The 55249-nt window shown below is 69.6% G+C and carries 53 protein-coding genes, 1 tRNA gene and 1 other RNA gene; 29 read left to right on the forward strand and 26 right to left on the reverse strand.

Features of this window, described 5'->3' with window-relative positions; translation table 11 throughout:
* The first annotated feature begins 115 nt into the window (after positions 1-115).
* From accB to aat, 4 genes are read left to right on the forward strand one after another with little or no spacing between them, the layout of a single operon-like run.
* On the forward strand, positions 116-604 hold the full coding sequence (gene accB, locus HSX43_RS10605) for an acetyl-CoA carboxylase biotin carboxyl carrier protein (protein WP_179380107.1): 489 nt from the start codon (positions 116-118) through the stop codon (positions 602-604).
* A gap of 4 nt (positions 605-608) precedes the next feature.
* Positions 609-1958: an acetyl-CoA carboxylase biotin carboxylase subunit gene (gene accC / locus HSX43_RS10610; RefSeq protein WP_179380108.1), complete on the forward strand. Its 1350-nt coding sequence runs from the start codon at positions 609-611 to the stop codon at positions 1956-1958.
* On the forward strand, positions 1936-2421 hold the full coding sequence (locus HSX43_RS10615; RefSeq protein ID WP_179380109.1) for a hypothetical protein: 486 nt from the start codon (positions 1936-1938) through the stop codon (positions 2419-2421). Before accC ends, HSX43_RS10615 begins: the two co-directional genes overlap by 23 nt.
* A gap of 44 nt (positions 2422-2465) precedes the next feature.
* The gene (gene aat, locus HSX43_RS10620; protein ID WP_179380110.1) at positions 2466-3116 is read left to right on the forward strand and encodes a leucyl/phenylalanyl-tRNA--protein transferase; all 651 of its coding nucleotides are present in this window, start codon (positions 2466-2468) and stop codon (positions 3114-3116) included.
* Here aat and HSX43_RS10625 read toward each other — a convergent pair.
* Both HSX43_RS10625 and HSX43_RS10630 read right to left on the reverse strand, forming a co-directional pair.
* A complete protein-coding gene (locus HSX43_RS10625; protein ID WP_328795278.1) occupies positions 3080-3472 on the reverse strand; it encodes a DUF2155 domain-containing protein in 393 nt (130 codons plus the stop codon). The genes aat and HSX43_RS10625 overlap by 37 nt on opposite strands.
* Positions 3469-3846 carry an NADH:ubiquinone oxidoreductase subunit NDUFA12 gene (locus HSX43_RS10630; RefSeq protein WP_179380111.1) on the reverse strand — a complete coding sequence of 126 codons (378 nt, stop codon included), beginning with the start codon at positions 3844-3846 and terminating at the stop codon, positions 3469-3471. The genes HSX43_RS10625 and HSX43_RS10630 overlap by 4 nt, the downstream gene beginning before the upstream one ends.
* 157 nt (positions 3847-4003) lie before the next feature.
* Here HSX43_RS10630 and HSX43_RS10635 point away from each other — a divergent pair, with 157 nt between their 5' ends.
* From HSX43_RS10635 to HSX43_RS10650, 4 genes are all read left to right on the forward strand, one after another.
* A complete protein-coding gene (locus HSX43_RS10635) occupies positions 4004-4255 on the forward strand; it encodes an EF-hand domain-containing protein (protein WP_179380112.1) in 252 nt (83 codons plus the stop codon).
* 60 nt (positions 4256-4315) lie between these two features.
* Positions 4316-4513, forward strand: a complete 198-nt coding sequence (locus tag HSX43_RS10640) for an EF-hand domain-containing protein (RefSeq protein WP_179380113.1) — start codon at positions 4316-4318, stop codon at positions 4511-4513.
* A 59-nt stretch (positions 4514-4572) separates the two neighbouring features.
* Positions 4573-5862, forward strand: coding sequence for an O-acetylhomoserine aminocarboxypropyltransferase/cysteine synthase family protein (locus HSX43_RS10645; RefSeq protein ID WP_179380114.1), 1290 nt, complete (start codon positions 4573-4575; stop codon positions 5860-5862).
* 146 nt (positions 5863-6008) lie between these two features.
* Positions 6009-9038, forward strand: a complete 3030-nt coding sequence (locus HSX43_RS10650) for a hypothetical protein (protein ID WP_179380115.1) — start codon at positions 6009-6011, stop codon at positions 9036-9038.
* A gap of 41 nt (positions 9039-9079) precedes the next feature.
* Here HSX43_RS10650 and HSX43_RS10655 read toward each other — a convergent pair whose 3' ends face one another.
* On the reverse strand, positions 9080-9412 hold the full coding sequence (locus tag HSX43_RS10655; protein WP_208454565.1) for an arsenate reductase family protein: 333 nt from the start codon (positions 9410-9412) through the stop codon (positions 9080-9082).
* A 172-nt stretch (positions 9413-9584) separates the two neighbouring features.
* Here HSX43_RS10655 and HSX43_RS10660 point away from each other — a divergent pair, with 172 nt between their 5' ends.
* A complete protein-coding gene (locus HSX43_RS10660) occupies positions 9585-9794 on the forward strand; it encodes a cold-shock protein (RefSeq protein ID WP_179380116.1) in 210 nt (69 codons plus the stop codon).
* Positions 9795-9902: 108 nt separating this feature from the next.
* On the opposite strand, the gene HSX43_RS10665 is transcribed toward HSX43_RS10660, so the two are convergent.
* From HSX43_RS10665 to HSX43_RS10690, 5 genes are all read right to left on the reverse strand, one after another.
* Positions 9903-11792 (reverse strand): acyl-CoA synthetase, encoded by a 1890-nt coding sequence (locus HSX43_RS10665; RefSeq protein WP_179380117.1) that lies wholly within the window; start codon positions 11790-11792, stop codon positions 9903-9905.
* Between the two features lie 395 nt (positions 11793-12187).
* Entirely contained in the window at positions 12188-13060 is an 873-nt protein-coding gene (locus HSX43_RS19470; RefSeq protein WP_328795281.1) for a DUF2867 domain-containing protein, read from the reverse strand.
* The gene (locus HSX43_RS10680) at positions 13057-14838 is read right to left on the reverse strand and encodes an ABC transporter transmembrane domain-containing protein (protein WP_179380118.1); all 1782 of its coding nucleotides are present in this window, start codon (positions 14836-14838) and stop codon (positions 13057-13059) included. Before HSX43_RS10680 ends, HSX43_RS19470 begins: the two co-directional genes overlap by 4 nt.
* Before the next feature lie 99 nt (positions 14839-14937).
* Positions 14938-15008, reverse strand: a tRNA-Gly gene (locus tag HSX43_RS10685).
* Between the two features lie 16 nt (positions 15009-15024).
* Positions 15025-15516: a hypothetical protein gene (locus HSX43_RS10690; protein WP_179380119.1), complete on the reverse strand. Its 492-nt coding sequence runs from the start codon at positions 15514-15516 to the stop codon at positions 15025-15027.
* Positions 15517-15630: 114 nt separating this feature from the next.
* On the opposite strand from HSX43_RS10690, the gene gatC reads away from it, so the two are divergent.
* The 8 genes from gatC to HSX43_RS10730 all read left to right on the forward strand — a co-directional run bounded on the left by gatC (position 15631) and on the right by HSX43_RS10730 (position 20842).
* A complete protein-coding gene (gene gatC, locus HSX43_RS10695) occupies positions 15631-15918 on the forward strand; it encodes an Asp-tRNA(Asn)/Glu-tRNA(Gln) amidotransferase subunit GatC (RefSeq protein WP_179380120.1) in 288 nt (95 codons plus the stop codon).
* Positions 15915-17402 (forward strand): Asp-tRNA(Asn)/Glu-tRNA(Gln) amidotransferase subunit GatA, encoded by a 1488-nt coding sequence (gene gatA / locus HSX43_RS10700; RefSeq protein ID WP_179380121.1) that lies wholly within the window; start codon positions 15915-15917, stop codon positions 17400-17402. Before gatC ends, gatA begins: the two co-directional genes overlap by 4 nt.
* Positions 17403-17431: 29 nt before the next feature.
* Positions 17432-18241 carry a hypothetical protein gene (locus HSX43_RS10705; RefSeq protein WP_179380122.1) on the forward strand — a complete coding sequence of 270 codons (810 nt, stop codon included), beginning with the start codon at positions 17432-17434 and terminating at the stop codon, positions 18239-18241.
* 10 nt (positions 18242-18251) lie between these two features.
* The gene (locus HSX43_RS10710) at positions 18252-18926 is read left to right on the forward strand and encodes an N-acetylmuramoyl-L-alanine amidase (RefSeq protein WP_179380123.1); all 675 of its coding nucleotides are present in this window, start codon (positions 18252-18254) and stop codon (positions 18924-18926) included.
* 33 nt (positions 18927-18959) lie between these two features.
* Positions 18960-19355, forward strand: an RNA gene (rnpB, locus tag HSX43_RS10715) — RNase P RNA component class A.
* Between the two features lie 118 nt (positions 19356-19473).
* Positions 19474-19830: a hypothetical protein gene (locus HSX43_RS10720; RefSeq protein WP_179380124.1), complete on the forward strand. Its 357-nt coding sequence runs from the start codon at positions 19474-19476 to the stop codon at positions 19828-19830.
* 91 nt (positions 19831-19921) lie between these two features.
* Positions 19922-20089, forward strand: coding sequence for a 50S ribosomal protein L33 (gene rpmG, locus HSX43_RS10725; RefSeq protein ID WP_011454349.1), 168 nt, complete (start codon positions 19922-19924; stop codon positions 20087-20089).
* 246 nt (positions 20090-20335) lie between these two features.
* Positions 20336-20842: a GNAT family N-acetyltransferase gene (locus tag HSX43_RS10730; protein WP_179380125.1), complete on the forward strand. Its 507-nt coding sequence runs from the start codon at positions 20336-20338 to the stop codon at positions 20840-20842.
* Between the two features lie 2 nt (positions 20843-20844).
* Here HSX43_RS10730 and HSX43_RS10735 read toward each other — a convergent pair whose 3' ends face one another.
* From HSX43_RS10735 to HSX43_RS10750, 4 genes are all read right to left on the reverse strand, one after another.
* The gene (locus tag HSX43_RS10735; protein WP_179380126.1) at positions 20845-21996 is read right to left on the reverse strand and encodes a DUF1501 domain-containing protein; all 1152 of its coding nucleotides are present in this window, start codon (positions 21994-21996) and stop codon (positions 20845-20847) included.
* A gap of 12 nt (positions 21997-22008) precedes the next feature.
* Positions 22009-23355 (reverse strand): DUF1800 domain-containing protein, encoded by a 1347-nt coding sequence (locus tag HSX43_RS10740; protein WP_179380127.1) that lies wholly within the window; start codon positions 23353-23355, stop codon positions 22009-22011.
* Between the two features lie 97 nt (positions 23356-23452).
* Positions 23453-25225 carry an aspartate--tRNA ligase gene (gene aspS / locus HSX43_RS10745; RefSeq protein WP_179380128.1) on the reverse strand — a complete coding sequence of 591 codons (1773 nt, stop codon included), beginning with the start codon at positions 25223-25225 and terminating at the stop codon, positions 23453-23455.
* Between the two features lie 78 nt (positions 25226-25303).
* On the reverse strand, positions 25304-25996 hold the full coding sequence (locus HSX43_RS10750; RefSeq protein ID WP_179380129.1) for an HAD-IA family hydrolase: 693 nt from the start codon (positions 25994-25996) through the stop codon (positions 25304-25306).
* Between the two features lie 159 nt (positions 25997-26155).
* Between HSX43_RS10750 and carB the strand changes: the two genes are divergently transcribed.
* Positions 26156-29476 (forward strand): carbamoyl-phosphate synthase large subunit, encoded by a 3321-nt coding sequence (carB, locus tag HSX43_RS10755; RefSeq protein WP_179380130.1) that lies wholly within the window; start codon positions 26156-26158, stop codon positions 29474-29476.
* A gap of 148 nt (positions 29477-29624) precedes the next feature.
* Positions 29625-30752, forward strand: a complete 1128-nt coding sequence (locus tag HSX43_RS10760; protein WP_179380131.1) for a beta-ketoacyl-ACP synthase III — start codon at positions 29625-29627, stop codon at positions 30750-30752.
* 6 nt (positions 30753-30758) lie between these two features.
* On the opposite strand, the gene HSX43_RS10765 is transcribed toward HSX43_RS10760, so the two are convergent.
* Positions 30759-31229 (reverse strand): phage regulatory CII family protein, encoded by a 471-nt coding sequence (locus HSX43_RS10765; protein WP_179380132.1) that lies wholly within the window; start codon positions 31227-31229, stop codon positions 30759-30761.
* 237 nt (positions 31230-31466) lie between these two features.
* On the opposite strand from HSX43_RS10765, the gene HSX43_RS10770 reads away from it, so the two are divergent.
* Positions 31467-32069, forward strand: coding sequence for a thymidine kinase (locus HSX43_RS10770; protein ID WP_179380133.1), 603 nt, complete (start codon positions 31467-31469; stop codon positions 32067-32069).
* 27 nt (positions 32070-32096) lie between these two features.
* Here HSX43_RS10770 and HSX43_RS10775 read toward each other — a convergent pair whose 3' ends face one another.
* From HSX43_RS10775 to HSX43_RS10785, 3 genes are read right to left on the reverse strand one after another with little or no spacing between them, the layout of a single operon-like run.
* Positions 32097-33416, reverse strand: a complete 1320-nt coding sequence (locus HSX43_RS10775; RefSeq protein ID WP_179380134.1) for an 8-oxoguanine deaminase — start codon at positions 33414-33416, stop codon at positions 32097-32099.
* Complete coding sequence (gene hisN / locus HSX43_RS10780; protein WP_179380135.1) at positions 33409-34197, reverse strand: histidinol-phosphatase; 789 nt, start codon at positions 34195-34197, stop codon at positions 33409-33411. Before hisN ends, HSX43_RS10775 begins: the two co-directional genes overlap by 8 nt.
* Positions 34198-34235: 38 nt before the next feature.
* Entirely contained in the window at positions 34236-34616 is a 381-nt protein-coding gene (locus HSX43_RS10785) for a helix-turn-helix domain-containing protein (RefSeq protein WP_179380136.1), read from the reverse strand.
* 302 nt (positions 34617-34918) lie between these two features.
* Here HSX43_RS10785 and HSX43_RS10790 point away from each other — a divergent pair, with 302 nt between their 5' ends.
* Both HSX43_RS10790 and HSX43_RS10795 read left to right on the forward strand, forming a co-directional pair.
* Positions 34919-35878 (forward strand): NADPH:quinone oxidoreductase family protein, encoded by a 960-nt coding sequence (locus tag HSX43_RS10790; protein ID WP_179380137.1) that lies wholly within the window; start codon positions 34919-34921, stop codon positions 35876-35878.
* Positions 35875-36639 carry a hypothetical protein gene (locus tag HSX43_RS10795; RefSeq protein ID WP_179380138.1) on the forward strand — a complete coding sequence of 255 codons (765 nt, stop codon included), beginning with the start codon at positions 35875-35877 and terminating at the stop codon, positions 36637-36639. The genes HSX43_RS10790 and HSX43_RS10795 overlap by 4 nt, the downstream gene beginning before the upstream one ends.
* Here the strand turns inward: HSX43_RS10795 and HSX43_RS10800 are convergent.
* Positions 36629-37519 carry a LysR family transcriptional regulator gene (locus tag HSX43_RS10800; RefSeq protein ID WP_179380139.1) on the reverse strand — a complete coding sequence of 297 codons (891 nt, stop codon included), beginning with the start codon at positions 37517-37519 and terminating at the stop codon, positions 36629-36631. The genes HSX43_RS10795 and HSX43_RS10800 overlap by 11 nt on opposite strands.
* A gap of 246 nt (positions 37520-37765) precedes the next feature.
* Here HSX43_RS10800 and HSX43_RS10805 point away from each other — a divergent pair, with 246 nt between their 5' ends.
* Positions 37766-38548, forward strand: coding sequence for a Bax inhibitor-1/YccA family protein (locus HSX43_RS10805; protein ID WP_179380140.1), 783 nt, complete (start codon positions 37766-37768; stop codon positions 38546-38548).
* 104 nt (positions 38549-38652) lie between these two features.
* Entirely contained in the window at positions 38653-38976 is a 324-nt protein-coding gene (locus HSX43_RS10810) for a VOC family protein (protein ID WP_179380141.1), read from the forward strand.
* Here HSX43_RS10810 and rodA read toward each other — a convergent pair whose 3' ends face one another.
* Genes rodA through HSX43_RS10835 form a run of 5 tightly spaced genes read right to left on the reverse strand, consistent with a single transcriptional unit; the run spans position 38977 to position 44626 of the window.
* On the reverse strand, positions 38977-40143 hold the full coding sequence (rodA, locus tag HSX43_RS10815; RefSeq protein WP_179380142.1) for a rod shape-determining protein RodA: 1167 nt from the start codon (positions 40141-40143) through the stop codon (positions 38977-38979). It lies immediately after the preceding gene.
* 1 nt (position 40144) lies between these two features.
* A complete protein-coding gene (mrdA, locus tag HSX43_RS10820; RefSeq protein ID WP_179380143.1) occupies positions 40145-42088 on the reverse strand; it encodes a penicillin-binding protein 2 in 1944 nt (647 codons plus the stop codon).
* 47 nt (positions 42089-42135) lie between these two features.
* Positions 42136-42663, reverse strand: a complete 528-nt coding sequence (locus HSX43_RS10825; protein WP_179380144.1) for a hypothetical protein — start codon at positions 42661-42663, stop codon at positions 42136-42138.
* A 1-nt stretch (position 42664) separates the two neighbouring features.
* Positions 42665-43582, reverse strand: a complete 918-nt coding sequence (mreC, locus tag HSX43_RS10830; RefSeq protein WP_179380145.1) for a rod shape-determining protein MreC — start codon at positions 43580-43582, stop codon at positions 42665-42667.
* Positions 43583-43588: 6 nt separating this feature from the next.
* The gene (locus HSX43_RS10835) at positions 43589-44626 is read right to left on the reverse strand and encodes a rod shape-determining protein (protein ID WP_179380146.1); all 1038 of its coding nucleotides are present in this window, start codon (positions 44624-44626) and stop codon (positions 43589-43591) included.
* Positions 44627-44816: 190 nt separating this feature from the next.
* Between HSX43_RS10835 and HSX43_RS10840 the strand changes: the two genes are divergently transcribed.
* Complete coding sequence (locus tag HSX43_RS10840) at positions 44817-45668, forward strand: arsenate reductase/protein-tyrosine-phosphatase family protein (protein ID WP_179380147.1); 852 nt, start codon at positions 44817-44819, stop codon at positions 45666-45668.
* A 9-nt stretch (positions 45669-45677) separates the two neighbouring features.
* On the opposite strand, the gene HSX43_RS10845 is transcribed toward HSX43_RS10840, so the two are convergent.
* From HSX43_RS10845 to HSX43_RS10855, 3 genes are all read right to left on the reverse strand, one after another.
* On the reverse strand, positions 45678-46082 hold the full coding sequence (locus tag HSX43_RS10845) for a hypothetical protein (RefSeq protein ID WP_179380148.1): 405 nt from the start codon (positions 46080-46082) through the stop codon (positions 45678-45680).
* A 5-nt stretch (positions 46083-46087) separates the two neighbouring features.
* The gene (locus tag HSX43_RS10850; protein WP_179380149.1) at positions 46088-47686 is read right to left on the reverse strand and encodes a 2-isopropylmalate synthase; all 1599 of its coding nucleotides are present in this window, start codon (positions 47684-47686) and stop codon (positions 46088-46090) included.
* Positions 47687-47851: 165 nt separating this feature from the next.
* Positions 47852-48622, reverse strand: a complete 771-nt coding sequence (locus HSX43_RS10855; RefSeq protein ID WP_235962620.1) for an SdiA-regulated/phytase-like domain-containing protein — start codon at positions 48620-48622, stop codon at positions 47852-47854.
* Between the two features lie 110 nt (positions 48623-48732).
* On the opposite strand from HSX43_RS10855, the gene HSX43_RS10860 reads away from it, so the two are divergent.
* The 3 genes from HSX43_RS10860 to HSX43_RS10870 all read left to right on the forward strand — a co-directional run bounded on the left by HSX43_RS10860 (position 48733) and on the right by HSX43_RS10870 (position 51648).
* The gene (locus tag HSX43_RS10860) at positions 48733-49380 is read left to right on the forward strand and encodes an SDR family NAD(P)-dependent oxidoreductase (RefSeq protein WP_179380150.1); all 648 of its coding nucleotides are present in this window, start codon (positions 48733-48735) and stop codon (positions 49378-49380) included.
* Positions 49374-50903 (forward strand): cryptochrome/photolyase family protein, encoded by a 1530-nt coding sequence (locus HSX43_RS10865; RefSeq protein WP_179380151.1) that lies wholly within the window; start codon positions 49374-49376, stop codon positions 50901-50903. Before HSX43_RS10860 ends, HSX43_RS10865 begins: the two co-directional genes overlap by 7 nt.
* A 115-nt stretch (positions 50904-51018) precedes the next feature.
* The gene (locus HSX43_RS10870) at positions 51019-51648 is read left to right on the forward strand and encodes a hypothetical protein (protein ID WP_179380152.1); all 630 of its coding nucleotides are present in this window, start codon (positions 51019-51021) and stop codon (positions 51646-51648) included.
* On the opposite strand, the gene HSX43_RS10875 is transcribed toward HSX43_RS10870, so the two are convergent.
* Positions 51645-53126, reverse strand: a complete 1482-nt coding sequence (locus tag HSX43_RS10875; protein WP_179380153.1) for an MORN repeat-containing protein — start codon at positions 53124-53126, stop codon at positions 51645-51647. The genes HSX43_RS10870 and HSX43_RS10875 overlap by 4 nt on opposite strands.
* Positions 53127-53276: 150 nt before the next feature.
* Here HSX43_RS10875 and HSX43_RS10880 point away from each other — a divergent pair, with 150 nt between their 5' ends.
* Complete coding sequence (locus HSX43_RS10880) at positions 53277-54941, forward strand: NAD+ synthase (protein ID WP_179380154.1); 1665 nt, start codon at positions 53277-53279, stop codon at positions 54939-54941.
* Positions 54942-55249 lie beyond the last annotated feature (308 nt).

Below are 55249 nucleotides of genomic sequence, written 5' to 3' on the forward strand. Positions count from 1 at the left end.
AGGCCCCTGCGCCCGTCTCCGCGCGCCCGTCGCCGCCCCGCCGCCGGACCGTGAAGTCCTTTCCCTCGCGTCCCGTCCGCGCTAAGGGCGGGGGAAACAGGCTGCGGAGACGGGAATGTCCAAGAACCACGAGAGCGATGTCGCCTTCATCAAGGCCTTGGCCGAACTGCTGCGCGAAAGCGACCTGAGCGAACTCGAAGTCAGCCGCGAATACGGGGACGACGACGCGCTCAACGTACGCCTCGCCCGCCAGATGGCCGCCGCGCCCGTCGCCGCCGCGCCGCCGCCAGCCGCCGCCGCGGCTCCCGCGTCGCCGGCCCCCGCCGCACCCGCGCCCGCCCCCGCGGCCCAGGAAGACCCGGCCCAGGATCCCGGTGCGGTCACCTCGCCCATGGTCGGCACCGCATACCTCGCCTCCGAGCCGGGGGCCGCGCCCTTCGTGCAGGTCGGCGACACGGTGAGCGAGGGTCAGACCCTCCTGATCGTCGAGGCCATGAAGACCATGAACCAGATCCCGAGCCCGCGCTCGGGCAAGGTGAAGCGCATCCTCATCGAGGATGGCGCGCCCGTCGAATTCGGTGCACCGCTCGTGATCCTGGGGTAAGCCCATGTTCAAGAAGATCCTGATTGCGAACCGGGGCGAGATCGCCCTGCGCGTCGTCCGCGCCGCCCGCGAGATGGGCGTCGCCACCGTCGCCATACATTCCACCGCCGACGCCGACGCGATGCACGTGCGCATGGCCGACGAGTCGATCTGCATCGGCCCCGCCCCGAGCCCGCAGTCCTATCTCTCGATCCCCGCGATCATCTCGGCCTGCGAGATCTCGGGCGCGGAGGCCATCCACCCGGGCTACGGCTTCCTGAGCGAGAACGCGAATTTCGTGCAGGCGCTCGAGGATCACGGCATCACCTTCATCGGCCCCACGGCGGAGCACATCCGCATCATGGGCGACAAGATCACGGCGAAGGACACGATGAAGAAGCTCGGCGTGCCCTGCGTGCCCGGCTCCGACGGCGGCGTGCCCACCTTCGAGGACGCGCAGCGTGTCTGCGCCGACATCGGCTATCCGGTCATCATCAAGGCCACCGCCGGCGGCGGCGGGCGCGGCATGAAGCTCGCCCGCAGCGAGGGCGAGCTCGAAACCGCCTTCCGCACCGCCCGCGCCGAGGGCAAGGCCGCCTTCGGCAACGACGAGGTCTATATCGAGAAGTACCTCGGTACGCCCCGGCACATCGAGGTGCAGGTCTTCGGCGACGGCAAGGGCAACGCCGTCCACCTGGGCGAGCGCGACTGCTCGCTCCAGCGCCGCCACCAGAAGGTCTTCGAGGAGGCCCCGGGCCCCGCGATCACACCCGAGATGCGCACCGAGATCGGGCGCACCTGCGCCGAGGCGGTGGCCCGCATCAACTATGCCGGCGCGGGCACGATCGAGTTCCTCTACGAGAACGGCGAGTTCTACTTCATCGAGATGAACACCCGCCTGCAGGTCGAGCACCCCGTCACCGAGGCGATCTTCGGCGTCGACCTCGTGCGCGAGCAGATCCAGGTCGCCGCCGGCCTGCCGATGTCCTTCGCGCAGGAAGACCTGACGATCAACGGCCACGCCATCGAAGTGCGCATCAACGCCGAGAAGCTGCCGAACTTCTCGCCCTCGCCCGGCCGCATCACGCAGTATCACGCGCCCGGCGGCCTCGGCGTGCGCATGGACAGCGCGCTCTACGACGGCTATTCGATCCCGCCCTACTACGACAGCCTGATCGGCAAGCTCATCGTCCACGGGCGTGACCGGGACGAGGCCATCGCGCGGCTGCGCCGGTCGCTGGGGGAGCTGATCGTCGACGGCATCGACACGACGATTCCGCTGCACGTCGCGCTCTGCGAGGATCCGGACGTGCAATCGGGCGACTACACCATCCACTGGCTGGAAAAGTGGCTTGAGACGCATCTGGGGCAGTAGGCTCGCGCCCGCGCTCGGCCTTGCCGCCCTCCTTGCGGCCTGCGGCGAGCGGCCCGTGCCGGGCGAAGCGGCGGCCGCGCTCGGTGTGCCGCCGGGCGACGCGCTCTTCGCCTCGGGCCGTGACGCGCGAAACTTCGACCAGTTCGCCGACCGCTTCGCCGCGATCGATTGCCGCGGGCTGAACGCCTCGCGCGCCGCGCTCCGTACCCAGGCCGAGGAGAGCGCGTCGACGAGCACGGGCATCGTCGCCGGCGCGCTCGGCGCGCTCATCGGCGGCCCCGCCGGGGCGCTCGCCAATGTCATCGGGCAGGAGGCCTCCGCGCTCGTCGCCAAGTCGGGCAACGTGCGCCTCGCCGCGGTGGAGGCGGTCTATGTGGCCAGGTCCTGCGACAAGCCCGCCGGCGGCCGCGGCACGACCCGCCCGGCCCCGCCGCCGCCCCTGCCTGCGACGATCGAGACCTGAGCGCGCACTTCCCTCCGGGCCACCGGGCTTGCTAGGCTGCTGACATGCCGCGCGACTTGCCGCCGATCACCCCCGAGACGCTCCTGATGGCCTATGCCTCGGGCGTCTTTCCCATGGCCGAGGGGCGCGACGAGGCCGAGATCTTCTGGGTCGATCCGAAGATGCGGGGCGTGATGCCGCTCGACGGTTTCCGGCTGTCGCGGAGCCTGTCTAAGACGATCGGGCGCACGCCCCATCTCATCACCCTGAACGAGGATTTCGACGGCGTGCTCGCCGGCTGCGCCGACCGGGAGGAGACCTGGATCAACGCCGAGATCGCGGCGCTCTACCGGGCACTGCATCGCTCCGGCTTCGCCCATTCGCTCGAAGTCTGGGACGACCACGGGCAGACGCTTGCGGGCGGCGTCTACGGCGTGACGCTCGGCGGGGCGTTCTTTGGCGAGTCGATGTTCTCGCGCCGGCGGGATGCCTCCAAGATCGCGCTGGCCTACCTCGTGACGCTCCTGCGGCAGCGCGGGTTCACGCTCTTCGACACGCAGTTCCTGACCGAACACCTCGCCTCGCTCGGAGCCGAGGAGATCCCGCGGACGCAATACCACGCCAAGCTGCAGCAGGCGCTGGACGACCGCGCGCGCCTGGAGGGACCGCTGCCCTCCGCTCAGGAGGTGAGGCAGCTCAGGACCCAGACGTCGTAGCGCCGGTGCTCCAGCGCATTGAGCGCGGGCGAGGAGGCCACCATCCAGCCCGCGAACAATTCCTCGACGGCGCGGGCATCGACCACCTGGATCAGGCCGAAGGCGTCGCCCTCGCGGTTGTTCGACGGATAGCGGCACTCGTGCAGCGTGACCTGAAGCGCGCCATAGGCCATCGTCTGGCCCACCGCCATCTCCACGTCCACGACCTCGCCCGAGACCTTGTCGAGCGTGCGCAGCACCGCGCCGCTCCCCTGGCTCGTGCGGGCGGCCGTGCCGGCGGTCCCGGTGTCGAGCTGCACCTGCGCGGTGGCGGGCAGCGCGAGAAGCGCCGCCAGGGCGGCCAGACGGGCGATCACTCGGGGCTCCAGGCCTCGTAGTCGGAGGCGGGCTTCACGTCGGCCCGGCGCAGCGACCCCTTGCGGAAGAACGCGCCCTCCGAGCCGGTGAGGTTCGGCTGATGCGGCTTTTCCCAGGTCTTGTGGGCCAGCGGCTCCTCGGTCGGGGGCTTGGCGAAGGTGTGGTGCAGCCAGCCGTACCATTCGGGCGGCACGCGGCTCGCGTCGTTGTCCCCGGCATAGTGGACCCAGCGGCGTGTGTCGTCGGCGTTGCGGTAGTAGACGTTGCCGTCCCCGTCCTCGCCGACCTTCGTGCCGAAGCGGCGGGTCCAGAGCGCGGTACCGAAGCTCTGCCCGTCCCACCAGGCCACGATGCGCTTGAAGAATCCGGCCATGTCTATCCTCCGCGGGTCACTGCCCCTTCCCTACACCGCCGGGCCGTGCGGTCAAGGCAATGGGGTCGGTGCGCGCACGCAGGCGGGGCTGCGCGGAAACGTGAATTGAACCGATCGGTTCAGTTTTATATCCGGGGCCCAACCGAAAGGATCCCCCATGCTGCGCCATACCCTCGCCGCCCTGGCCCTCGCCACGCTGCCCGCGTCCGCGCAGGAGGTCGCGCCCCTCGTCGGCTCTGAGGTGGTCGATGCCTCCGCCGCGGCGGTCGATGCCTTCGCCGTGGCCATCGACGCCGACGGCGACAGCCGCATCACCCTCGAAGAGCTGGACGCCGCGGGCCGCGACGTCTTCGCCTCGATGGACGCCGACGCAAGCGGCGGGCTCTCGATGCAGGAGATGCTCGACTAGCCCCACGGCTTTGGTGATCTGGCGCAGTTTCGCGGGCGCGACGCCGAATCCGCGACCGCGATGACCACGGCCTTCGATCTCATGGACACCAACCGCGACCAGAGCATCGACGCCGGCGAACACGCCACCGGCCTCGCGTTGGCCTGGCGGCTGGCCGACCGCGACGGGGACGGCGCGCTCTCGCTGACCGAGTTCCGGGAGGACTTCCTGATCGTCACCGCGCTCCGTCGCGGCGTCGGCAGCGCGACCGGGCGCTAGCCGCTGGCCCCCCGCCGCGACCGCCGCTAACGTGGCGCGCGATTCCGAGGGAGGACGACATGACCGAGACCCGCCAATACGGCTTCGACACGCTGCAGATCCACGCCGGCGCGCGGCCCGACCCGGCCACCGGCGCACGACAGACGCCGATCTACCAGACCACGGCCTATGTGTTCCGCGACGCCGAACATGCCGCCGCGCTCTTCAACCTGCAGGAAGTGGGCTACATCTATTCGCGGCTGACGAACCCGACCGTCGCCGTGCTGCAGGAGCGGATCGCCACGCTCGAAGGCGGGGCCGGGGCCGTCTGCTGCTCCTCCGGGCACGCGGCGCAGATCATGGCGCTCTTCCCGCTGATGCAGCCGGGCTGCAACATCGTCGCCTCCTCGCGGCTCTACGGCGGCACGATCACGCAGTTCAGCCAGACGATCAAACGCTTCGGCTGGTCGTGCAAATTCGTCGACTTCGATGACCTCGACGCGGTGAAGGCCGCCATCGACGACGACACCCGCGCCGTTTTCGGCGAGGCCATCGCGAACCCCGGTGGCTGGATCATGGACGTGCGCGCCGTGGCCGACGTGGCCGATGCGGCGGGCCTCCCGCTCATCATCGACAACACCTCCGCCACGCCCTACCTCGTGCGCCCGATCGAGCACGGGGCGACGCTCGTCGTCCATTCGACCACGAAGTACCTCACCGGCAACGGCACCGTCACCGGCGGCTGCGTGATCGACTCCGGGCAGTTCGACTGGTCCGCCTCGGGCAAGTTCCCCTCCCTCTCGGAGGCGGAGCCGGCCTATCACGGCCTCAAGTTCCACGAGACCTTCGGCGCGCTCGCCTTCACCTTCCACGGCATCGCCGTCGGCCTGCGCGACCTCGGCATGACGATGAACCCCCAGGCCGCCCACTACACGCTGATGGGGATCGAGACGCTCAGCCTGCGGATGGAACGGCACGTCAGGAACGCCGAGACCGTCGCCGCCTGGCTCGAAAAGCACGACGCGGTCGATCACGTCACCTATGCCGGCCTCAAGTCCTCGCCCTACAACAAGCTGGCGCAGAAGGTCTGCCCGAAGGGCGCGGGCGGGCTCTTCACCGTGGCCCTGAAGGGGGGCTACGACGCCTGCGTGAAGTTCGTCGACAACCTCGAGATCTTCAGCCACGTCGCCAACCTGGGCGATGCGCGCAGCCTCGTCATCCATTCCGCCTCCACGACCCACCGTCAGCTGTCGCCCGAACAGCAGGAAGCCGCGGGCGCGGGACCGGGCGTCGTGCGCATCTCCATCGGGATCGAGGACGCCGACGACCTCATCGCCGACCTCGAACAGGCACTCGCCAAGGCGAGCTGACCGCAGGGTTGCCGGGGGGCACCGTGCCCTCCAGCGGTCGGCAAGGGCCTGCCGAGCGGGCCCGCCACCTTTTCATGCCGCCTTCCGTGACTTAGGGTCTCGGAAAAGCATCCCGCGCGACGGGCGCGCCGATCACAGGCCAGGGCATGACACCACAGATCGCACTCGACCTCTCGCTCGACGGCATCGTCGTGATGTCCCGCGCCGACGACGGGACCTGGTGGCGCGAGGGGATCGTCCGCCTCGACGCCGACAACATGGCCGAGCAGCTGACGCGGATGCGCGCGCGCTGTGCCGCGCGGGTGGGCGAGGAATTCACGACGCTCCTCATCATACCCGACAGTCAGATCCTCTTCACCTCGCTCGAACGCGACGACCGCGATCCGAAGGTCACCATCCGCTCGCTCCTGCGCGGGCGCACGCCCTACGAGGTCGAGGATCTCGCCTTCGACTATATCCAGCGCGGCGACCGGCTGCAGGTGGCCGTCGTCGCCCTCGAAACCCTGCTCGAGGCCGAGAGCTTCGCGGCGGGGTTCGGCTTCCGGCCCGTCGCCCTCGTCGCGAACCCGCAGGACAGCACCTATCCCGGCCTGCCCCGCTTCGGCCAGACGGGCCTCGCGAGCGACCTTCTGGCGGGCGAGAAGCTCGACCTCGACATCGAGGACGGCTTCGAGATCGTCCCCGCGCCGAACGCCCCGGAGATGCCCGAGGAGGAGGTCGCCGCCGCGCCGGAACCGGAGGAGCCCCCCGCCGCCGAGCCCGTAGCGGAGGACGCGCCCGTCGAGGCCGGGCCGGCCGAGGTCGCGACGGACGATGCCCCCCCGGCGGAGGAGCCCCCCGCTCCGGAAACGCCGGAGCCGGTCACGGTCGAGGACGCGCCCGCCGAGGAAAGCGCCGCGCCCGAAGAGGCGGCTGCGATCGAGGCGGTACCCTCCGACGACACGCCCGCAGATGCCGGTCCGGAAGACGCGATGCCCGTCGCCGCGCCGCCGCCCGAGGCCCCTACGCCGGTTCCCCCGGCGGCCCGCGCGGCCCCGGTCGCGGCCGAAGACGCGCCGCAGAAGCCGGAGACGCCGCCCCTCGCCACGCCCGCCGCGCCGGCGTTCAGCACCAAGCGCCGCGGCGAGCCGGTGATGAGCGCGCCGAAGGCCGAGCCGCTCGCGCGGATCACCCCGCGCCTGAGCGCGACTCCGCCCGTCGTCGCGACGCCGGCCCCGGCCGAAACCCCGTCCGCCGAACCCGCGACCGTCACGCTCTCCGAGGCCGCGCCGGCCCGACCCGGTTCCGGCGCACTGGCCGGTCTGATGGGCGTCCTCCGCAGGGACGCGACGCAGGGCGATGCCCCGGACGAGCCGGAGGCCGATCCGGACGCCAGCGCGCTCGCGCTGCCCGGTCTCGCGCGCGAGCGCGTCCTCGAACCCCGCCGCCGCAACGGCAAGCTCGGCCTCGCGCTGACGCTCTCGCTGCTTGCTCTCATGGGCATCGTCGCGCTCTGGGCCGTCCTCCTCGACGACGATCCCGCGACCGACGTGGCCGGGGACGCGCCGGCGACCTCCACGCCCGAGGCCACCGCGCTGCTCCTCCCGGAGGAGACTCCGGAGGACGCCCCCGTTCCGCAGGAGGAGGATCTCGCCTCACTCCTGCCGACCCCGCGCCCCGAGAGTCCGGAGACGCCCGCGACCGCCCCGGAGGTCGTCAGCCCCCCGCTCCCGCTGGGCGGGGACGAAGAGGCCCGGGAGACGGCGGAGGCGGAGCCGCCCGCCGAGACACCGGACACCGAGGCACCGGAGGCCGTGGCCGAGGCACCGCAGCCGCCGGTCGAAGCCGAGACGACCGAAGACGCCGCCGCCGACACGGAAGCGACCGAGCCGGAGACCGAGACCGCAGAACTCACCCCGGAGGGCCCGGTGACCGAGAGCGCACTCCCGGACGCCGCCGAAGAAACCACCGAAGCCCCCGCGGAGAGCGAGGGGGGCGAAGAGATCGCCGCCGTCGATCCGGCCCCGGAAGACTCGACGCTCGACGCGACGGCCACCGCGGAGGCCCCGGCGGAGACGCCCGCCCCCGTCGGCACCGCGGCCGCGACCGCCGCCGCCCCGGAGGTCGAGAGCGCCGCGCTGCCCGAGGCCGGGACCGAGACGGCCGCGCTCGACGTGACGCCGCAGCCGGATGCCGCCCCGGCCGAGGACGCCGCCCCGGCCACGGAGGATGCCGGCGCGGAACTTGCCGCCGCCGGGGATGACACCCCGCCGACGGCTCCCGCCGCCACGACCGACGCTGCCGAGGCCCCGGACGCCGAAGCCCCGCCCGCGGAGCCCGAGATCGAGCTGGTGACCGCGACGCCCGAGGGCACGGCAGCACCGGGCGGCTATACCGTCGTCGCCGGACGCCCCGACGTGATGCCCGTGGCCCGAGTCAGCACGCGCGGCGCGGTAGAGACGCCGGAGGCCGCGCCAGAGGAGACGGCGGAACGCACCGCCCTGCGCCGCGTGCTGCCCACCCAACGCCCCGCGCGTGAGGGCACCGATGCCGAGACGGCCGGGGAGAGCGACGACGCGCCGCTTGCCGGCGGCCTGAGCCGCGAGGAGCTGACCCGCGTGCGCCCGCGCCAGCGCCCCGAGGACCGCTCCGGAGCCGCCGCGGAGACCGGGACCACCGGGGACGACACGGATGCCGCCGTCCAGGCCGCGGCCGCCGCCGCCGCCGCATCGCTCGCGCAGTCGGCGGAGGCCCCGCCGCCCGAGCCGGTCTCGCGCCTCGCGCTCGCCAGTTCGGACCGCCCGAGCGGCCGCCCCCGTTCGGTGGAGCGGGCCGCGGCCCGCATCGTCACCCAACGCCGGGAACAGGCGACCGCCGCCGCCGCGAGCAGTTCCAGCCAGAGCAGCAGCCCCGCGCCCGCCGCGGCGCGCAGCGGCCAGACCATCCGGTCGGCCGGCGGCAGCGTCGCCCGGGCCGCGACGCAGCGCAACGCCATCCGCCTGCGCGACACAAATCTGATCGGCGTCTACGGCCGCCCGAACGCCCGGCGCGCGCTGGTCCGGCTCTCGAACGGGCGCTACGTGAAGGTCGAGGTCGGCGACCGGCTCAACCGGGGCCGCGTCACCGCGATCGGCGACAGCCAGCTCGTCTACCAGCGCGGCGGGCGGAACGTGACGCTGCGGCTGCCGCGAAGCTGAGAGGCCGGAGATCGTCAGGGCAGGCCCGACGATGATGCGCCCTAGAGCCCGAGCGCCGCGCGGGTGTCATCCCGCCAGCCGAGGTGCAGCGTGCCGTCGGCCGCTTCCGCCACCGGGCGTTTGACGAGAGCCGGATGCGCCACCATCAGCGCGACCGGATCGCCCGCGCGCTCGGCCTCCGTGAGGCCACGCCAGGTGGTCGAGCGTATATTGAGCAAATCCTTGCCAAAGGCATCGTGCCAGGCCTCCACCTCCGCGGCGGTCACCGGCTCGGCGCGCAGGTCGCGCAACCGGGCGTCCCGGCCCGCTGCGCCCAAGTCTTTCAGGGCCTTGCGGCAGGTGTCGCAGGCCTTCAGCCCATGCAGAACGATCATCCGATGCCCCCCTTGCTGCCCTCACGTTTTGACGGTCACCCTTGACCTTCGCAAGCCGTTGCCGTTCTGCTTGGGGCGTATTCGGCGATCTGGACAATGTCTTTCAGGTGTTTACGTCGTGCACCACTACCGCCGCGATCTTGCGGGCGGAACGACTCAAGGAGACACGGTCATGGCTACCGGCACCGTGAAATGGTTTAACGCAACCAAAGGCTTCGGCTTCATTGCCCCCGACGACGGCGGAAAGGACGTGTTCGTCCATATCTCGGCCGTGGAACGGGCGGGGATGACCGGCCTGAGGGACAATCAGAAGGTCCAATACGAGATGCGCGAGGGTCGCGACGGCCGCTCCTCGGCCTCGGAGCTCGTCGCTCTGGACTGAACAGCACCGGTTTCATGCCCGCCGACGCGGGCCTGACCCCTTCGGGCGCCCGCTGACCGCAGGCGTCCTTTTCATTTTGCCGGGCGCGGTCTCTTCCGTCAGACCGGCCTAGGCCGCCCACTCCCAGGGGCGGGTGTAGTTGCCCATCACGGCGGTCACGTCCCGGTCCTCGACCTCGCCGGTCTTTTCGAGCCGGGCGACGAGGCCACGCTTCTTGTCCTCGACGACCGAGGCGACCTTCGCGTTTACCCCCGCATCCTTGAGCGCCGCGTCGTAGATCCGGGTGATCGCCGACTTGCGCAGATCGGGCTTGAAGACCTTGCCAACGGCCGTCTTCGGCAGTTCCGGCAGGATCTCGATGTACTTCGGATGCGCGGCGCGCTCGTGGACGTGCTTCTTGCACCAATCGACGAGTTCGTCGGTCGTGACCTCGGCCCCGGCGACGAGTTCCACGTAGGCGCAGGGCAACTCGCCCGCGAAGGCGTCGGGCTGGCCGATCGCGCCGGCCATGGCCACCGCCTCGTGCCCGGCAAGCGCCTCCTCGATCTCGGCGGGGTCGATGTTGTGCCCGCCCCGGATGATGAGATCCTTCGCGCGGCCGGTGATCCAGAGATAGCCGTCCTCGTCGATCCGGCCGAGGTCGCCCGTGCGCAGATGGGTGCCGAAGTGGAACAGGTCGGCGTTCTTGGCGGCCTCGGTATAGGTGTTGCCGGCCCAGACGCCGGGGTTCGCCACGCAGATCTCGCCCACCTCGTCGGTCGCGCATTCGACCGGGCCGTCGCCCTTGTCCATCAGGATCTTCACGTCGCAATGCATGAAGGGGATGCCGACGGAGCCGATCTTCTTCTCCCCGTCGACCGGGTTGCAGCTCACGAGGCAGGTTGCCTCGGTCAGGCCGTAGCCCTCGACGACGGTGACGCCCGTCGTCTGCTCAAACCGCTTGAAGAGCTCGATCGGCAGGGGCGAGGAGCCGGAGAAGGCCGTCTTGATGGTCGAGACGTCGCCGTCGACCCGGCGTTGCATCATCGCCGACATGGCGGTCGGCACGGTGATGAGGAAGGTGATCTTCCAGCGCTCGATGAGCTTCCACATGTTGTCGAAGACGCCGTCGCCGCGATAGCCCTGAGGCGTCGGGAAGACCACATGCGCGCCCGACGCTATGGCCGCCATCAGGATCACGTGGCAGGCGAAGACATGGAAGAGCGGCAGCGGGCACATGATGTTGTCCTGCTCCGAGAACAGCAGACGCTGGCCGATCCAGCCGTTGTAGATCATGCCCGAATACTTGTGCTGCGCGACCTTGGGCATCCCCGTCGTGCCGCCGGTGTGGAAGTAGGCCGCGACCCGGTCGCCGCCCGCGTCCGGGAAGGTGAGCGCGTCCGAGGGGTGCCTGGCGACCTCGGTCGTCCAGTTGAGGATGCGCGCCTTGTGCGCGACGGCGACCTTCGGGCGGATGAGCGGAACGATGAACTTCTTCAGGCCCGTCAGGTAACGGTGCAGGTCCACCTCGAGCACGGTCTCGACGTTCGGGGCGAGCTTGACGGCCTCGGCCATCTTCTGCGCCACGTCGGTCTTTGGGAAGGCGCGGAGGGTGACGACGACCTTGGCGTTCGTCTCGCGCAGGATCGCGCCGATCTGCTCGGGTTCGAGCAGGGGGTTGATCGGGTTCGCGATGCCCGCGACCGTCGCGCCCAGAAGGACCGTCGCCGTCTCCGTGCAGTTCGGTAGCACGTAGGCCACGCTGTCGGTCTCGCCCACGCCGAGGCTGCGGAAGAGGTTGGCGGCCTGCGCGACCTTGCCGTGGAACTCCTTCCAGCTGAGCGTCTCGGCCGGATCCGTCGGGCCGGAGAAGAGCTGATAGCTGATCGCGGGACGGTCGGGGAAGCGCTCGGCCGTCTGCGACAGAAGCTGATGCAGCGTCTGCGCGGGCTGAGCCGTCTCCCACGGCTCGGCGGCCGCGATGTCGAGAATATCCTGCTTGTTGGCGAAAGTGGCCATTGTCGTCCTCCCCATCGTCCGCGGCTCCCTCCGCGGTTCGTTGGCGAATAATGTGGCGACTGCCGCGCACCGGCGCAAGCGGGACGCTACGGCGGCAAGGGGGCGCGGGGGAGTATTTTCGGCAGCAAGATCGACGTTCACCCTCCGTTAACCGCTCGGGGCGAGAACATTCCGGCGCGCGGGGGAGTGACGTCCCCGATGGTTGGAATGACGGATCATGCCCGATCCGCCGGCACATACCCTCCGGTCTGGCACCCGGAGGCAGGGTGACCTCCCGTGGACGGGAGGCCTTGATCCGTCCGTTCGCTGCAGAACGCGGGCCCGATCCCATCCCATGGACGAGATGTTGCGGCTGACGGCCCCGGAGCGATCCGGCGGCCGGCGACGGCGCGAGTTCAGGCCGGCTCGACCAGGACGACGAGATTTCCGTCGGGGTCGCGCAGTTGCAGGATGCGACCCGGCCCGCCCGGTTGCGGCTCCGGCAGGTCGGGTCCGGCGGCGGCGAGGCGTGCGCGGGCCGCGTCGAGGTCGTCCGCGAAAAGCGTCACCGTCCCCTGCCCGGCCTTCTGCGCATCGTGGAAGAGCTGGAACCCGGCGGAGGCCCCGAGATGCCATTCGTGCAGCCCCTCCATCGGCGTCGCGTCCGGGACCCGGTCGAAGACCCGCTCGTACCAGGCCCGGCTGCGGGCGAGGTCGGCGCAGGAGAGGTTGGCGTAGATCGCGGTGATGGGCATGGTGGCGAGGATAGCACGGGGACGCGCCTCGGTCTCGGCCTCCAGCGCGCTCGCGACATTGCGCAGCATCCGGTCCGCGATGACGCGGTGCGCCGGCCCCACCGGCAGCATGTAGAGCCGTCCGAAGGTATTGTGCGTGCACACGGAGGCCGTCAGCGTGAGGCGGCACCCCTCGACCGAGAGACACGCCATGACGTCGAGATGCCGATCGCGCGCCGTCAGGACGAGGGCCTCGGGCGTCGTCTCCTCCACCAGAAAGAAATCGAGCCGATCGCCCGCCGCCACCGTATCGCGCGGCGTGCCGGAGAAGCCGCCGGTCCGCGCGACGCCGAAGCGCGCGGAAATCGCATCGCGGATACGGAAGGCCAGCGCGAGCCCCGGGATCGGCCGGGCCATGGCGAAGGTCCACGCCTCGAGCGGGGTCACCGGGCGCGGCAGGTCGATGCCGCGGCTGTCGAAATAGTCGAGCGTGTCTCGCGGGGCGAGGATGCGTTCGGCGGTCCCGGGGAGGCGGAGGACCGGCGGGCGGGTCACTCCGCCGCGACCCCGTCCGTGAACTGCAGCCGCGCCAGCCGGGCGTAGAGGCCGCCCTGGGCGACGAGCTCCTCGTGGGTGCCCTGCGCGGCGATGCGGCCGTCTTCCATGACGACGATGCGATCGGCCTGTTTCACGGTGGCGAGGCGGTGCGCGACGAGGATCGTCGTGCGGTCGCGGGCGAGGCGGGCGACAGCGTCCTGCACCAGCCGCTCGGATTCGGCATCGAGAGCCGAGGTCGCCTCGTCGAGGAGAAGGATCGGCGCGTCGCGCAGGATCGCGCGGGCGATGGCGATGCGCTGCTTCTGCCCGCCCGAGAGCATCACGCCGCGCTCGCCCACGTAGGTGTCGTAGCCCTGCGGCAGCGCGGTCAGGAAGTCATGCGCGGCGGCGGCGCGGGCGGCTTCCTCGACCTGCGCGTCGGTGGCATCCGGGTTGCCGAAGCGGATGTTGTCGCGGGCGGAGGCGGCGAAGATCACCGGATCCTGCGGCACGAGCGCCATGTGGGCGCGGAACGTCTCCCGCTCCATGTCGCGCAGATCGGTCCCGCCCAGCGTGATGCGCCCCGCGTCGGGGTCGTAGAACCGCTGCAGAAGCTGGATGACCGTCGACTTGCCCGCGCCCGAAGGTCCGACGATCGCGACGGTCTCGCCCGGCGCGACGGTCAGGCTCACGTCGTCGAGCGCGGCGGTCTCGGGACGGGTCGGATAGCGGAAGGTCACGCCCTCGAAGGCCACGGTCTCGGCCGCAGGGGAAGGCGCGGGCTCCGCCGGGTCGGTCACGTCGTCCTCGACCTCCAGAAGCTCCACCAGCCGCTCGGTCGCGCCGGCGGCGCGCTGCAGCTCGCCCCAGATCTCCGAGAGCGCGGCGACGGAGCCCGCGACCATGATCGCGTAGATCAGGAACTGGATCAGCTCCCCGATGGTCATCACCTCGGCCCGCACGTCGCGCGCGCCGATCCAGAGGACGCCGACGATGCCCGCGAAGACGAGGGAGATGACGATCATCGTCATCACCGCACGCACGCCGATCCGCGTCTTGGCCGCGCGGAAGCTCTTCTCGGTCACGTCGTCGAAGCGGCCCGCGGCCTGGCCCTCGAAGGTATAGGCCTGCACCGTCTGGGCGGAGAGGAGCCACTCGGACGCCCGCCCCGAGGATTCGGCGATCCAATCCTGGTTCTGGCGGCTGAGGACGCGCAGGCGACGGCCCAGAACGATGATCGGTACGATCACCGCCGGCACGATCAGCAGCACGAGGCCCGAGAGCTTGGGGGCCGTCCAGAGCATGAGCGCGAGCCCCCCCGCGAAGATGAGGACATTTCGCAGAGCGACGGAGACCGAGGAGCCGATGACCGACAGCAGCAGCGTCGTGTCCGTGGTGATGCGCGAGAGCACCTCGCCCGTCAGGATGCCGTCGTAGAAGTTGGGCGACATGCGGATCATGCGGCTGAAGACCGCCTTGCGGATGTCAGCCACCACCCGCTCGCCGAGGCGCGTCACGAGGTAGTAGCGCAGCCCCGTGCCGAGGGCGAGGAGCGCGGCGATGCCGAGGGCCGCGAGGAAATACTGGTCGAGGAGCTGCGTCTCGCCGGTCTGGAAGCCGTCGACCACCCGGCGCACGGCGAGCGGCAGGACGAGCGACACGCAGGCGGTGAGCACGAGCGCGGCGAGGGCCGCGACGACCATGCCCCCGTGGGGGCGGAAGAACGGGGTCAGCGCCCGCAGGCTGCCGATGCGTTTCGACCCCTCGCGGTCGGCTTCCCTTGCGATCTCCGCCATCGGTCCCTCTTGCTTGACCGCTCCGACCTAGGCCGAGGCGGCTGCGCGCGCAAGCGGGACAGGGCGTCACGGGGGGGGCGACGGCTAGGGGAGGATCGGAGCGGGCGACGGGAATCGAACCCGTATCATCAGCTTGGAAGGCTGAGGTCTTACCATTACACAACGCCCGCGCGCCGATGGGGGCAGTTACCCTTCTGCGGGGACCGAGTGCAAGGGGGTCGCCCGGTCGCCGCGCAGAATCCGCCGGGTGATCCGGTCGGCCCCGCGCGTGCGGTGGCGGTGGCCGTAGACGTGGCGGCAGAAGCGGGCGGTGAGCGGCGTCTGCCAGCCCGCGTCGAGCACCACGAGGTCGCGCCAGAGCGCGCCATCGCCCTCGGGCTCCACGGTCAGGGTGTGATCCCAGCGGCGCACCTGCGGGTTGTGCTCCCGGCTCTGGATCAGGCGGCCGGGCACGTCGAGGCGCTCGACCTCCATGACGTGATCGCGCGTCTTGATGAAGCCGTAGAGCGTGACGTCGACGCTGAAGCGATCGCCCTCCTTGACCGGGCGTTCGGGCAGACCCTCGTAATGCGCGATCCGCGCCATGGCCTCCTTCATCTCAGCAAGGTCGCAGAGTTCGGCGAAGAGTGCGTCGGGGTCGCGGGGATACCAGGCCTCGACGATGACGGTACGCAGCATGGGGGTCTCCTTTCGCGCGGACGCTATGCTGCGGCGCGGCAGGCGACAAGGCCGTATTGAACCCCATCGCCGCGGGGGGTAGACCGCGCCGGACCGAAACAGCCGGAGGCCCCGATGTCGATCGACAAGGAAACCGCGCGCCGCGTGGCGAAGCTCGCCCGCATTGCCGTGCCCGACGACCGGCTGGAGCCGCTGTCGCAGGAGTTCAACGCGATCCTGGGCTTCATCGAGCAGCTGCAGGAAGTCGACGTCGCGGGCGTGGAGCCGATGGTTTCCGTCACGCCGCAGCGCCTGAAGCGCCGCGAGGACGTGGTGACCGACGGCGACCAGCCCGCCAAGGTGCTCGCCAATGCCCCCGATGCCCGCGAGGGCTTCTTCGCCGTTCCGAAGGTTGTCGAATGACCGAATTGACCGATCTGACGCTCGCCGGCGCGCGCGACGCGCTGCGCGCAGGCGAGACCACCGCCGCCGAGCTGACCGAGGCGCATCTGACCGCCATCGAGGGGGCGGGCGCGCTCAATGCCTTCGTCCACCACACGCCCGAGATCGCGCGCGAGCAGGCGAAGGCCGCCGACGCGCGGCTGCAGGCCGGGGACGCGCCCGCGATGTGCGGCATCCCGATCGGCGTGAAGGATCTCTTCTGCACGAAGGGCGTCGCGAGCCAAGCCGGCTCGCGCATCCTCGAAGGCTTCCGGCCCGAGTACGAATCGACCATCACAACGCAGCTCTTCGATGCGGGCGCGGTGATGCTGGGCAAGCTCAACATGGACGAATTCGCCATGGGCAGCTCGAACGAGACCTCGACCTACGGCAACGCCGTGAACCCCTGGAAGGCGGGCAACTCCGACGCGGCCCTCACGCCCGGCGGCTCCTCGGGCGGGTCGGCCGCGGCCGTCGCCGCGCGGCTCTGCCTTGCCGCGCTCGGCACCGACACGGGGGGCTCGATCCGGCAACCGGCGGCCTTCACCGGGATCACGGGCATCAAGCCGACCTACGGCCGCTGCTCCCGCTGGGGCGTGGTGGCCTTCGCCTCCTCGCTCGACCAGGCGGGGCCGATGACGCGCACGGTCCGTGACAGCGCGATCATGCTGCAGGCGATGTCGGGGCACGACCCGAAGGACAGCACCTCCGCAGACCTCGCCGTGCCGGACTTCGAGGCGATGCTGACGGGCGACGTGAAGGGTCAGGTCATCGGCATCCCGCGCGAATATCGCATGGACGGGATGCCCGAGGAGATCGAGGCGCTCTGGCAGGATGGCATCGCCATGCTGAAGGACGCAGGGGCCGAGATCCGCGACATCTCGCTGCCGCATACGAAATACGCGCTGCCCGCCTACTACGTGATCGCCCCGGCGGAGGCGTCGTCGAACCTCGCGCGCTACGATGGCGTGCGCTTCGGGCACCGCGCGGCGCTGTCGCAGGGCGACGGCATCACCGAGATGTACGAGAAGACGCGGGCCGAGGGCTTCGGCGACGAGGTGCAGCGGCGCGTGATGGTGGGCACCTACGTTCTCTCGGCGGGGTTCTACGACGCCTATTACAACCGCGCCCGCAAGGTGCGCACGCTCATCAAGAAGGACTTCGAGGACGTCTTCGCCGACGGTATCGACGCGATCCTGACGCCGGCGACGCCTTCCTCGGCCTTCGAGCTGGGCGCGATGACGGACGCGGACCCGATCCAGATGTACCTCAACGACGTCTTCACGGTGACGGTGAACCTGGCCGGGCTGCCGGGCGTGGCGGTGCCGACGGGACAGGACAGGCGCGGACTGCCGCTCGGCCTGCAACTGATCGGGAAGCCGTGGCAGGAGGGCGAATTGCTGAATGTCGCACATTGCCTCGAGGATCGGGCCGGTTTCGTGGCGCGTCCGGCGAAGTGGTGGTAGGGTCGCGCAAAACCGACGTCGAGGCAGACATGCAACCGTTGAAGACCCTCTCCGGGCTGACCGCCCTTCTCGTGCTGGCCGCCTGCAACCCCGAGGTGCCCGAAAGCGGTGCGCGCGGGGCGGGCTTCGACAGCCCCGAACAGGTGGCGCAGCGGCGCGAGGCGCAGTTGCGGGGCGACGCACCGCTTCGGCCGAGCGCGACGATCCTGCCGCCGGCCCCCGGCACCACGGTCGCCGGCGCGGCTCCCCTGCCCGCGGGCCAGGCTCCGCAGAGCGAGGCCGAGGAACTGGCCAGCGCCACCCGCGCCGCGCTCGGGCGACCCGCCGCGACGACGCAGGCCGCGCCGGCGGCAACGCCCGCCGCGCCTGCACCGCTGCCCGCCACGCCGGCCCCCGCCGCACCGGCGCAAGCCCCCGCCGACCTCAACCTCGACCGCGACAACCCCGCGATCAGCCGGGAGCAGGACTTCGGGGCCGTCTCGGCCGAACGCGACATCCAGGCCGACGCCGAACGCCTGCGCGCCGCGCGGCAGCAGTATCAGCTCGTCACCCCGACCGAATTGCAGCGCCCGGACTCCACGGGGCCCAACATCTTCGCCTACGCCCTCGGGCCGGCGAAGCCCAAGGGCACGCAGGGGGCCTTCCGCCGCGGGCTCGGAGCCTCCGAGAGCCGCGCGGCGACGCGGTGCCAGAACTATCGCAGCGACGACATCGCGCAGGAGGACTTCCTGGCCTCCGGCGGCCCCGAGCGCGACCGGCTCGGCATCGACCCCGACGGCGACGGCAACGCCTGCAACTGGGATCCGGCCGTCGTCCGCCGCCTCGTCCAGAGCCAGTGACCGGGGCGGCATGACGCCCGAGATCCGCGACTGCCCGAGCCCGAACCACGGGGCGCGCCGGGGCGGCGTGAGCGTGCCGGACCTCATCGTGCTCCACTACACCGCGATGACCGGCGGGCCGGAACCGGCGATCAAACGGCTCTGCGATCCGGCCACGGAGGTCTCCTGCCACTACGTCGTCGGCGAGCGGGGCGACATCGCGCGCCTCGTGCCCGACGACCGCCGGGCCTGGCACGCGGGCGCGGGCCGTTGGGGCGAAAGCTGCGACGTGAACTCCCGCTCGCTCGGGATCGAGCTGTCCAATGACGGGGCGAGCCCCTTTCCGGGCGCGCAGATGGACGCGCTCGAAGCCCTTCTCGGCGATCTGATGGCGCGCCACGGGATCGAGGCGAAGGGCGTCATCGGCCATTCCGACTGCGCCCCCGGCCGCAAGATCGACCCCGGCCCCCGCTTCGACTGGCAAAGGCTCGCGCGGCAGGGCCTCGCCGTCTGGCCGGAGGTGGTGGAGGCCCCGATCACGGGCTTTCACGACGACCTGCGGGCTTTCGGGATGACGGCGGAGGTCGAAGACGCCACGCGCCTCGCCGCCTTCCGCCTGCGCTTCCGGCCGGGCCTGGATGGCCCGCTCGACCGCATCGACGCCGGGATGGCACGCGACCTGGCCGCCCGCTTCCCCGCCTCTTGACGCCCCTCGCCCCGCCGCCTAGCCCCGTGCGGCGCGGGGGGCCGGACGGCCGCGGGGGCAACTCCGAGGAAAGTCCGGACTCCACGAAGCGACGGTGCCGGGTAACGCCCGGGCGGCGACCGCGGGGAGACCCGCGGGAAGCCGACGGACAGCGCCACAGAGAACAGACAGCCCCGCATGCGGGGCAATGGTGAAACGGTGCGGTAAGGCGCACCGGGGGGGCGGCAACGTCCTCCGCACGGCAAGCCCCACCGGGAGCAATGCCAAATAGGGATCCCGCGTCGCGGGCCTTCGGGCCGGGCAAGGCGCTTCGCCCCAGGGATCCGGGTTGGCAGCTCGAGGCCGCGAAGCGATTCGCGGTCCAGATGAATGGCCGTCGAACCGGAGCGATCCGGGGAACAGAATCCGGCTTACAGGCCCCCCGCGCGCTTCTCCGGGGCCCATATCGGGCGGTTTTCCTGCCCCTACGTCATCCAAAGCTTGATTTTCGCGCGTTAACCACGCCTTGATGGCTCGGGGAGTAGGGTGACGTCGAACGGAGAGCCGTGTGAGACGCACCATGATGACACGCGATGCAAGGCCCGAGGGGTCGGAGGCCCCTGCGGTGATCTGTGCCGATGGGCGGATGGTCGCCCTGCCGCAGGACATCCTCGGGACGCTTGGCTTCGCGCCGGACGACGACCTGAGCGGCCTGCCCTTCGCCAGCTTCTGGCCGCTCGCGGAACGCGAGGTGCCGGCCAGGGCACTGGAGCGCGCCCGCGTCGGCAAACCCTGCCAGATCGACCTCGACCTCGCCTATGCCGCCGACCGCGACCAGAGGTGCCGCATCGAGCTTTCGGCCTCCGGGCGGGACGACGTGATCCACATGAAGGTTGTTGCGCCGCGCGACCCCGCATCGGGTTGACACGCCCCCTGAGCCGGATAGAAGGCAGCTTCCGGATTTACCGGCGGTGCGCGCCCGCGGCGTGTGCCCCGACCGTTGCAGGAGACACCCGATGGCGAAGCCCACCACGATCAAGATCCGGCTGAATTCCTCCGCCGGCACCGGCCACTTCTACGTGACCAAGAAGAACGCGCGCACGATGACCGAGAAGATGGTCGTGCGGAAGTACGACCCGGTCGCGCGCAAACATGTCGAGTACAAGGAAGGCAAGATCAAGTAAGGCCCTGCGCCCGAAGATCTTTTCGCATTTTCCGAAAAGGGCCGTCCCGGATCGCCGGGGCGGCCCTTTCCTTATGCGCGCCACCGCACGGCGGCCCGCCGGCTTCGGCGGAACTTCGCCGCCATGTCGCCGCAGATGCCTAACAGACTCCCAATCTCAACCCAATTTTAAGCCTTCGTCACGAGTCATTAACGACCGGCCCGAGACATCCCGACTCGGGTCGCTGTCCAGAATGGAGGCTTCCAGATGACCACTACGATCCGCCCCGCGACCGCCGCCGACCGGCCGGCCGTCGACGCCCTGCTCGCGGCCGTCTACCCGCAGATGCTCGCCGCAGACTATCCGGCCGAAACCCTGCGCATCGCCCATCCGCTGATCGCGAAATCGAACCCCGACCTTCTGTCGAGCGGGACCTACCACCTCGTCGAGGAGGACGGCATGCTCGTGTCCGTCGGGGGCTGGTCGCGCGGCTATCCGACGGCGGAGGACGCGGGCGATACGGGCCACGTGCGCCACGTGGCGACGCACCCCGACCACCTGCACAAGGGTCACGCCGCGCTGATCATGCGCAAGGTCCTCGCAGAAGCGCAGGACGCGGGGCTCGCCCGGCTCGAATGCCTCTCGACGGTGACGGCGCGCCGCTTCTACGCCGGCATGGGCTTCCACGCGAAGGCACGGATCGAGGCCGACATCGGCGGCGGCGTGAAGTTCCCGGCCGTGAAGATGGAGGCCATGCTCCCCGAGCACGCCTGAGGTCAGGCCAGAAGCCCGGGGTCGGCCCCAATGTCGAGCCCCGGGAACACATCCGTCGCGAGCGCCGTGCGCCCGGTGCCGAAGAGGCCGTGTAGGGCCCAGGCCGCATAGGCGCGCACGTCGCGCGTGGGCATCAGGTCGCGCCGGTCGAGCAGGTTCGCCTCGGCCAGGCCGGGCCAGTCGCCCCACACGCGCCCGCCGCGCAGCGCGCCACCGGCGAGGATCATCGTACCGCCGGTGCCGTGATCGGTGCCGAGGGTGCCGTTCTCGAAGGCCGTGCGCCCGAATTCCGTCATCACGAGAACCATCGTCTTGTCCCAGACAGGTCCCAGATCGTCCCGCAGCCGCATGAGGCCCGTCGAAAGCCCGCGCAGCGCCCGCCGGATCTGGGTCGCCTGCCCGCGGTGCGTGTCCCAGCCGCCGATCGAGAGGGCCGCGATCCGGGCGTCCTCGCGCAGCTGCGCCGCCGCGAAGCCGAAGAGCGCCTCCTCGCGCTGACCGTCGATCTCCGCGCTCTCGGCGGCGAGACCGAGCGCCTGCTCCGCGCTCGCCCGGAAGAGCGGATCGTCGTGGTAGCTGTGCAGAAGGAGGTCCGCCGTCGCGGGCGCGAGGTCGAGCCGCGCGTCGGGGGCCCAGCTCGACCGGGGGGCGTTGCCGCGCAGGATGAGCATCTCCTCGCGTCCCACGGCGAAGGCAGTGCGGCCGTCGGCCTGCGGCAGATGCGGCAGCAGGCGATTGAGCCAGCCGTCGCGGCCGACGAGGGGGGGCACTTCGCCCGCGGTGCCCGCCTCGAGGATGTCCTGCCCGTCGAAATGGCTGCGCCCGTCACGATAGGGCGTGCTGGTGGCCTGCGCGAAGCCGAGATCGCCCGCCTCCCAGAGCGGCAGGAGATCGGCGAGATGGGGCGTCAACGCGTGGAAGCCCGTTAGGTCGAGCGCCCCGCGCTCGGGGCCGATCTCGAAACCGGGGCGCAGGGCCCGGAGCGCGGGGTCGCCATAAGGCTGCAACACGTCGAGCCCGTCCATCGCCCCGCGCAGGATCACCACGGCCAGCCGGCTCTCGACCGTCGGAACGGCCGCGAAGCTCACCGGCGTCATCAGGGGGAAGGCCGCCGCGGAGCATCCGAGATACCCGAGGAGTTCACGCCTGTTCATCGCTGTCGTCTCCTATCTGCGCTGAAAGTCGCGGGATGCGAGGACGAGCCCCACGCCCGCCGCCCGATCTTCGGCCGAGGCGGCCGCGAAGCGCGTGCGTTCACCCGCGATCGGCCCGAGCGCCGTCTCGACGAAGACCCGGGGGTCGGGCACCGGGTCGATCGTGCGCACGGCACGTTCGATCCATTCGAGCCGCGCGGCCAGACCCTGCGGCGTGATCCAGGACGCCGCGTCCTCGGGCCAGCCGTCGGGCCCGGGCGGACGCTGCCAGCTCTGTCCCATCGCGCCAAGCGGATTGACGAGCGAATCGCGCAGGACGCGGATGCGCGTGCTGTCGAGCCATGGCCCGAGATCGGTCGCGCGCGCCACCGCCCCCATCATGTCGAGGGGCCGCCGCACCTTGCGCAGCTCCGGATCCCAGGCGGCGGGGTGATCGAGGAGCGTGCCGTAAACAGCCATCAGATCGCCGTCGCTGCGGACCCATGTGTCGGCCATGGCGGTGACCAGATCCTCGGGCGGCGTGTCGGCGATGAAGTGGCGGGCGAGTTTCCAGGACAGGTGCCGCGCCGTGTCGGGATGGACCGACAGATCGTCGAGTACGGCGGTGATGTCCGCCCGGTCGGGCGTGTCGCCGCCGTAGCTGCGGCCCAGAACCGTCTCGGCCCCGGGCTCCGCATGGTTGCGCCGGAAGGTCGTCTCGCCCTGCTTGTTGATACCGAGCCCGGTCAGAAGCTCGGCCAGTTGAACGACGTCGGTCTGCGCGTAGGTGCCGTTCACGCCGATCGTATGCAGCTCCAGCACCTCGCGGGCGAGGTTCTCGTTCATGCCGCCGTCGCGGCGCGCGCGCACCGAGTTCGGACCGATCGAGCGGTATTGATCGAGATAGAACAGCATCGCCGGGTGGGTCACGGCGGATCGGAGCAGGTCGGCGAAACGGCCGGCCACGTGGGGACGGATCGCCTCCTCGTGGTAGGCTCCGACGCTGCGCCGCAGGTAGCCGCGGCCGTCCTCGACGGCGAAGTGGTCGGCCCAGAACCAGGCCAGCCGCTCGCGCAGGCCGTCGCGCGTTTCGGCTGCGCGCCGCAAGGCGATGGCCAGGTCGCGGAAATAGCGCTGGTTCATGCGGCGGTAGTGCCGGCGGAAAGCCTCGGCCTCCGCCTCGCCGTCGCGGCGGACGCGGCGTTTGCGCACGTACTCCCGCGTGCGCTCGTAGCGTGTGGCCCAGGTCTCGCCGGGAAACCGCTCCGCGATCTCGTCGGTGCCGGCAAGGCGCGACAGAACCTCGGCCGCATCGCGGGGCGCGGGGATCTTGGGGGACAGCCCGGTTCCGAACCGGATCGCGGCGAGGGTCTCGATCATGGGGCGAAGATAGGCGCCCCGAGGCCGCTTGCACAGGGGACCGCACGCGATCCCGGCGGGAAATGGCGATGCGGCGGGCCGGTGCCCGCCGACCACGTCAGTCCGTCGGCGCGAGGCGCAGTCCGAGCTCCATCAGCTGCCCCGGAACGGGCTCCGACGGAGCCCCCATCATCAGGTCTTCGGCGCGCTGGTTCATCGGGAAGAGGATGACCTCGCGGATGTTCGCCTCGTCGGCCAGGAGCATGACGATCCGGTCGATGCCCGCAGCGCAGCCGCCGTGGGGGGGGGCACCGTACTGGAACGCCTTGACCATGCCGCCGAAGCGCTTTTCGACCTCGTCGCGGCCATAGCCGGCCAGTTCGAAGGCCTTGAACATGATCTCGGGCCGGTGGTTCCGGATCGCGCCCGAAATCAGCTCGTAGCCGTTGCAGGCGAGATCATACTGATAGCCCAGCACCTCGAGCGGATCGCCCTCCAGCGCTTCCATCCCGCCCTGCGGCATGGAGAAGGGGTTGTGGCTGAAGTCGATCTTTCCCTCGTCATCCTTCTCGTACATCGGGAAGTCGACGATCCAGGCGAAGGCAAAGCGGTCCTGATCGGTCAGGCCCAGCTCGTCGCCGATGACGACGCGGGCCCGGCCCGCGACGGCCTCGAATTCCGACGCCTTGCCCCCGAGGAAGAACGCCGCATCGCCCACGCCGAGGCCCAGCTGCTGCCGGATCGCCTCGGTCCGCTCGGGGCCGATGTTCTTGGCGAGCGGGCCGGCGGCCTCCATGCCCCCCTCGGCCTCGCGCCAGAAGATGTAGCCCATGCCCGGCAGGCCCTGCTCCTGCGCGAACTTGTTCATGCGGTCGCAGAACTTGCGGCTGCCGCCGGTGGGGGCGGGGATGGCGCGGATCTCGGTGCCGTCCTTTTCCAGGAGGTTCGCGAAGATGGCGAAGCCGGAGCCGCGGAAATGCTCGGAGACGTCCTGCATCCGGATCGGGTTGCGCAGGTCGGGCTTGTCCGTTCCGAACATCAGCGCCGCATCCTTGTAGGAGATAAGCGGCCAGTCTGCATCGACCTTGCGGCCCCCGCCGAACTCCTCGAATAGGCCCGATATCACCGGCTGAATCGTATCGAAAACATCCTGTTGCGAGACGAAGCTCATCTCCATGTCGAGCTGGTAGAAGTCGGTGGGAGAGCGGTCGGCGCGGGGGTCCTCGTCGCGGAAGCAAGGCGCGATCTGGAAGTACTTATCGAACCCCGAGACCATCAGGAGTTGTTTGAACTGCTGCGGGGCCTGCGGCAGGGCGTAGACCTTGCCGGGATGGAGCCGCGAGGGCACGACGAAGTCGCGCGCGCCCTCGGGGCTCGACGCCGTGATGATCGGGGTCTGGAACTCATTGAAGCCCTGGTCCCACATGCGGTTGCGGATCGAGCGCACGACGTTCGAGCGCAGGATCATGTTGCGTTGCATCTGCTCGCGCCGCAGATCGAGGAAGCGATACTTGAGCCGCGTCTCCTCGGGGTATTCCTGATCGCCGAAGACGATGAGCGGCAGCTCGCCCGCCGCGCCCAGCACTTCGAGATCGCGCACGAAGACCTCGACCTCGCCGGTCGGGATCTTGGGGTTCACGAGCTCGGGGTCGCGGGCCTTCACGTTGCCGTCGATGCGGATGCACCACTCGGAGCGCACCTTCTCCATCTCGGCGAAGACGGGGCTGTCGGGGTCGCAGAGCACCTGCGTCACGCCGTAGTGATCGCGCAGGTCGATGAAGAGGATGCCGCCATGATCCCGGATGCGGTGGACCCAACCGGACAGGCGGACCGTATCGCCCACGTTGTCCTTGGTCAGACCGGCGCAGGTGTGGGTGCGAAAGGCGTGCATGGGAGGTCTCCGGGCGTCGCGAAATCAGGGTTGGCCCGATCAACACGGCCCCCGGTGCGGTGTCAACCTACTCCGCCGCTACTCCGCGGCATGGGGCAGGTCGTCCGGCCCCGCGGTGTCCGCGAGGATCGCGCCCGGGTCGATCTCTTCCAGGGTCTCGACGCCCTCGGGGAAGGTCCGCCCCGCCGCCGCGAGGCCCGGCACGCCGAGCGTGCGGAGACCCGCCGCGCGGGCCGCCTCCGCCCCTTCCGGGGTGTCCTCCAGGGCGGTCACGTCACCGGCCGGCAGCGCCAGCGCGCAGAGCGCGGCGTCGTAGATGTCGGGGGCCGGCTTGGCCGCCTCGACCCGCGTGCGGTCGCCGACCCAGTCGAAATCGTCGCGCGAGAACGACAGCGCAGCGAGCAACCCGTCGAGCTGATCCGGGTCGGTCGTCGTCACCAGGGCGACGCGCATCCCGCGCGCCCGCGCCACGGCCATCAACTCGCGCACGCCGGGCCGCGTCGATGCCCCCTGCGTCTCGAGGATCTGCGCGAAGTGGTGCTTCTTCTCGGCATGGAGCGCCGCCGCGTCGACCCGGTCGCCCGTGGCCGCCGCGTAGCGCGCGATCCGCTCGCGCCCGCCGGGCAGCGCGAGCAGCCGGCGATAGGTCTCCCGATCCCAGATCCAGTCCAGATCGGCCGCCGCGAAGGTCAGGTTGAAGGCGCGGCGTTGCAGCTCGCTCGTCTCGGCCAACGTGCCGATCGAGCCGAAGAACAGGGCGGATGCACTCATCTTCATCTCTCCATGGGGGACGGGGTCGGTCCCCCGATAATCTAGGCGCGAGTCGAGCCGGGACCAGAGGCGCGACAGATTCTGTCCCCCCGCCCTTGCCCCCTGCGGCAGACCGTCCTAGACGGCGCACGTTTGCCAGATCACGCGGGGGAGGCTTCGATGCCCAAACGGACCGACATCGAGTCGATCATGATAATCGGCGCGGGTCCGATCGTGATCGGGCAGGCCTGCGAATTCGACTACTCCGGTGCCCAGGCGTGCAAGGCGCTGCGCGAGGAGGGCTATCGCGTCATACTCGTCAACTCGAACCCCGCGACGATCATGACGGACCCGGGGCTGGCCGATGCGACCTATATCGAGCCGATCACCCCCGACGTCGTGGCCCGGATCATCGAGAAGGAGCGTCCCGACGCGCTCCTGCCCACGATGGGCGGACAGACGGGGCTCAATACCTCTCTGGCCCTCGATGACATGGGCGTGCTGGAGAAATTCGGCGTGGAGCTCATCGGGGCGAAGCGCGAGGCCATCGAGATGGCGGAGGACCGCAAGCTCTTCCGGGAGGCGATGGACCGGCTCGGCATCGAGAACCCGAAGGCGACGATCGTCGACGCGCCGAAGCGCGAGAACGGCACCCATGACATCGCCACGGGGATGCAGAACGCCATGGACGCGCTGGAGTTCGTGGGCCTGCCGGCGATCATCCGGCCGGCGTTCACGCTCGGCGGCACGGGCGGCGGCGTGGCCTACAACCGCGCCGACTACGAGCGGATCTGCCGCACGGGGCTGGAGGCCTCGCCGGTCGCGCAGATCCTCGTGGACGAGAGCCTGCTCGGCTGGAAGGAGTTCGAGATGGAGGTCGTCCGCGACAAGGCGGACAACGCGATCATCGTTTGCTCCATCGAGAACGTGGACCCGATGGGCGTGCACACCGGGGATTCCATCACCGTCGCGCCGGCGCTGACGCTGACGGACAAGGAATACCAGATCATGCGCACGCATTCGATCAACGTGCTGCGCGAGATCGGGGTCGAGACGGGCGGGTCCAACGTGCAATGGGCGGTGAACCCGGCCGACGGGCGCATGGTCGTGATCGAGATGAACCCGCGGGTGTCGCGCTCCTCGGCGCTGGCGTCGAAGGCCACGGGCTTTCCCATCGCCAAGATCGCCGCGAAGCTGGCCGTGGGCTATACGCTCGACGAGCTCGACAACGATATCACCAAGGTCACGCCGGCGAGTTTCGAGCCGACGATCGACTACGTCGTCACCAAGATCCCGCGCTTCGCCTTCGAGAAGTTCCCCGGCGCGGAGCCGTCGCTGACGACCGCGATGAAATCGGTGGGCGAGGCCATGGCCATCGGCCGGACCTTCCACGAGAGCATGCAGAAGGCGCTCGCCTCGATGGAAACCGGGTTGACCGGGTTTGACGAAATCGAACTTCCCGACGATCCGGCCGCCATCAAGGCGACCCTCGGCCGGCAGACGCCTGACCGCCTGCGGGTGATCGCGCAGGCCATGCGCGCGGGACTGACCAACGACGAGATACAGGCGGTGACGTCCTTCGACCCCTGGTTCCTGGCGCGGATCAGGGAAATCATCGACTTGGAGGCCGACGTTAAGAAGAATGGCCTGCCCGTAACGGCCGAGGCGCTGCGCCGGCTGAAGACGTTCGGCTTCACCGATGCACGGCTTGCGACGCTGACGGGGCGGACGGAGGACAACGTCCGCCGGGCGCGGCAGAACCTGGGCGTGGTTGCACAATTCAAACGTATCGACACTTGCGCCGCCGAGTTCGAGGCGCAGACGCCCTACATGTACTCCACCTACGAGACCCCGGTGATGGGCGAGGCGGAATGCGAAAGCCGGCCGACGGAGGCGAAGAAGGTCGTCATCCTGGGCGGGGGCCCCAACCGCATCGGGCAGGGCATCGAGTTCGACTACTGCTGCTGCCACGCCTGTTTCGCGCTGAGCGCGCAGGGCTACGAGACGATCATGGTCAACTGCAACCCCGAGACCGTCTCGACCGACTACGACACGTCGGACCGGCTCTACTTCGAGCCGCTGACCTTCGAGCACGTCATGGAAATCCTGCGGATCGAGCAGGCGTCGGGCACGCTGCACGGTGTCATCGTGCAGTTCGGGGGGCAGACGCCCCTTAAGCTCGCCAATGCGCTGCATGACGCGGGCATCCCGATCCTCGGGACGACGCCCGATGCGATCGACCTGGCCGAGGACCGGGAGCGGTTCGCGGCGCTCGTCAACCAGCTGGGCCTGAAGCAGCCGGCGAATGCCATCGCCCATTCCGACGCCGAGGCCCGCCTGCGCGCCGAGGAGCTGGGCTATCCCCTCGTGATCCGGCCGTCCTACGTGCTGGGCGGGCGTGCGATGGAGATCGTGCGCGATACCGCGCAGCTGGAGCGCTACATCCGCGACGCGGTGGTCGTCTCGGGCGACAGCCCCGTGCTCCTCGACAGCTACCTTTCGGGGGCGATCGAGGTCGATGTCGACGCGCTCTCGGACGGGACGGACGTGCATGTGGCCGGCATCATGCAGCACATCGAGGAGGCGGGCGTGCATTCGGGCGACAGCGCCTGCTGCCTGCCGCCGCATACGCTGAGCCGCGACGTCATCAACACGATCCGGGAGCAGACCGAGGCACTGGCCAAGGCGCTGCGGGTCGTCGGGCTGATGAACGTGCAGTTCGCCGTGAAGGACGAAGAGGTCTACCTGATCGAGGTGAACCCGCGCGCGTCCCGCACGGTGCCCTTCGTGGCGAAGGCCGTCGATTCGGCCATCGCCTCGATCGCCGCGCGCCTGATGGCGGGCGAGCCCCTGTCGAACTTCCCGCTGCGCGCCCCCTACCCCGCCGATGCCGAGATCGCCCATGTGCCGATGGGCGACACGATGATGCTGGGCCAGCCGGACACGCCCTGGTTCAGCGTCAAGGAAGCGGTGCTGCCCTTCGCCCGTTTCCCGGGTGTCGACACGCTCCTCGGCCCCGAGATGCGCTCGACGGGCGAGGTCATGGGCTGGGACCGCAGCTTCGCGCGCGCGTTCCTCAAGGCGCAGCTCGGCGCGGGCGTCACGCTGCCCACCGGGGGCACGGCCTTCCTGTCGATCAAGGAGGCCGACAAGACCGCGCAGCTGGCCGAGACGGCGGCGGTCCTGACGGACATGGGCTTCTCGATCCTCGCGACATCGGGGACGGCGGAGTTCCTGGCGCGGCACGGCATCGAGAGCCGGCACGTCAACAAGGCCTACGAGGGCGGGCGCACGATCGTCGACGTGATGAAGGACGGCGAGGTCGCGCTGGTGATGAACACCACCGAGGGCGCGCAGGCGGTGGAGGACAGCCGGTCCATGCGCAACGTCGCGTTGATGGACCGGATCCCCTATTACACCACGCTTGCCGGGGCCCATGCCGCCGCCCTCGCCATGCGCGCCCGCGCCGAGGGCGACGTCGAGGTGCGCTCGCTGCAGTAGCCGGGCACACGGGCCGGACGCGTCCGTTACGGCGAAACCCAACGGGACGGACGGGCGCGCGACGGCCTGACGCCACGATGCGCCGGCGCGACCTTGACCCGGGGGCCGCGGGCCTTCACATCTCCTCCACCGCCCGGAGGAGATGACGATGACCCAGGAACGCCGCGCCGCGATCACCGGATCGGGTGTCTTCACGCCCTCCGAGGTCATCACGAACGACGAGCTGGTGGTGGCCTTCAACGCCTATGCCGACCGTCAGAACGCGCTCCACGCGGAGGCCATCGCCGCGGGCGAGCGCGCGCCGGTGCCGCAGTCGAGCGCGGAGTTCATCAAGTCGGCCAGCGGGATCGAACAGCGCTTCGTGCTCGACAAGGCCGGCACGCTCGACCCCGACCGGATGTTCCCGCGCCTGGCCGACCGCCCCGACGATGCGCCGAGCCAGATGGCCGAGATGGCGGTGACGGCCTGCACCGAGGCGCTTGCAAAGGCCGGTGTCGCGGCGGGCGAGATCGACGCGGTGATCTGCGCGGCCTCGAACCACGAGCGCGCCTATCCGGCGATCGCCATCGAGATCCAGGAGCTCCTGGGCACCGGCGGCTTCGCCTTCGACATGAACGTCGCCTGTTCCTCGGCGACCTTCGGCATCCAGGCGGCGACGGACATGATCCGCTCGGGCTCCATCGACCGCGCGATCGTGGTGAACCCGGAGATCTGCTCGGCCCATCTCGAATGGCGCGACCGGGATTGCCATTTCATCTTCGGCGACGTCTGCACCGCCGTCGTGCTCGAGGCGGAGGACCTCGCCAAGGGCGACCGGTTCGTCATCCGCTCCACCCGCTGCGCGACGCAGTTCTCGAACAACATCCGCAACAACGACGGATTCCTGCGGCGCACGCGCGACGCGATGGACGACCGCCGCGACATGCAGTTCGTCCAGAACGGCCGCAAGGTCTTCAAGGAAGTGCTGCCGATGGTGTCGAAGCACATCGCCGACCACATGGCCGACGAGGGCGTGGGCGCCGACGACCTCAAGCGGCTCTGGCTGCACCAGGCGAACAAGTCGATGAACGACTTCATCGGAAAGAAGGTTCTGGGCCGGGTGCCCGATCCAGCGGAACAGCCGAACATCCTGCAGGACTACGCGAACACCTCCTCGGCCGGCTCGATCATCGCCTTCGCCAAGTACTCCGAAGACCTCGCGCCCGGCGACACGGGCCTGATCTGCTCCTTCGGGGCGGGGTATTCGGTGGGCTCCGTGCTGGTGACGCGGGCCTGAGACGCGTCAACCGGTGGAGATTTCCGCCTCCAGGTGCAGTTTCATCTCGATGAGGACGCGCTGCAGCTCCTGCGTCTCGGCCAGCATCCGCTGCGCCTCCGCCGGGGTGATGATATTGTCGGCGATCGCGTCGGCATAGCTCGCCATCAGCATCGCGAACCGCTGCGACATGGCGACGACGTCGTCGTTGACCTGCCCCGTCTCGGCGGGGTCGGGGCGGGCGTTGCGGTCGAGACTGATCGTGAGGCCCGCGATCTCGGCCAGGGCCCCGGTGACATAGGGGTAGTCCGCCACCTGCTCCAGCCGGGCGACCGCGTCGACGGGGATGAAGCGGCCCGCGTGTTCCTCGTGCGGGGCGTAATAGCGCCCGAGCGTCGTCTTCGAGCGCCCCGTCACCGTCGCGGCGGCCTCGACGCCGACGGACTTGACGAGGGCTTCGGTCTGTCGCCGGAGCAACTGATTGATGGTATCCGCCATGTCACCCTCCCGAAGTGACGTCAGGTTAACCCGCGGATCGCAAGGGGGAAAGACGGCATCGCTTTCCCCTGACCCGAAAGACGGCGGCGACGTAGACAGCGCGCGAAGCGGGCCGGCACGTCCAGAAGGCCATCACTCACGAGATCCCGCTTCGACCGGTGTCGCCCCCGTCCCTCGCTTCTGGGGGCGACACATCCCGGCCCTTGCGCCCCCCTGCGGCAGGCGGCAACAGGGATCATGGCCAAGCTCTACTTCCACTACTCGACGATGAACGCGGGCAAGAGCACGCTGCTCTTGCAGGCGTCCTACAACTACATCGAGCGGGGGATGCGGACCTACCTGCTGACGGCGAATTTCGATGACCGCGCGGGCACGGGCCGCATCGGGAGCCGCATCGGCATCTCGGCGGCGGCCGACACCTATGCGGCGACGACCGATCTCTACAAGATGATCGCCGCGCGGCTGGCCGAGGGGCCCTGTGCCTGTGTCTTCCTCGACGAGGCGCAGTGGCTGTCGAAGGACCAGGTCTGGCAACTCGCCCGTGTGGTGGACGACCTTGGCGTGCCGGTCATGGCCTACGGGCTCCGGGTGGACTTCCGGGGCGAGCTCTTCCCCGGCTCGGCGGCGCTTCTGGCGCTGGCCGACGACCTGCGGGAAGTGCGCACGATCTGCCACTGCGGGCGCAAGGCCACGATGGTGATCCGCGTCGGCGCGGACGGCAAGGCGCTGACCGAGGGCGCGCAGGTGGAGGTGGGCGGGAACGACCGCTACGTGAGCCTCTGCCGCCGCCACTTCCGCGAGGAGATGGGCGACCGGGTGCCGCCCGAGGCACCGGTCTAGGACGGGCCGGGCGCGCCCCTATCGCGCCTACCCCATCAACTCCGCGAGCGCGCGCTCGGCCCGCTCGATCAGGACGGGCAGGTCCACCGTCGTCACCCGTCCGTCGCGCACGACCCGGCGGCCTTCGACCAGGAGGTCGCGCACGCGGCGCGGGCCGGCGAGGAGGAGGGCCGCACGGTCCCAGCTGCCGGCGCTTTCGACGCCGCGCAGGTCCCAGATGGCGACGTCGGCGCGCAGGCCCGGCGCGAGGCGGCCGATGTCGTCGCGCCCGAGCACACGCGCGCCGCCCGCCGTCGCGACGTCGAGTGCCTCGAGCACCGAGAGCGCATCGGCCCCACGCGTGACCCGCTGCAGGAGCATCGCCTGCCGGGCTTCATCGAGCAGATCCGCCCGGTCGTTCGAGGCCGAGCCATCGACGCCGAGGCCCACGGGCACCCCCGCATCCAGCATCCCGCGCAGCGGGGCCACGCCCGAACCCAGCCGGCAGTTGGAACAGGGGCAATGGGCGACGCCGGTGCCCGTGCGGGCGAAGAGGTCGATCTCGGCCCGGTCGAGTTTCACGCAATGCGCGTGCCAGACGTCGTCGCCCGTCCAGCCGAGATCCTCGGCGTATTGGCCGGGGCGGCAGCCGAAGGTGGCCTCGGAATAGCGGACGTCCTCGTCGTTTTCGGCCAGGTGGGTGTGGAGGCGCACGCCCTTGTCGCGTGCCAGCAGCGCCGCGTCGCGCATCAGCTCCCGGCTGACCGAGAAGGGCGAACAGGGGGCGACGCCCACGCGGCACATGGCACCGGGCGACGGGTCGTGGAAGGCGTCGATGACGCGGATGCAATCCTCGAGGATCGCCGCCTCCCCCTCGACCAGCGCGTCCGGCGGAAGGCCCCCGGCGCTCTCGCCGATGGACATGGCCCCGCGCGTCGGGTGGAAGCGCAGGCCCACCTCGGCGGCGGCACGGATCGTGTCCTCGAGGCGAGTGCCGTTCGGGAAGAGGTAGAGGTGATCGGAGGAGGTGGTGCAGCCCGAGAGCGCGAGTTCGGCGAGGCCGATCTGCGTGGCAAGGTGGACATGCTCCGGCGTGAAGCGCGCCCAGATCGGGTAGAGCGTCCTGAGCCAGCCGAAGAGAAGCGCGTCCTGCCCGGCGGGCACGGCGCGGGTCAGCGTCTGGTAGAGGTGATGGTGGGTGTTCACGAGGCCGGGCGTGACGAGGCAACCCGTCGCGTCGATGACCTCGCCCTCCGTCCGTAGGCCCGTGCCGACGGCCGCGATCACACCATCGCGGACGAGGATATCGGTGGCCCCGGCTGCGTCGGCGAGGAGGCGCTCCGCCCCCCGGATCAGCACCTCAGCCATCGAGGAGGGCGAGCGCCGCGGCGTGCAGTTCGGGCGTGGCCGCCGCGACGCAGGTGCCGCCATCGTGGGCCGGGCCGCCTTGCCAGTCGGTCACCACACCGCCCGCCGCCGTCACAAGCGCGACGGGAGCCGCGATGTCGTAGGGTTGTAGACCGGCTTCGACCACGAGGTCGATCTGACCGGCGGCAAGGAGAGCGTAGGCGTAGCAATCCATCCCGTAACGCGTCAACCGGCAGGCCCCGGCGACACGAGCGAAAGCGTTGCGTTCGGCGGGCGTGCCCACTTCGGGGAACGTGGTGAAGATCGTCGCGTCGCAGAGAGCCGTGGTGCCCCGCGTCCGGATCGGCCGGACGGTGTCGCCCCGACGGTAGGTCGCGCCCTCCGCCGTTCCTTCGAACCGCTCGCCGATGAAGGGTTGGTCGATGAGGCCATAGAGGGGACCGTGGGCGTCGCGCAGCGCGATCAACACGCCCCAGGTCGGGGTGCCGGAGATGAAACCGCGTGTGCCGTCGATCGGATCGAGCACCCAGGTCAGGCCGCTCGTCCCCTCGATGGCTGCTGCCTCCTCCCCGAGGATGCCGTCGTCCGGGCACCGCGCGCGCAAGATCTCGCGCATGGCGGCTTCCGCCTCGCGATCGGCGCGGGTGACCGGGTCGAATTCGGCCGACTTCGTGTCGACGGCGAGGGCCGTTCGAAAGTGCTTCAGAGTCACGACACGCGCGGCATCGGCCATGGCATTGGCGACCGCGCGCGTCTCGTCATCCGGGATCTTTCGGCTCATGGAGCGGGGGTCGCACCCGCCCGAGCCGGGGTCAAGGCTCAGCCGGTCGCCGAGCGCGAGCCGGCGGGCGCGTCCGACAGGACGCGGGCAAGGTCGAAGAGCTTGCGCCGCTGGTTTTCGGGCATGGCGTAGTAGGCCCGAATGAGTTCCATCGCTTCCTTGTCAGAGAGGAAGTCGTAGCCTTCGCCGGCCTGCGCGTCGTCGTTGAGGCCTTCGAAGAAATGCCCGACCGGCACCTCCAGCGTCTCCGAAATCTCCCAAAGACGGGAGGCCGAGACACGGTTCATCCCCGTCTCGTATTTCTGGATCTGCTGGAACTTGATCCCGACCTTCTCGGCAAGTTGCTGCTGGGTCATACCAACGATCCAGCGGCGGTGACGGATACGTTTGCCGACGTGAATATCAACGGGATGTTTCATTTACACTGCTCCTTCCGAGCGCAGTCCGCTCCTCCAGGGGTTACAACTCATGAGGGAGGAACGAACCGTACCTGCAATTTGTTCACGCAAAGACAGGTTTGGAAATACTCCGCAAACGTTAGACGTCGTTGCATAAGTGCAGGACTCAGCGAGGATTTTTGCGGTTTTGGCAGTCTCGCAAAAGTTGAATGATGACTGTTTGCAAGACCTTGCAAACCCTCTGCCGCCCGTATCGACTGCGTCTCTGACGCCTTCGGGCGGCCTGAAAATAGTTACAATCCTCTTAAGATCGAGGGACAGAAATGCGCGCATATGTTGTAAACGGGCCGTCTTCGGCCGGTCTGGTGCAGGATGCGACGCGCCCGACTCCTGATTCGGGGGCCGTCGCGCTTCGGATCGAGGCCACCGGGCTCAACTTTGCCGACCTCCTGATGGTCAAGGGCACCTACCAGGCGACGCCGCCGACGCCCTTCGTGCCGGGCCTCGAGGTCTGCGGCACGATCACGGCGGTCGGACCCGACACGCAGGCCCCGCCCGTGGGCACGCGCGTCGCCGTCTTCGGGGGCCAGGGTGGATTGGCCGAGGCCGGCGTCTTTCCGGCCGACCGCCTCGTGCCGGTGCCCGACGCCATGCCGTCGGACGTGGCCGCCGGCTTCATCGTCGCCTGGTCGACGAGCCACCTCGTCCTCACCCATCGCGCGCGGCTCAGGCCGGGCGAGCGTCTTCTCGTCCTCGGGGCCGCCGGGGGCGTCGGGCTCACGGCGGTGGAGCTCGGCGCGAAGATGGGGGCGGAGGTCATCGCCGTCGCCCGCGGGGCCGACAAGCTCGAGATCGCGCGCGCGCACGGCGCGCACCACCTGATCGACGCCGAAGCCGAGGACCTGCGGGACCAGATCAAGGCGCTCGGCGGGGCGGACGTGGTCTATGATGCCGTCGGCGGCGACCTTGCCAAGGCGGCGTTCCGCGCCACCAATCGCGGCGGGCGCTATATCGTGATCGGCTTCGCGAGCGGCACCGTGCCCGACTTCCCGGCGAACCACCTCCTCGTTAAGAACATCGACCTGATCGGCTTCTACTGGGGCGGCTACATGGACTTCGACCCGAAACCCCTGACCGACAGCATCGCCGCGCTCTTCGAGATGTACGCGGCGGGCGAGATCCGGCCGCACATCAGCCATGTCGTGCCCCTCGACCAGGTGGAGGACGCGCTGGAGCTTCTGCGCAGCCGCCGCAGCACCGGCAAGGTCGTGGTGACCCCGTGACGGAGGCGGTCGCGGGGGCCTGGCGCGGGGGCAGTGCGATCTTCCTCGCCGCCCTGCGCAGCATCTTGGCGCGGCCACGGCTTGCCGTGTTGCTCTACCTGCTGTTCGTCGTTGTCGATTTCGGGATCACGGAGGCCCAGGCCCAGCTCGACAGCGCCCTCCTCGGTTTCCTGATCGCCCTCGCCTTCGCCGTACTGGTGGCCGCCATCGCCTGCATCTGGCACCGGGCGGTTCTGACGCCCGGCGCGGCGGTGCCCGGCACACGGGCGGTGCTCCATTACGCGCTCGCCTATCTCGTCCTTGGTATCGTAGGCTTTCTGGCGCTCGCCCCCTTCGCGATGGCCTATTGGTATATTGGCGTCGCCTTCGGTTTCTCGCGCGGGATGTTCGATGCGGTCGTCGGAACGGGGGGCCTCCTGCCCGCGGGCGTCGTCAGCTACGCGATCGGGGCCTGGCTGTTCCTGATGCTGATCTGGCGGATCGGACTCGGGCTGCCGCATATTGCGCTCGGTTGCGGCGACGTCTCCTTCGCGGAGAGTTGGCGGCGGACGCAGCCGATCGCCGGGTCCGTCGTGACGCTCGCGCTGATCGGGGCGGTGGCCCAGCTGCCCTTCGCCTTCGTGGGCTTTGCCCTGCCCTATGACACCGACGCCCTGCCCTATTGGGTGGTCAGCCTCGCCTCCAGCCTCGGCTACGGCGTGGTCGTCGTGGTGGGTGCCGCGATCCTGACGGAGCTCTACCGGCGCACCGCTAGCCGCTGACGAGCTTCGGGCGCGGCAGCGTCGGGCGGACGGCGCGATAGGTGTCGCGGATGATCTCCAGGAGGCAGTCGCGGGCCGGGTCGGGCGCGGCAGGTGCCACGTAGAGGCCGATCGCCTGATCCCCAATCTCGGGCAGCGCACCACCGTGGGGGATCGGGGCCATCTCGGGCGTGTCGAAGCCGTCGAGGACGACATGGCAGGCGAGATCGGCGCTCACGCTGGCGTCGACGGCGCGGCTGCTGTCGGCGGTCATCGCCATGGCCCAGGGAATGTCGGCGGCGTCGAGCGCATCCTGCGCGCGGGTGCGGAAGGTGCAGTCGCGGGCGAAGGCGAGTTGCAGGGGTCGCTGCCGCCACATCGTGCCGTTCTCCGCGCCGACCCAGACGAGCGGCAGGCGCACGATCTCCTCGCCGCCGTCGGTGATCTGGTTCTCGGTGGTCAGGATGACGTCGCAGGCCCCGTCGGCGAACATCTCCTTGAGCTTGCCCGTGACGCTGGAAATGAGGGTGATGGTGACGCGCGGGTATTCCGCGTTGAACGCCCGCAGGATCGCCGGGATGCGACGCGGCACGATGTCGTGGGGGACGCCGAGGCGGATCTCGCCCTCGGGCGCGCTGTCCTTCATGCGATCGAGGAGCTCGTCGTTGAGGACGAGCATCCGGCGCGCGTAGGCCAGCACCTGCTCGCCCTCGGGGGTGAGCGTCACGCCCCGCCCGGTGCGGTCGAGGAGCTGCCGGTCGAGCGCCTCCTCCAGCCGCTTGACCTGCATCGAGACCGCCGATTGCGTCAGATGCAGGATCGCCGCCGCCCGCGTGACGCCGCCGGTGGCGGCGACGGTGGCGAAGGCGCGCAGGGCGGTCAGGTCGAGATTGCGGGCCATGGGGCCTCCTTTCGCGCCGAGCCTAGCAGCGCGGGCGACGACGCGGAAATGGAATGACGTGATGGCTCGGATCACGGATGGCGATGGCTCCATAGGGCTGCACTGCACTTTCGATAGGTAATATCAATCGAAATGCCCCAAAACCGCCCGATTGGCAGCTTGAAAACCGGGCGCGCGCCTCCGATATTCAACACCGAGGAGGTCCGTCCGGATCTCCACCCGAACGTTTCCTTCTGGAGGAGCCCAATGGCACAATACGACGCCCTGCAGACCGGTGCGATCAGCGGCGCCCGCGCCGCCGAGATCGACCAGGGCCTGCGCGCCCACATGAACAAGGTCTACGGCACGATGTCCGTGGGCATGCTCATCACCTTCGCCGCCGCGTGGGCGATTTCCGGTCTCGCGGTTACGACCGACGCCGGCCTCGCCGCCGCGCAACTGCCGAACGGCACGTTCCTAACGGACATGGGCGTCGCGCTCTACGCCTCGCCGCTGCGGTGGGTCCTGATGTTCGCCCCGCTGATCTTCGTCTTCGGCTTCTCGGCCATGATCAACAAGATGTCCGCGGCCACGGCGCAGATCGTCTTCTACGCCTTCGCCGCCGTCATGGGCATCTCGATCAGCTCGATCTTCCTCGTGTTCACCGGCACCTCGATCGCGCAGACCTTCCTCGTGACCTCGATCGCCTTCGCGGGCCTGTCGCTCTGGGGCTACACCACGAAGAAGGACCTGTCCGGCATGGGCACGTTCCTGATCATGGGTGTGATCGGCCTGATCGTGGCGATGGTCGTGAACCTCTTCCTGCAGTCCGGCCCGCTCGCCATGGCGATCTCGGCGCTCGGTGTCCTGATCTTCGCGGGCCTCACGGCCTACGACACGCAGTCGATCAAGACCGAGTACATCCAGCACGCGGTCCACGCGGACAGCGAGTGGCTCGGCAAGTCGGCGATCATGGGCGCGCTGCGTCTCTACCTCGACTTCATCAACATGTTCATGTTCCTGCTGCAGTTCCTCGGCAATCGCGAGTGATCTTCGGCACATGACCGGATCGGGCCGCCCTTCGGGGCGGCCTTTTTCGTTGTCCGGGTGTCGCGGCGGAGCCTATGCTGGGGCTCTTCCCTGGAAGGTATCCCATGAACATCGACTACATCGAATTCACCTCCCCCGAAGTCGAAGAGACGCAGGCGTTCTTCGCCGCGGCCTTCGGCTGGTCCTTCGTCGACTACGGGCCGGACTATCGCGACATCCAGGGAGCCGGCACCGGCGGCGGGATCGAGCGCGGGGCGCTCCGGCCGCCGCTCATCGTGCTGCGCACCGGCGACCTGGAAGGTGCGCTGGCGGCGGTGAGCGACGCGGGCGGCACCATCACGAAGGCGATCTTCGAGTTTCCGGGCGGCCGCCGCTTCGAGTTCACCGAACCCGGCGGCACCGCCATGGCCGTCTGGAGCGAGAGCTGATCAGCGTTTCAGGAGCCGCCCCTCGCCCTGCGCGCGGGGGCGGTGCACATGGGCCGATTGCACGATCCCGAAGGCCAGCATCAGCACGAGCATCGCCGAGCCGCCGTAGCTGACGAGCGGGAGCGGGACGCCGACGACCGGGGCCATGCCCATGACCATCGACATGTTGACGGCGAAGAAGAGGAAGAACGCCACGGCGATGCCGAGGGTCGCGAGCGAGGCGAAGCGATCCTTCATCCGGAGCGCGGAGACCACGCAGAAGGCGATGATGAGCATGTAGAGCGCCAGGAGGCTCATGCCGCCGATGAGGCCGAATTCCTCGGCCAGTGTGGTGAAGATGAAGTCGGTATGCTTCTCGGGCAGGAAGTTCAGACGCGCCTGCGTGCCCTGCATGAAGCCCTTGCCCGTCCAGCCGCCGGAGCCGAGCGCGATCTTCGACTGGGTGATGTGGTAGCCCGCGCCGAGCGGGTCGGTGTCGGGGTCGAGGAAGGTGTCGATGCGGCGGTACTGGTAGTCCTTCAGGAGCTGCCAGGTCGTGCCGCGCGATTGCAGCACCGCCGTCACCAGCCCCGCGCCGGCCGCGATCACGGTGGCGAAATAGGCCCAGTGGACGCCCGCGAGGAACATCACCGCACCACCCCCGGTCAGGAGCAGGATCGACGTGCCGAGGTCGGGTTGCTTGAGCACGAGCGCCGTCGGGATGCAGATGAGGAGGACCGGGATGATGACCCAGACGGGGCGGCTGACGCGGTCGGCCGGAAGCCAGTCGTAGTAGGCCGCGAGCATCAGCACGAGCGTCACCTTCATCAGCTCCGACGGCTGCAGCCGCATGAAGCCGAGGTCGATCCACCGCTGTGCGCCGCCGCCCGTCGCGCCGACGAATTCCACCGCGAGGAGGAGGAGAAGTGTCCCGCCGTACATCACCGCCGAGATGTTGCGCCAGAACCAGATCGGGATCATCGCGACGACGAGCATGATGCCGAGGCCCATGACGAACCGCTGCATCTGCGGCTCGGCCCACCGCCAGTCGCCGCCCGCGACCGAGTAGAGGACGAGGAAGCCGATCGAGGCGACGGCCGTGACCAGGAGGATCAGGCCCCAGTTCAGCGCGAGGATCTTGCCCGCCCCCGAGGGGACGCGGGCGACGTTGTACTCGAGATAGCTCATCTCACGCCTCGGAGGTTCCGGCCGGCCGGCGCACGACGCTCGGGTTCAGTGCAAGGCCTGAGAAGCGTTCCTCGATCTCGCCGCGCTGCCCGCTCGGGTAGGCGTCGAGGGGTGGGACGCCGCCCGCGAGCGCATAGAGCATCACGTCGCGCGCGACCGGGGCCGCGGCCTTGGAGCCGCCTCCGCCGTGCTCGACCACGACCGAGATCGCGTATTTCGGATCGTGGTAGGGGGCATAGCCGACGAAGAGCGCGTGGTCCCGTCGGTTCCACGGCAGATCCTCGTTGCGGAACACCCCGGCGCGACGCTCGGCGGCAGTGATGTTGCGGACCTGGCTCGTGCCGGTCTTGCCGGCCCATTTGGCCCCGGCGATCTCGAAACGCGACCGTCCGGCGGTGCCGCCGCGGGCGTTGACGACCTGATACATCCCGTTGCGGACCATATCGAGCCAGCTGCGGGGCAGGTCGAGCGCCTCCTTGACGCCCGAAGGCCGCGCGACGCCATCGACCGAGCGTACGAGACGCGGCGTGACCTCCAGGCCGCTGGCCAACCGCGCCGTCATCACGGCGAGCTGAAGCGGAGAGGCCAGCACGAAGCCCTGCCCGATGGAGGCGTTGAGGCTGTCGCCGATGACCCAATCCTCGCCCCGGGCCGTGCGCTTCCAGTCCCGGTCGGGGATGAGCCCCTCGTTCACGGAGGTCATCTCCATGTCGAAACGCGTGCCGAGGCCCAGCTTGCGCGCCATGGCGGCGATCCGGTCGATCCCGGCCTTCTGCGCCAGCTCGTAGTAGTAGACGTCGCAGCTCTCGCGCAGGGACTTGGCCGCGTCGACCCAGCCGTGCCCCCCCCGCTTCCAGCAGTGAAAACGCCGGTTCGACACCGTAAGGTGGCCGGGGCAATAGAAGGTCTCGTTCGGCGTCACCTCGCCGGCCTCGAGCGCGGCGAGGAGCGTCACCATCTTGAAGGTGGACCCCGGCGGATAGAGGCCCTGAACGATCTTGTTGTGGAGCGGGCGGTGATCGTTGTCGCGCAGCACCGCGTAGTCGGGCACGCTGATGCCGGTGACGAACTTGTTGGGGTCGTAGCTCGGCGAGGAGACGGCGGCGAGCACGTCTCCGTTGCGCACGTCCATGACGACCGCGCTCGCCGATTCCTGCCCAAGACGCGCCTGGGTGAAGTTCTGCAGGCCCGCGTCGATGGTCAACCGGAGATCGCGGCCCGAGGTGCTCTCGGTGCGGCCGAGTTCCCGCATGATGCGCCCGGCGGCGTTCTGTTCCACCCGGCGCGCCCCGGCCTTGCCGCGCAGCACGCCCTCCATCTGCCGCTCGACGCCGAGTTTGCCGATCTGGAACTGCGGCGTCTGCAGGAGGGGATCGGGTTCCTCGGCGGTCTCGATGTCGCGCTCGGAGACGCGGCCGACGTAGCCGACGACATGCGCATAGTCCTGCCCGAGCGGGTAGACGCGGCTGAGCCCCACCTCGGGGGTTATGCCCTGCATCGCGGGCACGTTGACGGCGATGGTCGACAGCTCCTCCCACGTCAGGCGGTCGGCGAGCGTGACGGCCTGGTGCGGGCGCCGGTCCATCTCTCGCAGGGCGCGCTGAAGCTGGGCCTCGTCGAGCCGCACGAGCCCGCGCAGACGGGTGATGACCGCATCGACGTCGTCGGCATCCTCGCGGATCATCGAGACGCGGTAGATCTGTTCGTTGCCCGCAAGCTCCACGCCGTTGCGATCGTAGATGATGCCGCGCGCGGGCGCGATCAGCCGCACCTTGATCCGGTTCTCCTCGGCCAGCAGGAGGAACTCGTCCGCCTGATCGACCTGTAGGTGCCGCATCCGCCCGAGAAGCAGCGCGCCGAAGCCGAGCTGCGCCCCGCCGATCATCAGCGCCCGACGCGAGATGCGGCGACTCGAGAGAGAGATGTCCTGTGCGTTGCGTTTCATGGCAGTCCCCGTTCCATCCCCGTCGCGGACGACGCAGGCCCGCCCGGTCAGGCGCGCGTGCCCAGCGTGTCGAGCTCCCCGGGGGCGAGCCGGCGCACGCCGATCACCTGCGAGAGTATCGCGACCGGAGGGTAAAAGACAATCGTGGCAAGGGCGTGCAACCCCTGTCCGAGGATCGGCGGTGTTTCGGCAAGAAGCAGCACGAGGATCAGGTGATCGACCGCATATGCCCCCGCCACGAACCCGGCGACGAGCCCGACCTCGGACCAGAAGGGCAGCGCCTCGGCGTGGTCGACGCGCCGGCGCAGAAGCTCGCTCATCAGCAGGATCACCAGCGTCCAGAGCCCGAGGGGCCGCATCAGGAGAAAGTCGCTGACGAGGAGGACCGAAACGAGGAGCCAGACCGGCACGTAGTCGGGCCGGCGCAGCACCCAGGCCGCCGTCATGCAGACCACGAGGTCCGGCCCCGGGACGGCACCCTCGCCCGCGCCGAAGGGGAGGAGCGCGACGAAGATCACCAGCGCCGAGAGGCCCGCGAAGATCAGGCGGTACCGCCAGACGGCCTTCGTCCCCATCTCAGCCCCCGTTCGCCGGCAGCACCTCGCCCGGCGCGGGCGGGCCCTGCACGGGCCCGGGTGCCGGCGGCAGGAGCGCGCCGGTCGTGCCGATGTCCTGCGCCTGCCGGGTGCGGAGCACGCGCAGGAACTCGAGCCGGCTGAGGTCGGCAGACATGCGCACCCGAAGCCGCCCGTCGGCCCCGCGCACGACCTGCCCGACGGCAAGGTCGGGCGGGAAGACACCGCCGTCGCCCGAGGTGACGATCCGGTCGCCCGCGCGCACGTCCTCGGGGTTCTCGACGAACTCGAGCACCGGGGCGGCGGTGGTGTCGCCCGCGAGGATCGCGCGCTTGCCGGAGGGCTCGATCGTCACCGGCACGCGGCTGTTGCCGTCGGTCAGCAGGAGCACGCGCGCGGTGCGCCCCCCCACGCCCGAGATCCGGCCGACCACGCCGAGGCCGTCCATCGCGGCCCAGCCGTCGCGGATGCCGTCATCGGCCCCGATGTTGAGGAGGACCGAGCGGCGGAAGGGCGACCCCGAGTCGGTCAGCACCACGCCCGTCACGTAGGTCAGCTCGGGCGAGAGCCGGACTTTGTTGAGGTCGAGGAGACGCGCGTTCTCCTGCTCCAGCTGGATCGCGGCCTCGCGCCAGGCCTTCATCTGCTGCAGCTCCCGGCGCAACTCCTGGTTCTGTTCGTAGACGCGGGCGTAGCCCTCGAAGTCCTCGATGAGGCGGCCGGCCCAGGTGACGGGGGCAAGGGCCCATTCCATATTGGGCACAATGCGGTCGACCATGGCCGCACGGATGCGCTCCGCGCGCGGGTTGTCGATGCGCCACAGCAGCACCAGCGCGACCAGCACCACGCAGACGAGCGTCAGGAACAGCCGCCGGAGCGGGCGACCGTAGACGTCTTCTCCGGGGCGGGTCCGCGCCATCGCGGATCAACTGTCGTAGTCGATGACGTGGCTCAGCTGACGCTCGTATTCCAGCGCCTTGCCGGTGCCCAGCGCCACGCAGTTGAGGCTCTCGTCGGCCACGGAGATGTTCAGACCCGTCTGCTCGCGCAGGGCGAGGTCCAGCTCGCCCAGGAGCGCGCCGCCCCCGGTCAACATCACGCCCCGGTCGACGATGTCGGCGGCCAGATCGGGCGGCGTCGATTCGAGCGCGGTCATCACGCCCTCGCAGATCTGCTGCACCGGCTCGGCCAGCGCCTCGGCGACCTGCGCCTGGCTGATCTCCGTCTCCTTCGGCACGCCGTTCAGGAGGTCACGCCCCCGGATGTGCAGCACTTCGCCGCGCCCGTTCTCGGGCATTCGCGCGGTGCCGATCTCCTTCTTGATCCGCTCGGCGGTGGATTCGCCCACGAGCAGGTTCTGATGGCGGCGCAGGTAGGAGATGAGCGCCTCGTCCATGCGGTCGCCGCCGACGCGGATCGAGCGGGCATAGACGATGTCTGCGAGGGACATCACCGCGACCTCGGTCGTGCCGCCGCCGATGTCGACGACCATCGAGCCGGTCGGATCGGTGATCGGCATCCCCGCTCCGATGGCCGCGGCGATGGGCTCGGCGATGAGCCCCGCCTTGCGCGCGCCGGCCCCCAGCACCGACTGGCGGATGGCGCGTTTCTCGACCGGGGTGGCGCCGTGGGGGACGCAGACGATGATCTTGGGCTTCGTGAAGGTCGAGCGTTTATGGACCTTGCGGATGAAGTGCTTGATCATCTCCTCGGCGGTGTCGAAGTCGGCGATGACCCCCTCGCGCATGGGCCGGATCGCCTCGATCGAGCCGGGCGTGCGCCCGAGCATCAGCTTCGCGTCCTCGCCCACGGCCAGCACTTCCTTGCGGCCGGCCTTCATATGGTAGGCGACGACCGACGGCTCGTTCAGCACGATCCCCTTGCCCTTCACGTAGACCAGCGTGTTGGCCGTACCGAGGTCGATGGCCATGTCCGAACTGAACAGGCTTCCGAAGATATTCATTCCACGTTCCCCAAAACCGTCCCAGCCCCGTGGCGGCAGACCCGGGGCGTTTGGGGCGGTTTAACGGAGGTGGGCGTCGGTTGAAAGGGGACGGTTCGGGACGATGCGCGGCGGATCGCCGGAAACAGGGTCACTGAGGCCCCCGGCACTACGATCTTGCGGCAATCATTATTTCGAATATACTAGAAATATGGAATCACTGAACTCGCCGGCGGACGCGCTCGCCCTTCTCGGACATCAGGGCCGTCTCGATGTCTTTCGCCTCTTGATGGCGCGCCACCCCGATGCGCTGCCTGCGGGCGAGATCGCGGCCGTCCTCGCAGTGCCGGCCAGCACGCTGTCGTCTTATCTCGCCGCTCTGCACCGTCAGGGGCTGATCTCGCGCCGGAGAGAGGCGACGACCTTGCTCTACAGCGCGAACCTGCCCGCGGTGCGTGCCCTCTTCGACGGGTTGATGCGCGACTGCTGCCGCGGCCGCTACGACCTCTGCCTGCCTGTGTTCCCCAAGCCCCTTCAGGGAGATACGAAAATGACCGATCGCAAGTACTCCGTCCTCTTCGTCTGCTCGGGCAATTCCTCACGCTCGATCTTCGCCGAAAGCATCCTGCGCGACATCGCCGGCGATCGCTTCGAGGCGTTCTCGGCCGGTGTCGCCCCGCACTCCACGCTCAATCCCTTCGCGGTGAAACTGCTCGAGTCGAAGGGTCTCGACACGCGCCCCCTGCGCGCCAAGAGCATCGGCGAGTTTCAGGGCCCGGACGCGCCGCCGCTCGATTTCGTCTTCACGGTCTGCGACGTTGCGGGCAACGAGGTCTGCGCGCCCTGGGCGGATTGCCCGGTCACCTCGCAGTGGAGCACCGCGGACCCGGTCAAGGCGACCGGCACGGACGGCGAGCGGAGTCTCGCGTTCCAGCGCGCCTACGGGGCCCTGCGCAACCGGATCGTCACGTTTACAGCCCTGCCGATCGAGACGCTCGACCGGATGGCGGTGCAGTCCGCCGTCGACGAGATCGGCCGGCAGGATGATGTGGCCCCTGCCTAGGGGCAGGTTTCAGGCCCCGACGTCCGAGCGCAGGCAGGCGATTTTGAACTCGAAGGCGATGACCTCGCCCTCGAACATCTCCACGGTGACGGGGCTCTTGCAGCCGCTCGCGGTCGTGGCCGTGCCCTTTACGGTGGTTCCGACGCCCATCTCGGCGGAGTAGCTGGTGAAGGAGGTCGTCTCGAAGGGCTCCAGCCGGTCGGCCTCGGCGCGGAGCCGCTCAAGCGGCCAGTCGGCCGCGAGGCCGGGCACCATCGCGGCGCGCGCGGCCTCGGGATCGGAGAGGAAGTCGATCACGAAACCGCGGGCCAGTGCCCGCCCGTCGGCCGTCAGATGCAGCACGCCCCAGACCCCGCCGCCGGCGAGAAGGCCGATCCCGGCGAGGGCAAGAAGGACGATCTGCCAGACCTTCATCGGGGCTACCCCGCGTCCTTGTAGGAGATCTCGCGCGCGTCCTTGCCGGCCTTCTCGCGCCGCACCAGCAGGCGGTTGAGGGCGTTCACGTAGGCCCGGACGCTTGCCACCACGGTGTCGGTGTCGGCGGAGCTGCCCGAGACGATGCGCCCCTCCTCCTCCATCCGCACGGAGACGGTGGCCTGCGCGTCGGTGCCCTCGGTGACCGCCGAAACCTGATAGAGTTGCAGCCGCGCATTGTGCGGCACGAGCGCCTTGACCGCGTTGAAGGCCGCGTCGACCGGGCCATCGCCCGTGGCCTCGGCCGATTGCGCCGCGCCGTCGATCGTGAGCGTCAGCTCGGCCTCCTGCGGGCCGTCGGTGCCGCAGACCACGCGCAGCCGCTCGACCCTGATGCGGTCGTCGCCCGCCCGCTCCTCGGCCTGCATAAGCGCGACGAGGTCGTCGTCGTAGACTTCCTTCTTCTGGTCGGCCAGGGCCTTGAACCGCACGAAGACGTCCGAGAGCTGGTTGTCGGCGAGCTCGTAGCCCAGCTCCTTCAGCTTCGAGCGCAGCGCGGCGCGGCCCGAGTGCTTGCCCATGACGAGCGAGGTCTCCGAGAGGCCCACGTCCTCGGGGCGCATGATCTCGAAGGTCTCGGCGTTCTTGAGCATCCCGTCCTGGTGGATGCCGCTCTCGTGGGCGAAGGCGTTCTTGCCGACGATGGCCTTGTTGTACTGCACCGCGAAGCCGCTCACCGCCGCCACGCGCCGAGAAATCGCCATGAGCTTCCGGCTCTCGACGCCGGTGGTGAAGGGCATGATGTCGTTGCGCACCTTGAGGGCCATCACGACTTCCTCCAGCGCGGTGTTCCCCGCCCGCTCGCCCAGGCCGTTGATCGTGCATTCGATCTGCCGCGCCCCGCCCTCGACGGCGGCCAGCGAGTTGGCCGTCGCCATGCCCAAGTCGTTGTGGCAATGCGTGGCGAAGATGACGTCGGCCGCGCCGGGCACCTCGGCGATCAGGCGGCGGATGAGCTCCGCGCTCTCGTTCGGGGCGGTATAGCCGACGGTGTCGGGGATGTTGATCGTCGTGGCCCCGGCCCTGATGGCGATCTCCACGACGCGGGCGAGGTAGTCCCATTCCGTCCGGGTCGCGTCCATCGGCGACCATTGCACGTTGTCGCAGAGGTTGCGCGCGTGGGTCACCGTCTCGTGGATGCGCTCGGCCATCTCGTCCATCGTGAGGTTCGGGATCGCGCGGTGCAGGGGCGAGGTGCCGATGAAGGTGTGGATGCGGGGGCTTTTCGCGTGTTTGACGGCCTCCCAGCAGCGGTCGATGTCCTTGAGGTTGGCGCGCGCGAGGCCGCAGATCGTGGCATCTTGCGCGTTCTTCGCGATCTCGGAGACGGCGGCGAAATCGCCGTCGGAGGCGATGGGGAAGCCCGCCTCGATCACGTCGACGCCCATCTCGTCGAGCATCTGGGCGATCTCCAGTTTCTCGGCGTGGGTCATGGTCGCGCCCGGCGACTGCTCCCCGTCGCGCAGGGTCGTGTCGAAGATGATGACGCGGCCCGCGCCGGCGGCGGCCTTCGTCTGTTCGGGGGTCTGATCGGGGGTCGTCATGGCGAAGTCCTCTGGCTGTCTTGATCCTGTCCGGCGCTGCATCCCTCCCGAGCGGTCGCGCCGAATGGCACGCTCAGGAGCGGGTAAGAAGCAGGTCCAGGATCATGCGGCTCTTCGTCATGGGCGCAGGATACGCAAAGACCCGGCGATGTGAAGCCCCGAAAGTCAGAAGAGCATGCAATCGGCCCCGGGCGGCAGGGGGGCGGCCCCCTCGGGCAGCGTGGGCGCATAGTCGAAGGTCACGATCTCGGCTCCGCCGTCGAAGGCGATGAAGAGTTGGCCCGAGCCGGGCCGGATCGCCACGCCCTCGGGGTCGTCGCCGTATTCCCAGAGGCTCACGCGGGCCAGGAACGCCCCCTCGGCATCGAATTCGTAGAGGCTGTTGGAGCCTTCGCGGTCGTCCACGATCAGCATGTGGCCGGTGCGCGGGTCGATGGCGATGCCCTGCGCCTCGCTCAGGGGCGGGTCGAGGTCCATCGTGTCGATGCGCTGCGTCAGGCGACCTTCGGGCGTGAACCACGACAGCCGCTCCGGGTCGTCCTCGACCGTGACGAGCTGGCCGTCGGCGGCGACCGCGATGCCCTCGGTATCGGCCCAGCCGTCGGAGACGCCGAAGGGCTCCCCCAGCGGGATACCGTCCTTCGTCACGCGCTGCAGCGATCCGCTTCCGTCGCCGAGGATCAGGTGATCGCCCTCGATGGCAATGGCCTTGATGCGGGCCATGTCGCTCGTGATGCGGCGCAGCTCTTCGCCCTGCAACGTCACGAGAATCGCCTCGGGCCCCTCGTTCGCGATCCACAGGCCGCAGAACGTCGGGTCGTAGTCGAGGCTGGCCGGGCGGTTCAGGTCGTAGCGCCCGGTCTCCGTCAGCTCCAGCGCCGGCACCGGGCCGGCGGCGAGCATCAGGGGGATGGACAGTGTCAGGAGTATACGCATCCTCGTCTCCTTCCGAGTCAGGATGCGGTGCGTCCGGCAGCCCGTCAATCGCCCCGGCGTTGCGGCTCGCGCCACTGGACCTGCTCCGACCCCCGCCTATTTCGCCCGGGATGACACATGCCCTCGTTCTCGGGGCCTCGGGCGGCATCGGTGCCGCTCTGGCCGATCACCTCTCCGCCGATCACGACGTCACGCGGCTATCGCGCAGCGACGACGGTCTCGACGTGACCGACGAGGCCAGCGTCGAGGCCGCGCTCGCCGATCTCGCGCCGGTCGATATCGCCTTCGTCGCGACGGGCATCCTCGCGCCCGAGGGCGCGGAACCCGAGAAGTCGCTCGATGCGATCGCCGCCGAGGCCCTTGCACGCACCTTCGCCGTCAACGCCATCGGCCCCGCGCTCGTCCTCAAGCACCTCGCGCCCAAGCTGACCGACGCGGCCCGCGTCGGTGTCCTGACGGCACGCGTGGGCTCCATCGGCGACAACCGCATGGGCGGCTGGTACGCCTATCGCGCCGCCAAGGCCGCAGCGAACCAGATCACCCACGGGGCGGCGATCGAGATCGGGCGCAAGCGCAAGGGCGCGGTCGTCGTCGCGCTCCACCCCGGCACGGTCGAGACGCCCTTCACCGCGGGCTACAAGGCCAAGAAGGTCACGCCGACGGAGGCGGCGGCGAACCTCGTGCGTGTGCTGACGGAGCTCGCGCCCGAGGACACGGGCGGCTTCTTCGACTACGCGGGCGAGCGCATCGAATGGTGAGCCGCCTGATCCTCGTGCTGGGCGACCAGTTGTCGGACGATCTCTCGGCCCTGCGCGAAGCGTCGAAGGAGACGGACGTGGTCGTCATGGCCGAGGTGCAGGCCGAAACGGACTACGTGCCGCACCACCCGCGCAAGATCGCCTTTCTCTTCGCCGCGATGCGCAAGTTCGCCGCGCATCTGAAGACCGAGGGCTGGAGCGTGCGCTACACCTGCCTCGACGACGCGGAGAACACCCAGTCGATCCCCGGCGAGCTGATCCGCGCGGCGGAAGCGACGGGGGCCGAGGAGGTCATCGCGACCGAGCCCGGGGAGTTCCGGTTGATCTCGGCTCTCGAAGAGTGCCCCGTTCCCGTTCATCTCTTCCCCGATGACAGGTTCCTGTGCTCCCATACCGAATTCGAGGGCTGGGCCGAGGGCCGCAAGGAGCTCCGGATGGAGTGGTTCTACCGCGAGATGCGGCGCAAGACCGGGCTGATGATGGAGGGGGACAAGCCCGCGGGCGGTAAGTGGAACTACGACCACGACAACCGCAAGCGCGCGCCGAAGGGTCTCGCCCCGCCGGGGCCGCTGCGCCACGCGCCCGACAAGATGACCCGCGACGTGATCGAACTGGTGCGCGCGCGCTTCGGCAACCGCTGGGGCTCGCTCGACGACTTCTGGTTCGCCACCACCCGGGAGGAGGCGCAGGCGAGCCTCGCGCATTTCGTGGAGCACTCCCTGCCGACCTTCGGCGACTATCAGGACGCCATGGTAGCGGGCGAGCCCTTCATGTTCCACGCGCTGCTGTCGCCCTACATCAATGCCGGGCTTCTGGGCTGGCGCGAGGTCTGCGAGGCGGCGGAAGCCGCGTGGAGCAAGGGCGACGTGCCGATCAACGCGGCCGAGGGCTTCATCCGGCAGATCATCGGCTGGCGCGAGTACATCCGCGGCGTCTACTTCCTCGAAGGCCCGGACTATCCGACGCGCAACGAACTTGGGGCCACCCGCGCCCTGCCCGATTTCTACTGGGACGGCGACACCGACATGGCCTGCGTCTCGGAGGTGGTGCGGACCACGATGGCCGAGGCCTATGCCCACCACATCCAGCGGCTGATGGTGACGGGCAACTTCGCGCTGCTTGCGGGGCTCGACCCCGGGCAGGTCAGCGAGTGGTATCTGGTCGTCTACGCCGATGCCTACGAATGGGTGGAAGCACCGAACGTCGTCGGGATGAGCCAGTTCGCCGACGGCGGCGTGGTGGCCTCCAAGCCCTATGTCTCGGGCGGCAACTACATCAACAAGATGTCGGATTACTGCAAGGGATGCGCCTATTCCGTCAGCACGAAGACGGGCGACGGGGCCTGCCCGTTCAACCTGCTCTACTGGGATTTCCTGAACCGGCATCGGGCGCGCTTCGAGGGCAACCCTCGCATGGCCCAGATGTATCGGACCTGGGACAGGATGGACGAGGACCGGCGCGAGACGGTGCTGGCCGAGGCAGGCGCGCTCCTCGACCGGCTCGACGCGGGGCAGCGCATCTGATGCGGGGGACCGCATCTGAGGCACGACAAGACCGCCGATTTACCCGACACACGCCGCAATTGTGCCGCGTCCGTCCGCCACCTTCGGGGCAAGAAACGCGACCCGAGGCTTCGACATGCAACTCGACCGACTGATGACCAAGACCGTGACCCGCCTCGCCAAGGCGGGCATCGCGGGGCTGCGGCAGACCCCGGCGACCGAGCGGCCCGCGAAAGCCCCCGCGGGCGATCTGCGCGGCTCCGGCAGCTGGGCGAACGAATGGGCCGGGGCCCGCGCCGCCGTCGCCCGCGCCAAGGCCATGGCAACCCCGGCGAAGGCCCGCAAGGCGAAGGCGACGCCGGCGCAGGACGCGCCTGCCGACACCATCCCGGAAGGCACGGTGCGGGCCAGGCCGCTGATGTCGACCCGCGACGTGAAGCTGCACAACTGGATCGCCGACCGCCTGGAGGCCGAGGCCCCCTGCTGCTCGCTCCATGCGGGTGTGGCGCTCGGCTCGTTCCTGACGGCCGACACCGCGCATGAGAGCCACGATCCGCTCGCCGGTCTCGCCGCAGACATGCTCATCATCGACGAGACCGGTCAGCCGATCGCCGCGCTCATCCGCGAGGATGCCGCGGATCCGTCAAAGCAGCTTCTGCTGATCGACGCGCTGCTCGACGCCGACGTACCGATCATCGACATCCAGCCGCGCCCCTCGCTCGCCAAGCTCTGGGACGCGATCGCCGAGGCGCTGCCCGAAGGCTAACCGTCGCTGCCCGCGGGGGCCGGTGTGCCCGGAGCCTCGGCCCCTTCGGCTGCGGGCGGTGTTTCGACCGGAGCGACATCGGCACCGGCGGCCGGGGCCTCGCGCTCGGCCAGCGCCCCGTCCGCCCACCGCCCGGTCTCGACCTGGCCGGTCGCGTATTCCATCGTCCCCGGCCCCTCGCGCCGCCCGGCCACGAAGGAGCCGGTGTAGACGTCGCCGTTGGCATAGGTCGCCACGCCCTCGCCGTGGATCTCCCCGCCCTGCCAGCCGCCGGTATAGGTAAAGCCGTCGGCCATCGTGATCGTGCCCTGCCCCGCGCGCTGCCCGCCCGCGAAGCCACCCGCATAGACCGTGCCGTCGGCATAGGTCGCACGGCCCTCGCCGTCGCGCAGCCCCTCGGCCCATTCGCCCTCGTAGCGGTAACCGTCGGAGAAGGTCATCACGCCCTGCCCGTGGTTCTGCGCGTTCTTGAAGCCACCCTCGTAGATCAGGCCATTGGGATAGACCGCCCGGCCCTCGCCCTCGATCACGCCCCCGACCCAGTCGCCTTCGTAGGTGGCACCGTCGACATAGGTGATCTTGCCCGTCCCATGGGCCAGATCGTCGGCGAAACTGCCGACATAGACCGAACCGTCGGGATAGGTGACCTCGCCCTCGCCCTCGATCCGGCCCGCGACCCACCCGCCGGTGTAGACATAGCCGTCGGTGCCCCGGAACGTCCCCTCGCCGTGGCGCAGGTCGTTGGCGAAGGTGCCCTCGTAGGTGTCGCCGTTGGCATAGGTGACCTTGCCCGTCCCCTCGCGCTTGCCGGCGACGAGCGTGCCCTCGTAGACGTCGCCGTTCGCCTGCCGCAGGGTGCCGGTGCCGTTGATCTGCCCGTTCTCCCAGGTGCCCTCGTAGGTCAGACCGTCGGGCGTGCGCAGCGTCCCCTGCCCCGAACGGACGTTGCCGGCCATCTCGCCCTCGTAGGTGGAGCCGTCGGGATAGGTGATGCGGCCCGCGCCTTCCTTCCGGCCGGCGACCCAGCCGCCCTCGTAGCGATAGCCGTTCGGGGCCTCCATCACGCCCTGGCCGTCGTGGACGGCGTTCTCGAAGCTGCCGGTGTAGCGCGTGCCGTTGGCGTAGTCGGCGACGCCCTCGCCCTCGATCCGGCCGTCGACCCATTCGCCGGTATAGGTCGCCCCGTCGGCGAAGGTGATCGTGCCCGTGCCGTTCGGCTCGCCGCGGGCGAATTCCCCCTCGTAGATCGAGCCGTCGGGGAACTGCGCCCGGCCTTGGCCCACGATCTCGCCGTTGGCCCATTCGCCCGTGTAGGTGTAGCCCGACGGCAGCGTGTAGGTGCCCGTGCCGTGCTGCTTGCCGTCGAGGAACGTCCCCTCGTAGACGCCCCCGCCGTCGTATTGCTTGGTGATGACCTCCTGCGCGCCGGCCGCCTGCGCCGCCATCGCCAGGAGGACTGCTCCGATCAGCCTCTTCATGCCCTGCCCCCTGTGCCTGTTCTTGGCGCAGAGGCTAGGGAATACGGCCCGGTCAGGCAACGCAAGAAGCTGCGCCATATGGCCGTCGGCGCTTCCCCCCACCGCCGCCGCGCGCTAGGTGCCCCGAGGCAGCACGCACCAGAGGCCTCGATGACCGACACTTTCCGCCTGACGCTCGCGCAGTTGAACCCCGTGATGGGCGACCTCGAGGGCAACGCCGACCGCGCCCGCGCCGCCTGGGCCGAGGCACGTTCCGCCGGGGCCGACATGGTCGCCCTGCCGGAGATGTTCCTCACGGGCTATCAGCCGCAGGATCTCGTGCGCAAACCGGCCTTCGTCGCCCACGCGCGCGACGTTCTGATGCGGCTCGTGGCGGACTGCGCCGATGGCCCCGCGCTCGCCCTCGGCCTCGCCCATTGGCCGGAGGGGGAGGAGAAGCCCTTCAACTCCTACGTCGTCGCGCAGGGCGGCACGGTGGTCGCCGAGATCCACAAGCACCACCTGCCGAACTACAAGGTCTTCGACGAGAAGCGGTTCTTCCTCTCCGGCGACGTCTCCGGTCCCTATTCCATCGGGCCGGTCCGCCTCGGCACGCCGATCTGCGAGGACGCCTGGTTCGACGACGTGACGGAGACCCTGGCCGAGACCGGTGCCGAGATCCTGCTGGTGCCGAACGGCTCGCCCTATTTCCGAGGCAAGCAGGACGTGCGCTATGGCCACATGGTCGCGCGCACGGTCGAGACGGGTCTGCCGCTCGTCTACCTCAACCTCGTCGGCGGGCAGGACGACCAGGTCTTCGACGGGGCGAGCTTCGTGCTCAACCCCGGCGGGGCGCTGATGCAGCAGCTCGGCTCCTTCGCCGAGGAGATGCGCCACGTCGACTTCACCCGCACGGCCGACGGCTGGCGCGCGCAGGAGGGCGAGAAGGTCGCGCAACCGCATGGCCCAGGTGCCGACTACGCGGCGATGGTGTGCGCCCTGGGCGACTACATGGGCAAGGCCGGGTTCGAACGCGCCATCCTCGGCCTCTCGGGCGGCGTCGACTCGGCGCTCGTCGCGGCGATCGCCGTGGATGCGCTCGGGCCGGAAAACGTGCATTGCCTGATGCTGCCGTCGGAATACACCTCCGAACATTCGCTCGAGGACGCACGCGGCGTGGCCGAACGGCTCGGCTGCCGGCTCGACACCTTGCCCATCTCCGGCCCCCGTGCGGCAGTGACCGAGGCCCTCGGGCCGCTCTTCGAGGGCACGACCCCGGACCTGACGGAGGAGAACATCCAGTCGCGCCTGCGCGGTCTCCTGCTGATGGCGATGTCGAACAAGTTCGGCGCGATGCTCCTGACCACGGGCAACAAATCCGAGGTGGCCGTGGGCTACGCCACGATCTACGGCGACATGTCGGGGGGCTACAATCCGGTCAAGGATCTCTACAAGACCGACCTCTTCGAGGTCTGCCGCTGGCGTAACGCGCAGACGGAGCACGATTTCGCGGGACCGACGGGCGAGGTCATGCCGCCGCGCGTGATCGACAAGCCGCCCTCGGCCGAGCTGCGGGCGGATCAGAAGGACGAGGACAGCCTGCCGCCCTATCCGGTGCTCGACGACATCCTGAAACGGCTCATCGACGAGGAGCAATCCGTCGCGGAGGTCGTCGCCGCCGGCCACGACCGCGAGACGGTGAAGCATGTCGAACGGCTGATCTACCTGTCGGAATACAAGCGCTTCCAGTCCGCCCCCGGCGCGCGGCTGTCGCAGCGGGCGTTCTGGCTCGACCGGCGCTATCCCATCGTCAACCGCTGGCGCGATCCGTCCTGACCGACCGGTGCCCACGGTCGGCACCATGCGTATTTCGGGCCAGAGGAAGTCGGAGGGAGCGCCCCGCGCCCGGCATTCGCTTGGCGGCACGGGCCGCGGGGCGAGGAGCGGGCGATGCCCGTTTCCACTGGCGCGGTCATCGGCTCGCCAGCCTGTACCGCGGGGGTCTTCTGACACGGTGACCTTTAACAACTGGTTATCGTGACGGCGACACATCGACCGTCCCAGGATCCGGACAATCAATCAGCATCTACGACACGGCACATGCCAAGGTCGCCCGATGCCATCCCGTCTCCCGCCCTTCCCAC

This window comes from Jannaschia marina, assembly GCF_013404595.1.
GTDB classification, from domain to species: domain Bacteria; phylum Pseudomonadota; class Alphaproteobacteria; order Rhodobacterales; family Rhodobacteraceae; genus Jannaschia; species Jannaschia marina.

Bases quoted from the DNA above. Each gene is read 5' to 3' on its own strand.
- accB (WP_179380107.1), top strand. From the start codon at position 116: ATGTCCAAGAACCACGAGAGCGATGTCGCCTTCATCAAGGCCTTGGCC.
- accC (WP_179380108.1), top strand. From the start codon at position 609: ATGTTCAAGAAGATCCTGATTGCGAACCGGGGCGAGATCGCCCTGCGC.
- aat (WP_179380110.1), top strand. From the start codon at position 2,466: ATGCCGCGCGACTTGCCGCCGATCACCCCCGAGACGCTCCTGATGGCC.
- HSX43_RS10630 (WP_179380111.1), bottom strand. From the start codon at position 3,846: ATGGCCGGATTCTTCAAGCGCATCGTGGCCTGGTGGGACGGGCAGAGC.
- HSX43_RS10635 (WP_179380112.1), top strand. From the start codon at position 4,004: ATGCTGCGCCATACCCTCGCCGCCCTGGCCCTCGCCACGCTGCCCGCG.
- HSX43_RS10640 (WP_179380113.1), top strand. From the start codon at position 4,316: ATGACCACGGCCTTCGATCTCATGGACACCAACCGCGACCAGAGCATC.
- HSX43_RS10645 (WP_179380114.1), top strand. From the start codon at position 4,573: ATGACCGAGACCCGCCAATACGGCTTCGACACGCTGCAGATCCACGCC.
- HSX43_RS10650 (WP_179380115.1), top strand. From the start codon at position 6,009: ATGACACCACAGATCGCACTCGACCTCTCGCTCGACGGCATCGTCGTG.
- HSX43_RS10655 (WP_208454565.1), bottom strand. From the start codon at position 9,412: ATGATCGTTCTGCATGGGCTGAAGGCCTGCGACACCTGCCGCAAGGCC.
- HSX43_RS10660 (WP_179380116.1), top strand. From the start codon at position 9,585: ATGGCTACCGGCACCGTGAAATGGTTTAACGCAACCAAAGGCTTCGGC.
- HSX43_RS10665 (WP_179380117.1), bottom strand. From the start codon at position 11,792: ATGGCCACTTTCGCCAACAAGCAGGATATTCTCGACATCGCGGCCGCC.
- HSX43_RS10680 (WP_179380118.1), bottom strand. From the start codon at position 14,838: ATGGCGGAGATCGCAAGGGAAGCCGACCGCGAGGGGTCGAAACGCATC.
- HSX43_RS10690 (WP_179380119.1), bottom strand. From the start codon at position 15,516: ATGCTGCGTACCGTCATCGTCGAGGCCTGGTATCCCCGCGACCCCGAC.
- gatC (WP_179380120.1), top strand. From the start codon at position 15,631: ATGTCGATCGACAAGGAAACCGCGCGCCGCGTGGCGAAGCTCGCCCGC.
- gatA (WP_179380121.1), top strand. From the start codon at position 15,915: ATGACCGAATTGACCGATCTGACGCTCGCCGGCGCGCGCGACGCGCTG.
- HSX43_RS10705 (WP_179380122.1), top strand. From the start codon at position 17,432: ATGCAACCGTTGAAGACCCTCTCCGGGCTGACCGCCCTTCTCGTGCTG.
- HSX43_RS10710 (WP_179380123.1), top strand. From the start codon at position 18,252: ATGACGCCCGAGATCCGCGACTGCCCGAGCCCGAACCACGGGGCGCGC.
- rpmG (WP_011454349.1), top strand. From the start codon at position 19,922: ATGGCGAAGCCCACCACGATCAAGATCCGGCTGAATTCCTCCGCCGGC.
- HSX43_RS10730 (WP_179380125.1), top strand. From the start codon at position 20,336: ATGACCACTACGATCCGCCCCGCGACCGCCGCCGACCGGCCGGCCGTC.
- HSX43_RS10735 (WP_179380126.1), bottom strand. From the start codon at position 21,996: ATGAACAGGCGTGAACTCCTCGGGTATCTCGGATGCTCCGCGGCGGCC.
- HSX43_RS10740 (WP_179380127.1), bottom strand. From the start codon at position 23,355: ATGATCGAGACCCTCGCCGCGATCCGGTTCGGAACCGGGCTGTCCCCC.
- aspS (WP_179380128.1), bottom strand. From the start codon at position 25,225: ATGCACGCCTTTCGCACCCACACCTGCGCCGGTCTGACCAAGGACAAC.
- HSX43_RS10750 (WP_179380129.1), bottom strand. From the start codon at position 25,996: ATGAGTGCATCCGCCCTGTTCTTCGGCTCGATCGGCACGTTGGCCGAG.
- carB (WP_179380130.1), top strand. From the start codon at position 26,156: ATGCCCAAACGGACCGACATCGAGTCGATCATGATAATCGGCGCGGGT.
- HSX43_RS10760 (WP_179380131.1), top strand. From the start codon at position 29,625: ATGACCCAGGAACGCCGCGCCGCGATCACCGGATCGGGTGTCTTCACG.
- HSX43_RS10765 (WP_179380132.1), bottom strand. From the start codon at position 31,229: ATGGCGGATACCATCAATCAGTTGCTCCGGCGACAGACCGAAGCCCTC.
- HSX43_RS10770 (WP_179380133.1), top strand. From the start codon at position 31,467: ATGGCCAAGCTCTACTTCCACTACTCGACGATGAACGCGGGCAAGAGC.
- HSX43_RS10775 (WP_179380134.1), bottom strand. From the start codon at position 33,416: ATGGCTGAGGTGCTGATCCGGGGGGCGGAGCGCCTCCTCGCCGACGCA.
- hisN (WP_179380135.1), bottom strand. From the start codon at position 34,197: ATGAGCCGAAAGATCCCGGATGACGAGACGCGCGCGGTCGCCAATGCC.
- HSX43_RS10785 (WP_179380136.1), bottom strand. From the start codon at position 34,616: ATGAAACATCCCGTTGATATTCACGTCGGCAAACGTATCCGTCACCGC.
- HSX43_RS10790 (WP_179380137.1), top strand. From the start codon at position 34,919: ATGCGCGCATATGTTGTAAACGGGCCGTCTTCGGCCGGTCTGGTGCAG.
- HSX43_RS10800 (WP_179380139.1), bottom strand. From the start codon at position 37,519: ATGGCCCGCAATCTCGACCTGACCGCCCTGCGCGCCTTCGCCACCGTC.
- HSX43_RS10805 (WP_179380140.1), top strand. From the start codon at position 37,766: ATGGCACAATACGACGCCCTGCAGACCGGTGCGATCAGCGGCGCCCGC.
- HSX43_RS10810 (WP_179380141.1), top strand. From the start codon at position 38,653: ATGAACATCGACTACATCGAATTCACCTCCCCCGAAGTCGAAGAGACG.
- rodA (WP_179380142.1), bottom strand. From the start codon at position 40,143: ATGAGCTATCTCGAGTACAACGTCGCCCGCGTCCCCTCGGGGGCGGGC.
- mrdA (WP_179380143.1), bottom strand. From the start codon at position 42,088: ATGAAACGCAACGCACAGGACATCTCTCTCTCGAGTCGCCGCATCTCG.
- HSX43_RS10825 (WP_179380144.1), bottom strand. From the start codon at position 42,663: ATGGGGACGAAGGCCGTCTGGCGGTACCGCCTGATCTTCGCGGGCCTC.
- mreC (WP_179380145.1), bottom strand. From the start codon at position 43,582: ATGGCGCGGACCCGCCCCGGAGAAGACGTCTACGGTCGCCCGCTCCGG.
- HSX43_RS10835 (WP_179380146.1), bottom strand. From the start codon at position 44,626: ATGAATATCTTCGGAAGCCTGTTCAGTTCGGACATGGCCATCGACCTC.
- HSX43_RS10840 (WP_179380147.1), top strand. From the start codon at position 44,817: ATGGAATCACTGAACTCGCCGGCGGACGCGCTCGCCCTTCTCGGACAT.
- HSX43_RS10845 (WP_179380148.1), bottom strand. From the start codon at position 46,082: ATGAAGGTCTGGCAGATCGTCCTTCTTGCCCTCGCCGGGATCGGCCTT.
- HSX43_RS10850 (WP_179380149.1), bottom strand. From the start codon at position 47,686: ATGACGACCCCCGATCAGACCCCCGAACAGACGAAGGCCGCCGCCGGC.
- HSX43_RS10855 (WP_235962620.1), bottom strand. From the start codon at position 48,622: ATGCGTATACTCCTGACACTGTCCATCCCCCTGATGCTCGCCGCCGGC.
- HSX43_RS10860 (WP_179380150.1), top strand. From the start codon at position 48,733: ATGACACATGCCCTCGTTCTCGGGGCCTCGGGCGGCATCGGTGCCGCT.
- HSX43_RS10865 (WP_179380151.1), top strand. From the start codon at position 49,374: ATGGTGAGCCGCCTGATCCTCGTGCTGGGCGACCAGTTGTCGGACGAT.
- HSX43_RS10870 (WP_179380152.1), top strand. From the start codon at position 51,019: ATGCAACTCGACCGACTGATGACCAAGACCGTGACCCGCCTCGCCAAG.
- HSX43_RS10875 (WP_179380153.1), bottom strand. From the start codon at position 53,126: ATGAAGAGGCTGATCGGAGCAGTCCTCCTGGCGATGGCGGCGCAGGCG.
- HSX43_RS10880 (WP_179380154.1), top strand. From the start codon at position 53,277: ATGACCGACACTTTCCGCCTGACGCTCGCGCAGTTGAACCCCGTGATG.